Source organism: Streptomyces sp. JLBG701, assembly GCF_058544905.1.
The window spans coordinates 4642400-4700070 of record NZ_CM178588.1 but is presented as its reverse complement, the minus strand read 5'-3'; the positions used below and the strand labels follow the sequence as shown (position 1 = coordinate 4700070).

General features: G+C 70.0%; 38 protein-coding genes, 1 tRNA gene and 1 riboswitch (1 of these 40 cut by a window edge). Of the genes, 26 read left to right on the top strand and 13 right to left on the bottom strand.

The features are described from left to right. The 13 genes from AC5DRG_RS21455 to fxsT form a co-directional block, all read left to right on the top strand. Positions 1–8466, top strand: the 3' portion of a protein-coding gene (locus AC5DRG_RS21455) for a LamG-like jellyroll fold domain-containing protein (protein ID WP_491812183.1). The gene continues 2223 nt to the left of window position 1, outside the view; the window shows 8466 of its 10689 coding nt (coding positions 2224–10689); its start codon lies beyond the left edge, outside the window; its stop codon occupies positions 8464–8466. A 9-nt stretch (positions 8467–8475) separates the two neighbouring features. Then, complete coding sequence (locus AC5DRG_RS21450; RefSeq protein ID WP_491812182.1) at positions 8476–9051, top strand: suppressor of fused domain protein; 576 nt, start codon at positions 8476–8478, stop codon at positions 9049–9051. A 97-nt stretch (positions 9052–9148) separates the two neighbouring features. Beyond that, positions 9149–10417 carry a cytochrome P450 family protein gene (locus AC5DRG_RS21445; protein ID WP_491812181.1) on the top strand — a complete coding sequence of 423 codons (1269 nt, stop codon included), beginning with the start codon at positions 9149–9151 and terminating at the stop codon, positions 10415–10417. Between the two features lie 193 nt (positions 10418–10610). Continuing rightward, positions 10611–11537, top strand: coding sequence for a transglycosylase family protein (locus tag AC5DRG_RS21440; RefSeq protein WP_491812180.1), 927 nt, complete (start codon positions 10611–10613; stop codon positions 11535–11537). Positions 11538–11734: 197 nt separating this feature from the next. Beyond that, a riboswitch (cyclic di-AMP (ydaO/yuaA leader) is annotated at positions 11735–11921 on the top strand. A gap of 3 nt (positions 11922–11924) precedes the next feature. Next, complete coding sequence (locus AC5DRG_RS21435) at positions 11925–12605, top strand: transglycosylase family protein (RefSeq protein WP_491812179.1); 681 nt, start codon at positions 11925–11927, stop codon at positions 12603–12605. 312 nt (positions 12606–12917) lie between these two features. Beyond that, the gene (gene eno / locus AC5DRG_RS21430; protein ID WP_491812178.1) at positions 12918–14204 is read left to right on the top strand and encodes a phosphopyruvate hydratase; all 1287 of its coding nucleotides are present in this window, start codon (positions 12918–12920) and stop codon (positions 14202–14204) included. 112 nt (positions 14205–14316) lie between these two features. Further along, positions 14317–14793 carry an FtsB family cell division protein gene (locus AC5DRG_RS21425; RefSeq protein ID WP_491812177.1) on the top strand — a complete coding sequence of 159 codons (477 nt, stop codon included), beginning with the start codon at positions 14317–14319 and terminating at the stop codon, positions 14791–14793. A gap of 29 nt (positions 14794–14822) precedes the next feature. Further along, a complete protein-coding gene (locus AC5DRG_RS21420; protein ID WP_491812176.1) occupies positions 14823–15347 on the top strand; it encodes a DUF501 domain-containing protein in 525 nt (174 codons plus the stop codon). Between the two features lie 130 nt (positions 15348–15477). After that, entirely contained in the window at positions 15478–16419 is a 942-nt protein-coding gene (locus tag AC5DRG_RS21415; RefSeq protein ID WP_491812174.1) for a Ppx/GppA phosphatase family protein, read from the top strand. A 444-nt stretch (positions 16420–16863) separates the two neighbouring features. Continuing rightward, entirely contained in the window at positions 16864–18267 is a 1404-nt protein-coding gene (locus tag AC5DRG_RS21410; protein ID WP_491812173.1) for an NAD(P)/FAD-dependent oxidoreductase, read from the top strand. A 213-nt stretch (positions 18268–18480) separates the two neighbouring features. After that, on the top strand, positions 18481–19980 hold the full coding sequence (locus AC5DRG_RS21405; RefSeq protein WP_491812172.1) for a VMAP-C domain-containing protein: 1500 nt from the start codon (positions 18481–18483) through the stop codon (positions 19978–19980). Positions 19981–20001: 21 nt separating this feature from the next. Then, positions 20002–21018 (top strand): AAA family ATPase, encoded by a 1017-nt coding sequence (locus AC5DRG_RS21400; protein ID WP_491812171.1) that lies wholly within the window; start codon positions 20002–20004, stop codon positions 21016–21018. Beyond that, positions 21015–24917: an FxSxx-COOH system tetratricopeptide repeat protein gene (gene fxsT / locus AC5DRG_RS21395; protein WP_491812170.1), complete on the top strand. Its 3903-nt coding sequence runs from the start codon at positions 21015–21017 to the stop codon at positions 24915–24917. The genes AC5DRG_RS21400 and fxsT overlap by 4 nt, the downstream gene beginning before the upstream one ends. Before the next feature lie 27 nt (positions 24918–24944). On the opposite strand, the gene AC5DRG_RS21390 is transcribed toward fxsT, so the two are convergent. The 4 genes from AC5DRG_RS21390 to AC5DRG_RS21375 are packed head-to-tail and all read right to left on the bottom strand — an operon-like array spanning position 24945 to position 29263. Then, positions 24945–26750: an HEXXH motif domain-containing protein gene (locus tag AC5DRG_RS21390; protein ID WP_491812169.1), complete on the bottom strand. Its 1806-nt coding sequence runs from the start codon at positions 26748–26750 to the stop codon at positions 24945–24947. An 8-nt stretch (positions 26751–26758) separates the two neighbouring features. Next, the gene (locus AC5DRG_RS21385; RefSeq protein WP_491812167.1) at positions 26759–26941 is read right to left on the bottom strand and encodes a hypothetical protein; all 183 of its coding nucleotides are present in this window, start codon (positions 26939–26941) and stop codon (positions 26759–26761) included. 13 nt (positions 26942–26954) lie between these two features. Next, positions 26955–28094, bottom strand: a complete 1140-nt coding sequence (locus AC5DRG_RS21380; RefSeq protein ID WP_491812166.1) for an effector-associated domain 2-containing protein — start codon at positions 28092–28094, stop codon at positions 26955–26957. Then, positions 28091–29263 (bottom strand): hypothetical protein, encoded by a 1173-nt coding sequence (locus AC5DRG_RS21375; RefSeq protein ID WP_491812165.1) that lies wholly within the window; start codon positions 29261–29263, stop codon positions 28091–28093. The genes AC5DRG_RS21380 and AC5DRG_RS21375 overlap by 4 nt, the downstream gene beginning before the upstream one ends. Positions 29264–29431: 168 nt before the next feature. Between AC5DRG_RS21375 and AC5DRG_RS21370 the strand changes: the two genes are divergently transcribed. Continuing rightward, complete coding sequence (locus AC5DRG_RS21370; protein ID WP_491812164.1) at positions 29432–30736, top strand: class I SAM-dependent methyltransferase; 1305 nt, start codon at positions 29432–29434, stop codon at positions 30734–30736. Between the two features lie 68 nt (positions 30737–30804). Here AC5DRG_RS21370 and AC5DRG_RS21365 read toward each other — a convergent pair whose 3' ends face one another. Then, positions 30805–33333 (bottom strand): ABC transporter permease, encoded by a 2529-nt coding sequence (locus tag AC5DRG_RS21365; protein WP_491812163.1) that lies wholly within the window; start codon positions 33331–33333, stop codon positions 30805–30807. Then, positions 33333–34103: an ABC transporter ATP-binding protein gene (locus tag AC5DRG_RS21360; RefSeq protein WP_491812162.1), complete on the bottom strand. Its 771-nt coding sequence runs from the start codon at positions 34101–34103 to the stop codon at positions 33333–33335. The genes AC5DRG_RS21365 and AC5DRG_RS21360 overlap by 1 nt, the downstream gene beginning before the upstream one ends. Before the next feature lie 374 nt (positions 34104–34477). On the opposite strand from AC5DRG_RS21360, the gene AC5DRG_RS21355 reads away from it, so the two are divergent. The 6 genes from AC5DRG_RS21355 (at position 34478) to AC5DRG_RS21330 (ending at position 40244) form a co-directional block, all read left to right on the top strand. Continuing rightward, positions 34478–34560 (top strand) — tRNA-Leu (locus AC5DRG_RS21355). A 208-nt stretch (positions 34561–34768) separates the two neighbouring features. Then, the gene (locus tag AC5DRG_RS21350) at positions 34769–35143 is read left to right on the top strand and encodes a response regulator (RefSeq protein WP_491812161.1); all 375 of its coding nucleotides are present in this window, start codon (positions 34769–34771) and stop codon (positions 35141–35143) included. Beyond that, a complete protein-coding gene (locus AC5DRG_RS21345; protein WP_491812160.1) occupies positions 35143–35517 on the top strand; it encodes a response regulator transcription factor in 375 nt (124 codons plus the stop codon). Before AC5DRG_RS21350 ends, AC5DRG_RS21345 begins: the two co-directional genes overlap by 1 nt. Continuing rightward, positions 35514–36611, top strand: coding sequence for a HEAT repeat domain-containing protein (locus AC5DRG_RS21340; RefSeq protein ID WP_491812159.1), 1098 nt, complete (start codon positions 35514–35516; stop codon positions 36609–36611). Before AC5DRG_RS21345 ends, AC5DRG_RS21340 begins: the two co-directional genes overlap by 4 nt. A gap of 46 nt (positions 36612–36657) precedes the next feature. Continuing rightward, positions 36658–38148: a glycosyltransferase family 2 protein gene (locus tag AC5DRG_RS21335; protein WP_491812158.1), complete on the top strand. Its 1491-nt coding sequence runs from the start codon at positions 36658–36660 to the stop codon at positions 38146–38148. Then, positions 38145–40244 (top strand): ATP-binding protein, encoded by a 2100-nt coding sequence (locus AC5DRG_RS21330; protein ID WP_491812157.1) that lies wholly within the window; start codon positions 38145–38147, stop codon positions 40242–40244. Before AC5DRG_RS21335 ends, AC5DRG_RS21330 begins: the two co-directional genes overlap by 4 nt. Positions 40245–40267: 23 nt before the next feature. Here the strand turns inward: AC5DRG_RS21330 and AC5DRG_RS21325 are convergent, their stop codons facing one another. Beyond that, the gene (locus AC5DRG_RS21325; RefSeq protein WP_491812156.1) at positions 40268–41206 is read right to left on the bottom strand and encodes a glycoside hydrolase family 16 protein; all 939 of its coding nucleotides are present in this window, start codon (positions 41204–41206) and stop codon (positions 40268–40270) included. 242 nt (positions 41207–41448) lie between these two features. On the opposite strand from AC5DRG_RS21325, the gene AC5DRG_RS21320 reads away from it, so the two are divergent. Together AC5DRG_RS21320 and AC5DRG_RS21315 are read left to right on the top strand one after the other, a co-directional pair. Beyond that, on the top strand, positions 41449–42624 hold the full coding sequence (locus AC5DRG_RS21320) for a 4-hydroxybenzoate 3-monooxygenase (RefSeq protein ID WP_491812155.1): 1176 nt from the start codon (positions 41449–41451) through the stop codon (positions 42622–42624). A gap of 169 nt (positions 42625–42793) precedes the next feature. Continuing rightward, positions 42794–43687: a Bax inhibitor-1/YccA family protein gene (locus AC5DRG_RS21315; protein WP_491812154.1), complete on the top strand. Its 894-nt coding sequence runs from the start codon at positions 42794–42796 to the stop codon at positions 43685–43687. Between the two features lie 100 nt (positions 43688–43787). Here AC5DRG_RS21315 and AC5DRG_RS21310 read toward each other — a convergent pair whose 3' ends face one another. Then, complete coding sequence (locus AC5DRG_RS21310; RefSeq protein ID WP_491812153.1) at positions 43788–44018, bottom strand: DUF4287 domain-containing protein; 231 nt, start codon at positions 44016–44018, stop codon at positions 43788–43790. Positions 44019–44123: 105 nt separating this feature from the next. Here AC5DRG_RS21310 and AC5DRG_RS21305 point away from each other — a divergent pair, with 105 nt between their 5' ends. Continuing rightward, positions 44124–44435, top strand: a complete 312-nt coding sequence (locus AC5DRG_RS21305; protein WP_491812152.1) for a hypothetical protein — start codon at positions 44124–44126, stop codon at positions 44433–44435. 80 nt (positions 44436–44515) lie between these two features. Here AC5DRG_RS21305 and AC5DRG_RS21300 read toward each other — a convergent pair whose 3' ends face one another. The 3 genes from AC5DRG_RS21300 to AC5DRG_RS21290 form a co-directional block, all read right to left on the bottom strand. Further along, entirely contained in the window at positions 44516–45298 is a 783-nt protein-coding gene (locus AC5DRG_RS21300; protein ID WP_491813114.1) for a hypothetical protein, read from the bottom strand. A 282-nt stretch (positions 45299–45580) separates the two neighbouring features. Continuing rightward, complete coding sequence (locus tag AC5DRG_RS21295) at positions 45581–46801, bottom strand: acetyl-CoA C-acetyltransferase (RefSeq protein ID WP_491812151.1); 1221 nt, start codon at positions 46799–46801, stop codon at positions 45581–45583. Between the two features lie 135 nt (positions 46802–46936). Further along, positions 46937–47917 (bottom strand): LysR family transcriptional regulator, encoded by a 981-nt coding sequence (locus AC5DRG_RS21290; protein ID WP_491812150.1) that lies wholly within the window; start codon positions 47915–47917, stop codon positions 46937–46939. 180 nt (positions 47918–48097) lie between these two features. Between AC5DRG_RS21290 and AC5DRG_RS21285 the strand changes: the two genes are divergently transcribed. After that, complete coding sequence (locus AC5DRG_RS21285) at positions 48098–51394, top strand: S8 family serine peptidase (RefSeq protein WP_491812149.1); 3297 nt, start codon at positions 48098–48100, stop codon at positions 51392–51394. A gap of 44 nt (positions 51395–51438) precedes the next feature. Here AC5DRG_RS21285 and AC5DRG_RS21280 read toward each other — a convergent pair whose 3' ends face one another. Both AC5DRG_RS21280 and AC5DRG_RS21275 read right to left on the bottom strand, forming a co-directional pair. After that, on the bottom strand, positions 51439–52581 hold the full coding sequence (locus AC5DRG_RS21280) for an acyltransferase family protein (RefSeq protein ID WP_491812148.1): 1143 nt from the start codon (positions 52579–52581) through the stop codon (positions 51439–51441). A 152-nt stretch (positions 52582–52733) separates the two neighbouring features. Beyond that, positions 52734–53813 carry an SGNH/GDSL hydrolase family protein gene (locus AC5DRG_RS21275; protein ID WP_491812147.1) on the bottom strand — a complete coding sequence of 360 codons (1080 nt, stop codon included), beginning with the start codon at positions 53811–53813 and terminating at the stop codon, positions 52734–52736. Between the two features lie 231 nt (positions 53814–54044). Here AC5DRG_RS21275 and AC5DRG_RS21270 point away from each other — a divergent pair, with 231 nt between their 5' ends. Continuing rightward, positions 54045–56021 carry a zinc ribbon domain-containing protein gene (locus AC5DRG_RS21270; RefSeq protein ID WP_491812146.1) on the top strand — a complete coding sequence of 659 codons (1977 nt, stop codon included), beginning with the start codon at positions 54045–54047 and terminating at the stop codon, positions 56019–56021. A 147-nt stretch (positions 56022–56168) separates the two neighbouring features. Further along, positions 56169–57560 (top strand): cystathionine beta-synthase, encoded by a 1392-nt coding sequence (locus tag AC5DRG_RS21265; protein ID WP_491812145.1) that lies wholly within the window; start codon positions 56169–56171, stop codon positions 57558–57560. Positions 57561–57671 lie beyond the last annotated feature (111 nt).

Genomic DNA, 57671 nt, shown 5'->3' with positions numbered 1-57671 from the left:
GCCGGCGGCTACACGCTGACCGACAAGGACTTCACCGAGTACGCCTTCAAGCAGACGACCGCGAAGACGGGGACGTACGCGATCTCCGCGATCAAGGACTACGCGGGCCGTACCGAGACCTTCACGTACAACACGTCGAAGCAGCTCACGAAGATCACCAATGAGACGTCCAAGCGGTCGCTGACCCTGGCCTGGAAGACCCCGACCGGGGCGAGTGCCGCGCACGTCGACACCGTCGCCACCGACCCGTCGATCGCGGGGAACTACGACACCGCCCAGACCTGGCAGTACACCTACAGCGGCGACCAGCTCACCAAGGTCTGCCCGCCGGCCGACTGGTCGAAGTGCACCGTGTACGGCTACGCCACCGGCAACCACTACCGCACCACGGTCCTGGACGCCGACCCGTACGCCTACTGGCGCCTCGGCGAGGCGGCCGGGGCCACCGTCGCCAAGGACACGGTCGACACCAACCAGGGCCGCTACAACGGTCTCTACCGCAATGTCACCCTCGGCGGCAGCTCCGCGCTCGCGGGCTCCACCCAGCCCACGGCCACCTTCAACGGCACCACCTCCTATGTGGAGATGCCGTCCGCGCCGGGCGCGACCCCCTCGTACATGACGGTCTCGCTCTGGTTCAAGACCACCACGGCCGGGGGCGTCCTCTTCTACTACGGCGACAAGCCGCTCAGCGACAGCGACCCGGTGGCCAACACGACGAAGAACACCCCCGCGGTGTACGTCGGCACCGACGGCAAGCTGCGCGGCTGTCTCGCCATGTCGCCCAGCTGCAACCCGACGGTCGTCTCCGGCGCCACCGTCACCGACGGCGCGTGGCACAACGCCGTCCTCACCGGACAGGCCAGCAGCCAGACCCTCTACCTCGACGGCGTCGCCCAGGGCTCCCTCACCGGCACCATCAACGACTGGGAGCAGCCGTACATCTCCCTCGGCGCCGGTGTGAACACCGACGGCTGGCCCGCGATGAACAGCGCCGACACCCTCGGGCACTACAAGGGCCAGCTGGCCGAGGTGGCGATCTACTCCGAGCCGCTCGACGTGTCGGTGATCAGCGCGCAGTACCAGGCCGCCAAGCGGTCCGCCGGACTGCTCAACAAGATCACCACGGCCAACGGGAAGACGCAGTCGCAGGTCGTCTACGACACCGCCGACGACCTCGTCACCCAGGCCACGGACGGCGACGGCGGCACCTGGAAGCTCAACCCGCCCACCGTGACCGGCTCCTCGCAGGTCTACCGCTCGGCCGTCATGGGCTCCGCCCCGGCCGGCTACTGGCGGCTGGCCGACACCCAGGGCGCCGCGCAGGCCGCGAACGAGATCCACAGCGGTTTCGGCACGTACAGCACGGTCACGCAGGGCGTCGCGGGCCCGTTCGGCAGCGGTGATGTGACGGCCGCGTCCTTCAACGGGACATCGTCGTACGGCGAACTCCCCTTCACCCCGTGGCACGGCTCCTCGTCGCGCGCGGTCGAGGTCTGGTTCAAGACCGCCGGCCAGGGCGTGATCCTGTCCGACCAGTCGCAGGCGCCGACCGGCACGACCCCGGCCGGTAGCTGGAACCCGCTGCTGTACGTGGGCGCCGACAACAAGCTGCACGGCCACTGGTGGAGCGTCTCCGGCTCCGGCAACACGGCCTTCGGGTCGACGAACACGGTCACCGACAACACCTGGCACCACGCGGTCCTCTCCGCGTCCGGCACCACCCAGACCCTTTACCTCGACGGCGTCAAGCAGGCCGACTTCACCGGTGAGGCCAAGGACCAGTCCAACACCCGCACCTTCGTCGGCGCGGGCTACACCAAGTCCTGGTACAGCTCGCCCGGTGACGTCAGCCGCTTCACCGGCTCGATCGCCGAGGTCGCGGCCTACGGCCACGCGCTGAGCGCGGACCAGGTCGAGGACCACTGGCAGGGCTACAAGGCCTCGTCCGGTATCGCGCCGGTCCGCACGGTCAAGCTCACCGACCCGACCGACAAGACCCTGACCTACGTGTACGACCCGGAGATGGGCAACCGTCTGCTGGCCGCGACCGACACCACCGGGCAGCGGACGACGTACGGCTACGACACGGGCGGCTTCCTGCACACCGTGACCGACGCCAACGGCAACCGCTCCATCACCGGTCACGACGTGCGCGGCAACACCGTCTCGCAGACCGACTGCCAGGACACGGCCGCGGGCAAGTGCGCCACCGAGTACTACACGTACTACCCGGACGCGACCACCGCGTTCCCGGCGATGGACCCGCGCAACGACCTGCTGCTGACCGAGCGGGACGCCCGTTCCACGTCCGCGACCGACAACACCTACCTGACCGGCTACACCTACGACACCGGCGGCAACCTGCTGACGGTGACCACCCCGCCGGTCCCCGGACACCCCGCGGGACGCACGGCGACGACGACGTACACCACGTCGTCGACCCCCGCGGCCGAGGGCGGCACGGCGGTCGCGCCGGCCGGTCTGACGGACACGGTGACGGCGCCGGGCGGCGGGAAGACGTCGTACGTCTACTTCGCCAACGGTGACTTGGCCTCGGCGACCGACGCGAACGGCGCCAAGGTCACGTACACGTACGACAACCTGGGCCGGACGACGGCGAGTTCCGAGATATCGGACTCGAATCCCGGCGGTCTGACCACGAGCTGGGAGTACGACAAGAACGACCAGGTGGTCACCGAGACGGCCCCGACGGTCACCAACCGGGTCACGGGCGCCGCACACCGCGCACGTACGACGACGTCCTACGACCCCGACGGCAACGTCCTGTCGCAGACGGTCGCCGACCTGACCGGCGGGGACGCCGCGCGGACGACGTCGATGACGTACGACGCGTACAACCGGATGAAGTCGCGGACGGATCCCGGCGGCGGCACGACGTCCTTCGGGTACGACGGCTACGGCAACAAGGTCAGTGAGACCGACCCCGAGGGCAACGTCAACACCTACACCTTCGACGCCGAGGGCCGACCGCTCACCACCAACCTCCTCAACTACACCGGCGACCCGGGCAACCCGTCGACGGCGACCACCCTGGTCCAGGAGTCACGGGCGTACGACCCGGCGGGCCGCCTCGCCTCCGTCACCGACTCGATGGGCTGGGTGACCGCGTACACGTACACCGACGACGGCATGCCGGCGACGGTGGTGCGCAAGGACCCGGCGAACGGCAAGCAGTTCGTCGAGGAGTCCAACTTCTACGACATGGCCGGGAACCTGACCAAGCAGGTGACCGACGACGGACAGACCACGACCACCTTCACGGTGGACGCGGCCGACCGCGTCACCTCCTCCGCCCTCGACCCGACCGGCGTCAACCGGACCACCAAGGTCTCCTACGACCCCGACGACAACGTCGTACGGGAGACGGACACCGACCCGGCGACCGGTGACGTCAGCACCGTCGACACGCTGTACGACAAGCTCGGCAATGTCACCGGCACGACCGTCCACGACGGAACCACCGCTCCGGTGGGGCGCTGGAAGCTCGACGAGAGCAGCGGCACCACCGCGGCCGACTCCTCGGGCGGCAACAACACCGTCACCCGCGGCTCGGGCATGACCTCCGGCACCGACCGAGGCGGCTCGGCCACCTTCGACGGCACGGCCAATGCGTACGGCCAGACGAAGACGCCCCCGGTCAACACCAGCGGCAGCTTCACCGTCGCCACCTGGGCGAAGGTCGACGACACCACGGCGGGCCGCACGCTGGTCTCGCAGGACGGCCAGGCCATCTACGGCTTCGTCCTGTACTACTCCACCACCTACGGCTGGACCTTCGCCCGGGCCAAGAAGGACGTCAATCCGCCGACCGCCGCGTTCGTGAGCTCCGGACTGTCCGCGGTCACCGCGGGCACCTGGACGCACCTCGCCGCGGTCCACGACGCCGACGCCGGGATGATGCGGCTCTACGTCAACGGCACGCTGGCGCAGGAGGCCGCCTTCGACGGCGCCTGGGAGGCGACCGGCACGCTGCAGCTCGGCCGCACCAAGACCACCGCCGGCTACGGCCTGCCCCTCAAGGGCGGCCTGGACGACGTCCAGCTCTACGGCGAGGCGCTCACCGCGTCGCAGGTGTCCGCAGTGCGGGGCGGCACGCTGCCGGCGTCCGGTAGTTCGGTCCGTACGACCACCTGGAAGCTGGACCAGCGGGGCCTGCCGCTGTCGACGACCGACCCGGCGGGCAACACCACGGAATACGGTTACGACGAGGCGGCCCAGCAGGCCACGGTCGCCGAACCCGAGGTCCAGGCCGAGAAGAACGGCGACACACCGGAGGCGCTGCGCCCGGTCTCCATGACGGGGTACAACACGTTCGGCGAGATGACGGAGACGTCCGACCCGCTGGGCAATGTGACGACAACCGCCTACGACGCGGACGGCCAGGAGACGTCGACCCGCCTCCCGGCCTACACCCCACCGGGGTCGTCGACCCCCATCACGGCCACGGCCTGGAACGAGTACAACAAACTCGGCCAGGTCACCGCCGAGGTGGACGCGCTGGGCAATCGCACCACGTACACCTACACCCAGCTCGGCGACCTGGCCTCGGTCACCGAACCCGGTGGCGACAAGTCGACGTTCGTCTACGACACCAACGGCGACCTGCTGTCGGCGACCCGGCCGAACGGCGCGCGTCAGGAGTCCACCTGGGACTACCTCGGGAACGAGCTGACCAGCACGGACATCGTGCGCCAGCCCACGCAGCGCGCCTACACGGCGATCAACGAGTACAACGCCCCGGGCGGCGACCTGTCCCGTTCCGTCAGCCCGACGGGAGTGGCGGAGTCGTACGAGTACAACGCCCTGGGCGAGGTCACCAAGGTGACGGACGGGGCGGGCAACGTCTCGACCTTCACCTACAACATGGACGGTGCGGTCCTCACGGCGACCGACGCGGACCTCACGAGCACCAAGAACACATACGACGGCTACGGCCAGTTGACCGCGACCAGCGACCTGGACTCGTCCGGGGCGATCCTGCGAACCAGCGGCGCGGCCTATGACCGCGCAGGCAACCCGGTGTCGGTGACCGATTTCCGAGGCCATACCTCCACCCTCACCTACGACCCGACGGGCCTGGTGACCAAGGCGGTCCAGCCGGTCTCGGCGACGGAGTCGATCACCACGACCTTCGGCTACGACGTGGCGGGCAACCGCACCCGCTTCACGGACGGCCGGGGCAACCGATTCCTGACCACGTACACCACCTGGGGCCTGCCGGAATCGCTGATCGAACCCGCCACCCCGACCCACCCGGACGCCGCCGACCGCACCTTCACCACGGTGTACGACGCGAACGGGCGGCTGAAGGAGGCGCGTTCACCGGGCGGTGTCACCGTCACACACGAGTACGACGCCAAGGGCCGCCTGACCCGGCAGGCCGGAGAGGGTGCGGAGGCCGCGACGGTCGACCACACCTATGCCTACGACTCCGACGACCGCGTCACTTCGGTCGCGGGCTCCGGCACGACGCCGAACACCTTCACCTACGACGACCGCGGCCTGCTCCTGTCCACGTCCGGCCCGTCGGGCACCTCGTCCTTCGCCTACGACGGCGACGGCGCCCCGACCTCTCGGACGGACGCGTCGGGCACCTCGGCCTTCGGCTACGACACGGCCGGCCGTCTGAAGACGGTGAGCGACGGAGCGACCGGCTCCTCACTGACGTACACCTACGACGTCAACAGCAATGTCAAGGAGATCGCCTACGGCGGCACCGGCAAGTCCAAGCGGACCTTCTCCTACGACGCCCTGGAGCGGCTGACCGAGGACAAGCTGACGTCGTCGACGGGCACGGTCCTCGCGTCCATCGGCTACGGCTGGGACGAGAACGACAACCTCAAGTCGAAGACGACGACTGGTGTTTCGGGTGCTTCGTCGAACACCTACGCGTATGACTGGGCGAACCGCCTGACGTCCTGGAACAACGGGACGACGACGGAGGCGTACGGCTACGACGCCTCCGGCAACCGCACCCGGGTGGGCGGCGACACGTACACCTACGACGCCCGCAACCGGCTCACGTCCGACGGCCACAGCACCTACGCGTACACCGCGCGCGGCACGCTCAGCTCGACCGTGGACGAGAGCGGGACGACGACCCCGATCAAGGCGGACGCCTTCAACCGGGTGATCAGCGAGGGCGACCGGACGTACACGTACGACGGCCTGGACCGCGTGCTCAACGCCAAGGACGAGGCGGGCAACGAGGTCTTCTCCTTCGCCTACAGCGGTTCGGGCAACGAGGTGGTCTCGGACGGCTCGGCGGTCTACAGCCGTAACGCCGACGGTTCGCTGCTGAGCGTGAAGGCGGGGGCGTCGGCGGTGCTGGCGCTGACCGACATCCACGAGGACGTGATCGCCCAGTTCACCGATACCGGTACGGCACTGGCGGGTTCGGCGACCTACACGCCGTTCGGCACGAGGTCGGCGGCGAGCGGGATGCTGGGCAACCTGGGCTATCAGTCGGGCTGGACCGACCCGGCCACGGCCAAGGTGAACATGGCCGCGCGCTGGTACTCACCGCAGACCGGCCAGTTCAACAGCCGCGACACGGTGGGCAACGACCCGCTGCCGGCGTCGGTGAACGCCAACGCCTACGCCTACGCGAACCAGAACCCGATGACCGGCGTCGACCCGACCGGCCACTGGTTCGAGTTCGTGAAGAAGGCCGTCAAGAAGGTCACGAAGAAGGTCAAGAAGGTCGCCAAGTCGGCCTGGAAGAAGACCAAGACGACCGTCAAGCGGGCCGCGAAGACCGTCCGCAAGGCCGTGAAGCACGTCAAGAAGACGGTCAAGAAGGCCGCCCGCAAGGTGTATCGCACGGTGCGCAAGACGGTGCGCTATGTCTCGGACAGCGTCAAGAAGGTCAAGAGATACGTCAAACGCACCTACAAACGCGTAAAACGCGTCGCGCACAAGGTCGTTCACCACATCAAGAAGACGGTGAAGAAGGTCGCCAAGGCCGTCAGGAATGTGACGCACAAGGTGGTCAAGGCGGCCAAGAAGGCCGCGAAGAAAATCGGCAGAGGCGTCAAGAAGGCGGCGAAGGCCTCGGCCAACTTCGTGAAGCAGCACGCCGCGACGATCGCCTCGGTCGCGGTCGGCGTGGTGGTCTTCGCGGGCTGCACCGCCGCCACGGCGGGCGCCGGCGTGGTCGGCTGCGCGGCCCTGGCGGGCGCGGCGGCAGGCGGCGTCGGCTACCTGATGAGCGACGGTCCCAAGTCGGTCGGCGGCTTCCTCGGCGCCGTCGCCATCGGCGCCGTCACCGGCGCCCTCGGCGGCGCGGCAGGCGGCGCCGCCTCCGGCGCGGTGGGCCGCCTCCTGGCCGGCTCCGTCGGCAAGATCGGCACCGGCGCGGCCATGGGCGCGGCGGGCGGCGCGGCAGAGGGCGCGGTCGGCTACGGCGTCACCTGCGCTGCCAGTGAAGAGGGGTGCAGCGCGAGCGGGGTGGCGAAGGCCACGGCCGTCGGTGCGGTCACTGGTGGGGTGTTCGGAGCGGCGGCCAGCAAGTACGGGCGCAAGGGCTGCACGCCGCACAGCTTCACCGGGGCCACCTCTGTCGTCATGGCCGGCGGAGCGGCCAAGTCGATCTCCCAGGTCAAGGTCGGCGACTACGTCCTGACCGCCGAACCGGGCAAGAAGGAGAAGGAGAAGCACCGGGTCAAGGCCGTGATCGTCACCCGGACCGACCGCGACTACGTCGACGTCACCGTCAGCACGAAGTCCGGCCCGAAGACGATCCAGACCACCAAGCACCACCAGTTCTACGAGGTCACCCGGAACGCCTGGACCCAGGCCGGCGACCTCAAGACGGGGCAGAAGCTCCAGAACGGCGACGGGGCGGCGACGGCGATCGCCGAGGTCACGTCGTACACGGCGGAGCGCGTCACCTACGACCTCTCGGTGGAGGGGCTGCACACGTATCACGTGGTGGCGGGCGACATCGAGGTCCTCGTCCACAACAACTCCGGTGACGGCCAGGCATGCCCGACCGGCGCCGCTCCGGATGGCAACGGACAGTGGCGTCACAGTGGGCGGTTCGCGGCCAATCCCGATCGAATCGAGCCCGGAACGCCGGACGCCGACGGAATGGTGAGCGGGACGAACGAGTCCGGGCACGTCACCAGCCGGGCGAAGTTCCGCGTGCCCGTGCTGCAGAAGATGTGGGACGATGCCGAGCCGGGGACGCTGCCGGACGGCTCGCAAGGCCGCGCGTGTACACGCGGAGGGCCAAATTGCTCCGGTGTGGTGGGCGGAAATCCCTATAAGGGGGAGTCCCGCGACGGGAACTGGGATGGCGGCCACTTTCCGCAGTCCTGGTCCAACCGGAAGTTCCCATTGGGTACCTCACGGGAACAAGTCATCGACAACTACAACACGGATGTACGGTTGGAATGCGTCCCCTGCAATAGGGGAGCCGGAAACAGACAGGACGGATAACCGATAGCCATGGCTGCTCTGGTCGATCACTTCGAATCGCGCCTCGGTCGGCTCGTCGGGGCCTGGTCGGCCGGTGAGCAGTCACCCGAGGGCACCCCGCAGGTCGGATACTTCACCGGGGGTGCCCTGGCGGGGATCCAGTCCTACGCCACGATCGGGCTGTACAAGACGCCTCTGTCCTCCCGGGTTTCGGGCCGCCACCAGCATCTCGAACTGCTGGCCTGTGGCCGCCCGGTGCCGGGGGACGAGGCGGGGCCCTGGCCGGGCGTACTGGAATGGGTCTCGGAGCGTCTGGTCGCTTCCCAGGAGGCGGTGCTGCGGGGGGAAGTGGTCCCGCTCCCCATGCCGCTGATCCCAGGGGGCACCATGACGGCCCTCTACGCCGCGCTCCCCGTCTACTTCGACGACGACTTCTCCTCGGTCGTTCTCGAGAACGACGTGGAGGTGTCCGTCGTGTGGCTGGTTCCGATCGGCCCGTCCGAAGCGGCGTTCGTCGGTGCCAAGGGATGGCAGGCGTTCGAGGAGGAACTGGTCAGGCAGGATCCGGATCTACTCGATCTCAATCGTGCCGAGATCGCACTCTGACGCGTACGTGACCTGATGTGAGGGGCGACATGCCCCGGGGGTTGGTGCGAGCCAGTGGCGTGGTGCCCGTCGGATCCGGCCCGGATACCGTCGAGGAGTGACCGATCAACTCCGCCCCGACGGCGCCCCCGAACTCTTCACCTGGGACTTCGCCACCAACCCCTACCCCGCCTACGCCTGGCTCCGCGAGCACGCCCCCGTGCACTGGACCAAGCTGCCCAGCGGCGTGGAGGCCTGGCTGGTCACGCGTTACGGCGATGCCAAGCAGGCCCTCGCCGACCAGCGGCTGAGCAAGAACCCCGCTCATCACGACGAGCCGGCGCACGCCAAGGGGAAGACCGGTATCCCCGGCGAGCGCAAGGCCGAGCTGATGACGCATCTGCTCAACATCGACCCGCCCGACCACACACGGCTCCGCCGACTGGTCTCCAAGGCCTTCACCCCTCGCCGGGTCGCCGAATTCGCCCCCCGCGTCCAGGAGTTGACGGACCACCTCATCGACCGGTTCGCCGAGCGCGGCTCCGCCGACCTCATCCACGAGTTCGCCTTCCCGCTCCCCATCTACGCCATCTGCGACCTGCTCGGCGTCCCCCGCGAGGACCAGGACGACTTCCGTGACTGGGCGGGCATGATGACCCGGCACGGCGGCGGGCCCCGGGGCGGTGTCGCGCGGTCCGTGAAGAAGATGCGCGGCTATCTCGCCGAACTGATCCACCGCAAGCGCGAGGCCCTCCCCGCCGACCCCGCCCCCGGCGAGGACCTCATCTCCGGCCTCATCCGCGCCTCGGACGAGGGCGAGCACCTCACCGAGAACGAGGCGGCAGCCATGGCCTTTATCTTGCTGTTTGCCGGATTTGAGACGACCGTCAACTTGATCGGCAACGGCACGTACGCCCTTCTCACCCACCCCGAGCAGCGAGCCCGCCTCCAAACCTCCCTCGCCGCCCACGACGCCGGCCTCCTCGAAACCGGCGTCGAGGAACTCCTCCGCTACGACGGCCCCGTCGAACTCGCCACCTGGCGCTTCGCCATCGAGCCGCTCACCGTCGGCGGACAGGACATCGCAGCAGGCGACCCCGTCCTCGTCGTACTCGCGGCCGCGGACCGCGACCCCGAACGCTTCGCGCAGCCGGACACGCTCGACCTCTCCCGACGTGACAATCAGCACCTCGGTTACGGCCACGGCATCCACTACTGCCTCGGCGCCCCCCTCGCCCGCCTGGAGGGCCAGACGGCGCTCGCCACGCTCCTCACCCGCCTCCCAGACCTCCAACTCGCGGCGGATCCAACCGATTTGCGCTGGCGCGGCGGCCTCATCATGCGTGGATTGCGCACTTTGCCTGTGGAGTTCACGCCGGTCCGTTAATTCCGTCCGGCGACTGCGCAGGGCCCCGCTCCGCCACCGCAAACCTGACAAACCCTCAAGTCTGTGATCTTCACGTGATCCTCGCGGCATTAACTTGTGACAAGTGATCGACTGCAGATACGTTCGCGTACCAGTGCGACGCCCCCGCTTCATCCGTCGCGCAGGTCACTGTTGCCTCCGGAAAGGTCCCCACATGCTCTCCGGGAACGGTCGTCACCGTCGCCCCCGTCAGGCCCCCGCCATCCTCGTCGCGGCCGGAGTCACCGGCTCCGCCATCGCGATCCCGCTCCTCGGGGCGACGGTGGCGAGCGCCGCCGACGGCACCACGTGGGATCGCGTCGCGGAGTGCGAGAGCGGCGGCGCGTGGAGTGCCAACGAGGGCAACGGGTACTACGGCGGCCTCCAGCTGAGCCAGGAGAACTGGGAGGAGTACGGCGGCCTGGACTACGCCCCGAGCGCCGACCTGGCCAGCCGCTCGCAGCAGATAGCCGTCGCCGAGAAGCTCCTCGACGACCAGGGTGTGGGCGCGTGGTCCACCTGCGGCCTGCTCAACGGGCTCAGCCAGGACTCGGCTTCGGCGGATGTCGACACGGGTGTCGCGGGGGACTCGTCCGACTCGTCGGATTCGTCCAGCTCTTCCGGTCTGTCCGACTCCTCCGGTAAATCATCTGATACGTCCTCTTCGTCCAGCGACTCCTCAAGCGACTCCCCGGGCGCTTCCGCCGACGCCGGCTCCACGGGCAACTCCGCGGACAACTCCACCAAGTCCGACAAGTCGCCTTCGTCTTCCGAGTCCGCGTCGACGTCCACCGAGAGCGCTCCTCAGGAAACGGACAGTTCATCCACAGGTGCGACGAAGGGTGACGAGTCGGGCAACTTCGAGCAGAGTGTCGGCTCTTCGGCCCTCGTCGACACGGGCGCGCTCGGCACCGGCAGGCATCGCGGCGCCAGTGAGTCGCGTGAGTCGTACACAGTCCGTGCCGGCGACTCGCTCGCGTCCATCGCCGACTCCCTTGACCTCGATGGCGGATGGCGTGCGCTCTATGCCGCGAACAAGAAGGCGATCGGGTCCGACCCGAGTCACATCTTCGCCGGTCAGACCCTCGATCTTGGTGTCTAAACGGGTTAAAAGCAGCGGGAGTTCGCGTCATGGTTCGCGCTGAATGTCCGGTTTGGGGAAAGTGTGGGATGAGTCTCAGAAGCCCTGATCGTCTTTGAAATTCCGGCGATCGCCTGTCTACGGTCGTCACCGCTCGTCAACACGAGCCCCGTCTGCCGCAACGCCGAGTCCTGCCAGCGGCCTACGGGAACAGTCGTCGCTCAACAGCGCCGTAGGCAGGAGCGGGGGACCCAAGGTAAGTGCCGGGCCCGGCAGTTGAAGCCTTCGAGGCTTCAGTGGCCGGAACCGGCTTGGGGTGAAGTCGTACATCGAAAGGTGTGCGGCCGGGCAACTCACACGGCCCGAACCCGACAGCTCACCTCGCAGGCGTCGGTGAGGGGATCAACCATGCTGTTTTCCGGTAAGGGCAAGCACCGTCGCCCGTCCAAGGCCACCCGCGTCGCCGCACTGGCCGGCGTGACCGGTGTCGCCATCGCTGCGCCGCTGATGGCGTCCGGCACCGCCTCCGCCGCCACCGCCTCCGAGTGGGACACCGTCGCCCAGTGCGAGTCCGGCGGCAACTGGGCCATCAACACCGGTAACGGCTACTACGGCGGCCTCCAGTTCTCGGCCTCCACCTGGGCCGCGTACGGCGGCTCCGCCTACGCCTCCACCGCCGACCAGGCCACCAAGGCGCAGCAGATCGAGATAGCCGAGAAGGTCCTCGCCGCGCAGGGCAAGGGTGCCTGGCCGACCTGTGGCACCGGCCTGTCCAGCGCCTCGTACACCGGCAGCAGCAGCTCCAGCTCCTCCGCCGACACGAGCACCGGCACCACCACTCGCTCGACCGAGCAGTCGGCCTCCCGCTCCGCCGAGCGCCCGGCCGCCAAGAAGACCGTGACCACCCCGACCGGCAAGAAGGTCAAGAAGGGTGACGGCGAGTACAAGGTCGTCAAGGGTGACACCCTCAGCTCCATCGCCGAGGAGCACGACGTCAAGGGCGGCTGGGCGAAGCTGTTCAAGCTGAACAAGGACATCGTCGAGGACGCCGACCTCATCTACCCGGGTCAGCAGCTCCACCTCAAGTAAGACCTAGCTGAACCACAGCGCCCTCACATCCGTGGTCCTCATACTGAAGGCCTCGTGAGGGTCACCCCCGTCCCCCACGAGGCTCCCCGCTCCGGTGCGTGTTCCCCCGTACGCACCGGGGCGGGGCTTTTTCTTGCGCCGACTTTGTACGGCCGTCTTTGTACGGCCGTCTTTGTTCAGTTCAGAAACAATTTACTCTCGGTTCTGTCCAGGGGCCGGTCCAAGCGGTGGCTGATCGCCCGGAGCCGGTTAGGCTCGGTCTCGCAGAACCCATCGCGGTCTTGCAGAGCCGCGTCACATCCCAAGAAGGAGATGCTCGTGCCGTCCATCGACGTCGTCGTAGCCCGGGAAATCCTGGACTCCCGAGGCAACCCCACGGTCGAGGTCGAGGTCGGCCTCGACGACGGCAGCACGGGTCGTGCCGCCGTCCCGTCCGGCGCCTCCACGGGCGCCTTCGAGGCCATCGAGCTCCGCGACGGTGACCCCAACCGCTACCAGGGCAAGGGTGTCGAGAAGGCCGTACTGGCCGTCATCGAGCAGATCGGCCCGGAGCTCGTCGGCTACGACGCCACCGAGCAGCGCCTGATCGACCAGGCGATGTTCGACCTGGACGCCACCGACAACAAGGGCTCGCTCGGCGCCAACGCCATCCTCGGCGTCTCCCTCGCCGTCGCGCACGCCGCCTCCGAGGCCAGCGACCTGCCGCTCTTCCGCTACCTGGGCGGCCCGAACGCGCACCTGCTGCCCGTTCCGATGATGAACATCCTGAACGGCGGCTCGCACGCCGACTCCAACGTGGACATCCAGGAGTTCATGATCGCCCCGATCGGCGCGGAGTCCTTCTCCGAGGCGCTGCGCTGGGGCACGGAGGTCTACCACACCCTCAAGGGCGTGCTGAAGTCCAAGGGCCTGTCCACCGGCCTCGGCGACGAGGGCGGCTTCGCCCCGAACCTGGACTCCAACCGCGCCGCCCTCGACCTCATCCTCGAGGCCATCAAGCAGGCCGGTTACGTTCCCGGTGAGCAGGTCGCCCTCGCGCTCGACGTCGCCGCCTCCGAGTTCTACAAGGACGGCAAGTACCTCTTCGAGGGCAAGGAGCGCTCCGCCGCCGAGATGACGGAGTACTACGAGGAGCTCGTGGCGGCCTACCCGCTCGTCTCCATCGAGGACCCGCTGTTCGAGGACGACTGGGCCGGCTGGAAGGTCCTCACGGACAAGCTTGGCGGCAAGGTCCAGATCGTCGGCGACGACCTGTTCGTCACCAACCCGGAGCGTCTGGCCCGCGGCATCGACGAGGGCGCCGCCAACGCGCTGCTCGTCAAGGTCAACCAGATCGGCTCGCTGACCGAGACCCTGGACGCCGTGACCCTCGCCCAGAACAGCGGCTTCAAGTGCATGATGTCGCACCGCTCCGGTGAGACCGAGGACGTCACCATCGCCGACCTCGCCGTCGCCACCAACTGCGGCCAGATCAAGACCGGCGCCCCGGCCCGCTCCGAGCGCGTCGCCAAGTACAACCAGCTGCTGCGCATCGAGGAGATCCTCGACGACGCGGCGGTGTACGCCGGGCGCTCGGCCTTCCCGCGCTTCAAGGGCTGACCCCCGTACGACCCGTACAGGGTTAAGGCTTAGCCAGTCGTACGTACGTCCCCGTACCCGGTCCCGTACCGTGTGCGGGGACGTACGCGCGTGTCGGGAACGGGAGTGAGAGATGGCCGTGAAGGACCGGGACCGTTTCTCCACCGCGACCAGGATCAAGCTGCTCGGCGAGCAGACCGCGGCCCGCGTCTACCGCTCCCAGACCAAACGGCAGGCCCGCCGCTCCCGGCTGACCGGCCGCGCCGCCCTCCTCGCCCTCGTCCTGTGCTCGCTGATCGTCGCCCTCGCCTACCCGATAAGGCAGTACGTCTCCCAGCGCGCCGAGATCGCCGACCTGCAGCGGCAGAAGCAGCAGGCCAAGGAGCGGGTGGAACAGCTGCGCGACCTCAAGGCACGCTGGCAGGACGACGCGTACGCGGAGCAGCAGATCCGGCTGCGGCTGCACTATGTACTGCCCGGGGAGACCGGCTTCACCGTCGTCGACCCGGACGCGGCCAAGCAGTCGCGCGCCGACCTCGGCGTGGCCGACCGTCCCTGGTACGCGAACGTCTGGGACGGGGTCGACAAGTCCGACGCGTCCGACCAGTGAACTGACTACAGAGAGTCTTTCGTACGAGCATGGAAACGCCTCCGCCTTCCACCCCGCGCACCGAGCCCACCGACGCCGATGTCGAGGCCTTCAAGCAGCAGTTGGGGCGTCCGCCTCGTGGGCTGCGTGCGATCGCGCATCGGTGCCCGTGTGGGCAGCCGGATGTTGTCGAGACGGCGCCTCGGCTGCCGGACGGTACGCCGTTCCCGACGACGTATTACCTGACGTGTCCGCGTGCTGCTTCGGCGATCGGCACGTTGGAGGCGAACGGGGTGATGAAGGAGATGACGGAGCGGCTGCAGACTGATCCGGAGCTTGCCTCGGCGTATCGCTCCGCGCACGAGGACTACATCGCGCGTCGTGACGCCATCGAGGTGCTGGAGGGCTTCCCCAGCGCGGGTGGCATGCCGGACCGGGTGAAGTGTCTGCATGTGCTGGTGGGGCATTCGCTGGCCGCCGGGCCGGGCGTCAATCCGCTCGGCGATGAGGCGATTGCGATGCTGCCGGAGTGGTGGGCGAAGGGGCCGTGTGTGGTGCCGGGCGCCGAGTCGTGACCGTGCGTCCGTCTCTGGGGGCTGCCGCCCCCAGACCCCCGGACGGGCTGAAGATGCCTGGGCCGGCGCTGAAAATCCGACGCCAGTCGGGCTGGGATTCACCGACCCCTGCTGAGAGGTAAGGACTGCCATGACCCGCGTCGCCGCCATCGACTGCGGTACGAACTCCATCCGGCTCCTCGTCGCCGACGCCGACCCAGAGACAGGTGAACTGGTCGATCTGGACCGGCGGATGACCATCGTCCGCCTCGGTCAGGGCGTCGACCGGACCGGGCGGCTCGCCCCCGAGGCGCTGGAGCGGACTTTCGCCGCCTGCCGGGACTACGCGGCGGTCATCAAGGAGCATGGGGCGGAGCGGCTGCGGTTCGTGGCCACCTCTGCCTCCCGGGACGCCGAGAACCGGGACGAGTTCGTGCGCGGGGTGATCGACATTCTCGGGGTCGAGCCCGAGGTGATCTCCGGTGATCAGGAGGCGGAGTTCTCCTTCACCGGGGCTACCAAGGAGCTCAAGGGGAGTGACCATCTCGCCAAGCCCTACCTCGTCGTGGACATCGGCGGCGGGTCGACCGAGTTCGTCGTGGGCGACGACCACGTCCGCGCGGCGCGCTCGGTCGATATCGGCTGCGTGCGGATGACCGAGCGGCACCTGGTGCGGGACGGCGTCGTGTCCGACCCGCCCACCGACGCCCAGATCGCCGCGATGCGCGCCGACATCGAGGCGGCCCTCGACCTCGCCGAGGAGACCGTTCCGCTGCGGGAGGCGCGGACCCTCGTAGGGCTGGCCGGGTCGGTGACCACGGTCTCGGCGATCGCGCAGAGCCTGCCGGAGTACGACTCGGTCGCCATCCACCACTCACGGGTCTCCTACGACCGCGTCCGCGAGATCACCGAGTGGCTCCTGCGGTCGACCCATGCCGAGCGTGCGGCCGTTCCGTCCATGCATCCGGGGCGCGTCGATGTGATCGCGGCGGGGGCTCTGGTCCTGCTCTCGATCATGGAGCGGATCGGGGCCGAGGAGGTGGTCGTGAGTGAGCACGACATCCTCGACGGGATCGCCTGGTCGGTGTCGTAGGTCTCCTTTGTTACCGATCGGTAGCCGTCGGTTGAGCAGGTCGGATAACGTATGAGCGCCCCTGAGGGGGGTTGCGACACCCCTCGGCGACGTGCTCTCGAAAAAGTTCGTGAAGTTCTTCACAAGGAATTCGGTCCGGTTGGGCGACGAATGGGTGCCGGTTGGCCCTTCCGGGGGATCAGCGGGTCTGTGAACGTGCTCAGTAGGGCGTGACGAGGGCGTTTCCCGTGGGTTGTGCGGGAGGGTGTTTCGGGGGTCTCACGCGGGGCTTCGTGGGACGGAGAGGCAGCTCACGCGGCATTGACAACGGGTTGCCCTACACCCTGGTTCCCCCGTCGCGCCATGACCTCCGTCACGCGGGTCGCGGAGGATAGCACAGGCTATGTCGAAGCTTGTGAAGGGGCGCACGAGCGACCCCTCTGGGGCGGGTGGATACTCGATGGCATGAGCACCACGGAGCGTCCCAGGATCCTCGTAGTAGGCGGTGGGTACGTAGGCCTGTACGCAGCTCGGCGCATCCTCAAGAAGATGCGCTACGGCGAGGCGACCGTCACGGTCGTCGACCCCCGGTCGTACATGACCTACCAGCCCTTCCTCCCCGAAACCGCCGCCGGCAGCATTTCGCCGCGCCACGTCGTCGTACCGCTGCGACGTGTGCTGCCCAAGGCGGAAGTCCTCACCGGCCGGGTCACCACCATCGACCAGGACCGCAAGGTCGCCACGATCGCCCCCCTCGTGGGCGAGGCGTACGAGCTGCCTTTCGACTACCTCGTCGTCGCGATGGGCGCGGTCTCCCGCACCTTCCCGATCCCCGGCCTCGCCGAGCAGGGCATCGGTATGAAGGGCATCGAGGAGGCCATCGGCCTGCGCAACCACGTCCTTGAGCAGCTCGACAAGGCCGACTCCACGACCGACGAGGAGATCCGCCGCAAGGCGCTCACCTTCGTCTTCATCGGCGGCGGCTTCGCCGGTGCGGAGACCATCGGTGAGGTCGAGGACATGGCCCGGGACGCGGCCAAGTACTACAACAACGTGTCGCGCGAGGACATGCGGTTCATCCTCGTCGACGCCGCCGACAAGATCCTCCCCGAGGTCGGCCCCAAGCTCGGCCAGTACGGCAAGGAGCACCTGGAGGGTCGCGGGGTCGAGATCTACCTCTCCACCTCCATGGACTCCTGTGTCGGCGGGCACGTCGTGCTGAAGAACGGCCTTGAGGTCGACTCCAACACGATCGTCTGGACCGCCGGCGTCAAGCCCAACCCGGTGCTCTCCCGCTTCGGCCTGCCGCTCGGTCCGCGCGGTCACGTCGACGCCCAGCCGACCCTCCAGGTCACCGGCACCGACTACATCTGGACCGCGGGCGACAACGCCCAGGTCCCGGACGTCGCCGCCCGCAAGGCCGGCGTCGAGAACGCCTGGTGCCCGCCGAACGCCCAGCACGCGCTGCGTCAGGCGAGGGTCCTCGGCGACAACGTGATCTCCGGCATGCGGGGCTTCCCGCAGAAGGAGTACGCGCACGCCAACTCGGGTGCGGTGGCCGGTCTCGGCCTCCACAAGGGCGTCGCGATGATCGTCATGGGCAAGGTGAAGATCAAGGTCAAGGGCCGCCTGGCCTGGTACATGCACCGTGGCTACCACGGGCTGGCCATGCCGACCTGGAACCGCAAGATCCGCGTCTTCGCCGACTGGACCCTCGCGATGTTCCTCAAGCGCGAGGTCGTCGCGCTCGGCGCCATGGAGAACCCCCGCGAGGAGTTCTACGAGGCCGCGAAGCCCGCGCCGGCTCCGGCCGCCAAGGCGGAGGCCCCGGCCACCGCCAAGACCGAGGAGAAGGCCAAGGCCTCCTGAACCGAGGCCCGCTGACCTCCGGTCACTGAACGCCCCGAAGGGGCCGCCCGCCATCCGTGGTGCGGGCGGCCCCTTCGGCGTCCCCGGCACCGCCCGGCCCCCGGCGAACCTGACCGACCATCACCGACCCGTACACCCAGGCGTGTTGTGTTGGATACGCTTCGTTGTTACGTGCGGCGCGGCCCAACGGGGGGTCGGGGGAGGGGGCGGCGCGTGGCCGAGAAGCTGGACGACATCGTGAAGCGGATCCGTCACGATGTCGTCGACTCCATGCTGGACATCGAGATGCTGTCCAACCCGGCCGCCAGGTCGCTGCTGCTGGCCGAGTTACGGGACGAGGTCGGACTTTCGCTGGAGCCGTCCGGGACCCTGTCCACCATGGCGTGGTGCAGGTCCCTCGTCCGGTCCTGCACCCAGGCCGGCGAGCCGTGTCTGCTGCCCGGCCTCGCCAACGCCCTGGACACCATGGATCGGGGCAGCTACCAGACCCTGCGGGTGCATCGGCTGGCCGACGAGTGCAACGCGGTGGTCGCACTGCCCCGGTTCGTCCCCAAGTGGGACTGGCTGCGGGAGCAGTTGAACGGCGGCCCGGCCGGCGACGTGACGGAGTTGATCCGATTCGCCACGGGCGACCGGGTGACAAAGCTGCCGGCGCACTGCGTCACCGTGTGGGACGCGTTCCTGTATCTGTTCGGGCAGGCCGCCCTGCCGGACGGGTTGCCGTCCTGGATGCTGCTGATGGCGCGGGTCTCGAAGTCGCTGACCGAGGCGCCGGGGCGCCAGGTGTTCGAGCTGACGCGGCGGACCGCGCGGGACCAGAGCCAGGAACTGGTGGTCATGCTGGACGGACTGCACCGGATCGCCGCCGCTCCGGCCACCAGCCCGCCGAACGCCACGGACTACCTCGTCATCGGCATCGACCCCGACAAGCGGTCCCCCGAGTGGTACACGGTCTGGTACTGGCTGTACTCGCCGACCGCCGAGGACAGGACGCCGTGGACCCCGGGACGGAAGGAGCGCAAGGCCCGGTGCGAGGATCTGGAACGCGTGGAGGATCTTGAACGCGTGGTCGACGAGGTGGTGTTGGAAGCCGAGGCCATCGAGGGCCTCGCGGGCCGTGGCGGGGACCTCCAGGTGGAGTTCGTACTGCCGCTGGAACTCCTCAACCTGCCGGTGCACTGGTGGATGACGGGGGACCCGGCATACCGGCTCGCCGCCCGCTACCTGGTCTTCGTCCGCAGCCTGGACCGGTTGCGCAACCACGGCTGGTACCGGGAGTGGCGCAAGCGCTGGCAACAGCTGCACGTCGAGCCGAACTCCACGCATGTGTTCCTCACCGCGGAGAACTTTCCCCAGGACGCGCGGGACCTGTCGCCGCTGGCCGCCCAGCTCAGCGACGAGCGGTACGTCGCCGCGATCCTCAGCGAGCCGCCGGAACCGAAACGGCAGCGCGGGTGGCACGAGGCCCGGGCCGCCCTCGCGTCCGGCCTGCCGGTGGTGGTCTGGCATCACAGCATGGACACGGACGCCCAGATCAAGAGGTTCGTCACCCGGCTGGCCAACGAAGGGCGGCTGTCCGACTTCCCCACCCGGGTGGCCGCCGCACGCCGGCAGAGTCTGGGGAGTTCCAGGACCCACATGACACAGCATCTGGCCGTGCTCTGGGACAACCCCGAGCGCAACCCCCTCGCCCCCGAACCCCCGCCCCTGTAACCCTGTGGAAGGGAGCCCGCGTTGGAAGACTGGTGGATCTACCGGGGAACCGGGCAGCCGCCCGCCCCCGGGGAGCCCGACCCGGTGTGGCCGCAGCCGCCGCCCTGGCGCCGCTTCGACGGCGAGCCCGTCCGCGCGACGCCCCCCGGCCCGGACTCCGCGACCGCCCGCTATCTGGGCCCCGGCGACGGCCCCCTCGCAGGCCCCGACCTCGACCCGGAGGGCCTCGCCCTCGTCAACGCCGCGCTCCATCTGCGCCACCCGCTGCTGGTCACCGGTCCGCCGGGCACCGGCAAGTCCGGCCTGGCCCACCGGATCAGCCGCGAACTCGGCCTCGGACCGGTGCTGCGCTGGTGGATCAGCAGCCGTACGACCCTGCGCGACGGCCTGTACGAGCACGACGCCGTCGGCCGGATCTGCGCCGCCGTACGGGCCGCGTCGAGGGACAAGCCCGCAGGCGAGTTCGTCCGGCTGGGCCCGCTCGGCACCGCCCTGCTGCCCCACGAACCGCCCCGGGTACTGCTGATCGAGGACCTGGACCGCAGCGACGTGGCCCTCGCCGACGAGCTGCAGGGCGTCTTCGAGGACGGCGGCTTCTCCATACCCGAGTTGCGGTCCACGCCCACGGCCACGGTCGGCACCGCCGACGACCACGCGCCCGGCGCCGAGATCGCCGAAGGCCGGGTGCGCTGCCGGGAGTTCCCGGTCGTGGTGATCACCGCCGAGGACGAGGAGAACCTGTCCTCGGCGTTCGTGTCCCGCTGCATTCCGCTACGACTGTCAGCGCCGCCCGCACCAGCGCGGCTGGCCGCGTCCTGGCTCCCGCCCGAGGCTGCCGAGAAGGCGGAGCGGGATGCTCTGCGGGTGCTGGAGGGTATGGAACCGGGCCGGGTGCCCACTGCCGCGGCGCTGCTGGACGCCATGTGGCTGGGACTGGCGCGGGACACGGCGGGTGGTCTTCGTCCCGAGGGGGAATACCCGGGTCAGGCGGCTCTGGACGCGCTGTGGCGCAGAGGGCACGGGGGGAGGAGCGCATGAACGCTTCGTCCCATGGCAACCCGACGAACGTCCCTCCCGACCCGCCTGCCTTACGTCCACTCCCCGACCCGCCCGGCCTGCTCGCCGCCCTGCGTCACCTCGCCGCTCTGCCGGGGCGGCCGGATGCCGTCGTAGTGCTGGACGACGGGCCCGCTCGGGAGGTGTGGCTGGAGACGGCCAGGGCGTTTACCCAACTCGTGCGCCGGTGCGGGGCGTTCGGGCGGGTCGCCCTGCGTGAGTTGCGGCGGGACGGGCGGCGGGCGTTGCCCGGTGGGCCCGGGCGGGTGGTGCTGCTGCTCACCGACGGGTGGGCGGACGGCTGGACTTCGGGGCGCGGCGAGGCGGCGCTGGCCCGCTGGGCGGCGTACGGTCCGGTGGCCGTCGTACAGCTGATGCCGCGGGAGTTGTGGGACCGTGCTCCGCTCACCGTGTGGCCCGCGTTTCTGCGGTCGGCCGGGCGTGGGGCGCCGGCGCATCGGCTGCGGTGCCGGGTGCGCGGGATCGCGCCCGACGCGGTCGGGCCGCCGGGGACGGGAGCGCTGGTTCCGGTGCCGGTCCTGGAGCTGGACGCGCGGGAACTGGCCGTGTGGGCGCGGCTGGTCACCGCGGCCGAGTCCGGGCAGGTCTGTCTGCCCGTCACCTTCGCCGGCCGCACCGGCGACGGCCCGCCGCCCGCCCCGCTCGTGGCGGGCCCCGGGGGCGCGAAGCCGCACGACCTGGTCGACGGCTTTAGGCGGTGGGCGCCGCCGGAGGTCTTCCAGCTGGGCGTGCGGCTTGCGGCGATCCCGCTGACCTGGCCGTTGATCGAGCGGGTGCAGCGGGTCTGGGTGCCCAAGTCCGGGCCGGACAGCCTCGCGCAGCTGTTCGTCTACGGGCTTGCCAGGCCGGTGCCGGGCCCGCACCGCACCGGCGCGCAGCGGGTGCGCTTCGACTTCGTGCCCGGGGTGCGGGAGGAACTCCTCGCCTTCCTCCGCAAGGACGAGCTGCGCCGACTGGTGGAGACGATCGGCGAGGGGCTCGGCCCGCACTCCCGGCGGCTGTGGGACCTGCCGAGGCTGATCGCCGAGCCCGGCGGGAAACTCCTCGTGCCCGTCGACGAGGAGTCCGTGCCCTGGCTCACCGCGCAGAAGGCCGTCCTGGGCGCCCTGTCGGGGCCGTGTCTCGAACCGGCGCGGCGGCTGGGCCAGGCGCTCGACGAGTACGCGTCGGCCCGCCGGTTCCGTCAGGTGCAGGCGGCCCGGACCGCCGAGGCCCGCAGGACCCTTGCGCGACCGGCCCCGCAGGCACCACCGTCACCCACGCAGACGGGCAACGGGCTCCCCGCGGCCAACACAGTCACCACGGTCACTCAGGAAAGGAACCCCGAGATGGTCGAGGCCAGCCGGCCGCAGGGCGCCACCCGGTCCGGGACCACCCCGGCGGTGTGGGGCAACGTGCCGCCGCAGAACGCGAACTTCATCGGCCGTGAGGACCTCCTGGAGAACCTGCACCGCAGGCTCCAGCGGGAACGGGCCACCGCCGTGCTGCCCAACGCCCTGCACGGCATGGGCGGCGTCGGCAAGTCCGCGCTGGTCGTCGAGTACCTGTACCGACGCCTCAGCGACTACGACGTCGTGTGGTGGATCTCCGCCGAGCGCACCACCCAGATCGTGCGGTCACTCGGCGAACTCGCCCTGCGCCTGGAGCTGAAGACCAGTGGCGAGGCCAACACGGCCGTACCGGCGGTGCTTGAGGCGCTTCGCCGCGGCGAGCCCTACGAGGACTGGCTCCTGGTGTTCGACAACGCCGAGAGCCCAGAGAACGTACGTCAGTTCTTCCCGGCCGGCGGCACCGGCAACATCCTCGTCACCTCCCGCAACCCGCAGTGGTCCAACGTGGCGCGGCCGCTGGAGGTCGACGTGTTCGCGCGCGGGGAGAGCGTGCAGCTGCTGCGCCGCCGCGATCTCGACCTCAGCGAGGACGAGGCCGACCGGCTCGCCCACGCCCTCGGTGACCTGCCGCTGGCGGTCGAGCAGGCCTCCGCCTGGCTCGCCGAGACCGGCATGTCCGCGGACGAATACCTGCGACTGTTCGAGGAGAAGCGGCTGGAGCTGCTGGACGAGTCGGAGTCGCCGGACTACAAGGCGCCGGTGATCGCCGCGTGGAACGTCTCCCTCGACCAGCTGGAGTCGAAGAACCCGGCAGCGCTGCAGTTACTTCAGGTGTGCTCGTTCTGTGCCCCCGAGCCGATTCCCCGGAACCTCTTCAACAGCCTGCGGGACCGCTCCATCGCCCCCGAACTGGACGTGGCGCTGCGGGACCCGATCCGGCAGGCGCAGGCGCTGCGGGAGATCAACCGGTTCTCCCTGGCCCGGATGGACCACCGGGCCAACTCGATCCAGATGCACCGTCTGGTCCAGATGGCGCTGCAGTCCCGGATGACCGACGAGGAGCAGGCGCAGATGCGGCGCGGCGCGCACCAACTGCTCGTCGCCAACGACCCGTTCGACCCGGAGAACGCCAGCCACTGGGACCGCTACGGCGAGTTGAACCCGCATGTCATGGCGTCCGACGCGCTGCACTCCGAGGACCGCTGGGTGCGGGCGCTGGTCATCAACGAGGTGAAGTACCTGGCGCGTTGGGGCGACTACGAGACCGGCAGCGAGCTGGCCACGGGCGCGTACGAGGCCTGGAAGGAGCGGTTCGGCGCGGACGACGAGCAGACCCTCGGGGTGGCGAAGTGGCTCGGCTGGCTGAACTTCAGCGCCGGACGCTACCAGGAGGCCGCGCGGCTCAACGCCGAGGTCCTTGAGGCCTATCGGCGGACCGTCGGCGAGGACCACCAGGACACCCTGGACGCGCTCGGCAACGTGGCCATCGACCGGCGTGTGCAGGGCGAGTTCGGCACCGCGCTCGAACTCGCCGAGTCGATCCACCAGCGCTACACACGGCTGAACGGCGAGGACGACCCGGAGACCCTTCGGGCCGCCCACAACGTCGGCGTGAGCCTGCGCCTGGCCGGGCTGTTCGACAGGGCCCGGCGGCTGGACGAGGACACCTGGCAGCGCAAGGTCCACATGTTCGGCGTCGACCACGCCCTGAGCCTGGTCACCTGGCTCTCGCTCATCGTGGACATGCGCGAACTCGGCGACTACCACCAGGCGCGGACCTACCAGGAGGAGATCACCTCCCAGTGCCGGCGCGCGCTCGGCAGCGACAACCCGCTGGCCATGTCCTGTCTGCGCCACCTCGCCGTGGCCCGGCGCAAGGCCGGCCTGCACGAGGAGGCCCGCTCCGCCGCGGACGGCGCCCGCCGCCGGCTCGTGGCCCGCTACGGCGAGCACGACCCGGAGTCCCTCGCCGCCACCCTCGAAGTGACCGTGAACATGCGGCACTCGGGCGATCTCGACGAGGCCCTCGAACTGGGTACCCGCACCCACGAGGCGTACCGCAACACCTTCGGCGAGATGCACCCCCACACGGTCGCCGCGTGGGTGAACCAGGCGGTGACCCACCGCCTCAACGGCGACCCGGAACAGGCCCACGCGATCGACGATGAGGCCCTGCGCCTGCTCAGCGCCAAGCTGGGCGACGACCATCCACTGACCCTGGTCTGCGCCACCAACCTGGCCAGCGACCGCTACACCCTCGGCGAGGTGGAGGCGGCCCGCGAACTGGACACCGAGACCCTACGACGCTCAGTGGACCTCTTCGATCCCGATCACCCGTCGGTCCTGGCCTGCGCCTCCAACCTGGCGATGGACCTGAAGGCGACGGGCGCGACGACGGAGGCGGAAACCCTCCACGCCGAAACAGCGGAACGCCTCCGCAACACCCTGGGCCTGGACCACCCCGCCGTCGTCCAGGCCCTGGACTGGGAACGCCGGGCCAACTGCGACATCGACCCGATGCCCCTGTGACAGGGCCTTATTTGGGGGATATGAAAGCTACATACGCCAGTTCAGCGTCGCGAGCGTCCGTGACGTGAACCTGCCGTTCAGCTCGGTGGCGACCGCGCGGACCAACTCGGGCCGGTCCAGGAGAAGTTGGGGCGTGTGCGTGCCCGCTGCCCGCAGGGTCAGGGCGAGGCCTGCCCAGGCGCTGGGGCGGGGGGAACGCTGGAGGGGATCGTCGAGTTCGGTGGCGTAGAGGGTCTCCGCGCGGGTCAAGTCGCCGGTGATCAGGGCCAGATCGGCCGGAGTGGACCCCGGGACGTCGGCCGGGTCCGGGATGGACGGATCGGTGAGGTGCAGACGGGCCAGCAGGGCGAGGACGTCCAGGCGGCAGCCCTCGGGGTCCGTGCGTATCGTCGGCGCGGCGGGCGGGTTGCTCAGGGTGCCGCCCGAGGTCACGGCGGCGGCGGCCTCGCGTACCGAGTCGGGGGCCGGGATCACATGATGGGCCCGCCAGGAGGCGCGGTGGTGGAGCGCGGCCAGGTCGGCGAGCGGACCGGCGGGCTCCGGTACGGCGTCGTCCAGCCAGGGGGTGAGCTCCGCCCGGAGACCGGCGACCAGATGGCGGCCGGCCGACGTCAGTCCCGGACGACCGTTCAAGGTGTCGAGCACGGCTCGGGTCTGGCGTCGCCACAGAGCGAACTCGAAGTGGGCGAGCTGCCCGGCCGGGCCTTCGTCGAGCTGCCGCCGGGTGCGCCAGAAGGCGGTCACACCGGCGAAGGCATATGCCCCGTGCAAGAGTCCGACCAGTGGACGCGGGTCGTCCCGCCAAGGGGCGTGATACAGCCCGCTGTCCGTCCCGTCGTGCAGCGGGGCGAGCCGCATCAGGCCGTTCAGCATCGAGTGGCGGAACTCGTGGATCAGCGTGACCGCCAACTCCGTACCGGCACTCGCCTCGTCGTCCGGATGGGTCGCCGACAGCACGACACAGCCGAACGCGTCCGACGACGAGGCACTGTGCGGCCGCAGCCGCTCGCCGTGCGGCAGCGGTGCCAGCGACAGCAGGCCCGCCGAGAGAGCGGCGGCACTGCCCGGGTGGTCCCGCACCAGCGTCGTCCACGCCCGCTCGACACGCCGCCGCCAGCCGTCGTACTCCTCGTCGCTCAGCCGCGCCGGACGGCCCGTACCGCCGACCGGCGCGGGCGCCAAGTCGTCCAGTACGACGTCCAGCACGCGCCCGTCGCACTCGGCCCGCAGCCGCCGCAGCCCCGACCAGCCGGGCCCGGAGACACCAGGGGCGGTCGGCACACGGACGCCGCCCACCTCGATGCCGTCCGGTCCGCCGCGTACCTCGGCCGTCGAGTACGCCTCGGTGACCGGCAACTCGACGCGGCCCAGACACGGCAGCAGGACCCCGCCGTCCTCGACGGGCACCTCGATACGGAACTCCAGACCGCCGGCGAGAGCGGCGGCCGAGACGGCGAGCCGGTGCAGCCCCCCGAACTCGACCCAGAAGGGTGTTCCGGAGCCGCCCGATCCCGGTGTCGATCCCTCGGTCGCCTGTTTCAGGGCGCGCGCGGCGCGCGCCACCCACGCCCCGGTCTGCGGATCGAGCAGCACTCGCCGGAATTCCTCGGGAGCCTTCCGCTGCGCCTGCGCCAACAGTTCCCACGCCGCCTTGCCGACCGGCAGCCGGCCCGCGGAATCGGCCGCGCCGGCACCCCGCTCTAGCAGGACGCGCAACAACAGCAGACGCCTGCTGTACTCCGCCGACAGCAGCTCCTCGGCCGCCGCCGCACTGTCCCCGGCCGAACTCAACGCCCCGACACACGTCTCGGACAGCCGGTGTTGCCTTGCCACGTTCGCGTTCAGCTTCCTTGGCTGCCTGCCACGGAATTCAAGGGACGTTGCACGTCGTCCAACAGCGCCGTCACGGCCGGCTCGACCTCGGGGTCGTCCAGGGAGGGGAGGCTGTCGATGGGCATGGCGGTGAGGTCCGGCCAGGGCTTGGCTTCTGCGGCCGCCTCTGGCGCCACGCGCTGTCTCTTCATGGAGGGATCGTAGTCACAAGAGTGCTGCTATGGCCTGCCTAATCCGATGTACCTCTGGCGTATCTCCCGCACATAGCGATGCCGCCTCGGCCAGCTCCTGCAACGCCCCGGGGAAGCGCGCGCAGGTGCGCACGACGGCCAGCGCGGTCAAGCGAGGCGTTGGCTGTTCCGGGATCACCGACCACAGTTGTACGTCCCCTCTCACCAGGCTGAGCATCTCCTGTCGCCCTGACGGGGAGTGGAACTCGGGAATTGCCAGTAGGGCCTCCGCGATGGCCCCCAGTGACGCGGTCGTCAGCCGGGGAGGTGGGGCGGTGGACGCGGGGCTGCCGTCGGTCGCGGCGAGCAGCTGACCTTGTTTGCCATCCCACCCCCGCGACCACAGATGAATCGGCGTCTGCCGAGCCAGCCCCCGTGCCCGGAGGTCCGTGAAGGTGTCCCGTAACCCGCGGTCCAGGGCGTCTACGTCAGGGGGCCAAATGGTCGGGTCGGTGGCCGAGAGCAGGCGTAGTACCTCGCGGGAGAAGAGGCCGGTCTGTTCGGCGGTGAGGTTGGCGGCTCGTTCGCCCGCGCGGACGGCGAAGAGGGCGGCCTGGTCGTGGGCGGCGGAGCCTGTGCCGGCGGAGAGCTCCTCGTGGGGCAGACGGCGCCGGGCCCGCCGTACGTCGTGCAGGGACTGGCATGCATCGGTCAGCCAGATCTGGCGTCGGAACGAGGGCACGGCCTTCGTACGGAAGAACGACAGGGCCTCGTCGAGATCGAGGTTGACCCGGTCGTCCGAGGTCGCGTCGGCATAGAACACGCGCCGGTGGCCCTTGTCGTCCACGATCCCGTGACCGCCCCAGACGACCCACAGAAGGTCGCCTTCCTCACCCGGGACACGGCGTAGCAATTCCTTGCGTACGGTCGCCTGGTCGGCGCCGTGTACGGCGTGGGGCCGTCCCCGCCACGCGGGCGCGTTCTGGGCCAGCGGGGAGACGAGGACGCTGATCCGCTCAGGTGGCACGCCCCGCTCCAGGAACCAGTCCGCGAAACGGCGCGCGTCCTCGGAGGGCCCGTCCAGGTCCCAGGTGGGACCGGCGTCGTAGGACTCGACGCCCACGATGACGGCGGTGGTGCGGGCGGGGGCGGCGGACGGGGACAGGGATGTCACGGCAGCTCCTTCGCCAGGAGGTCGTACAGCCCCGGATGGGACCAGTAGGCGCTGTGCGCGTACGGGAACGGCTGGCGGCTGTCGAGGGGGGCATCGCGGGCCCGGTCAGGGAAGAGGGGGCCGGCGATGAAGGCGAGCAGGTCGCGGCGGTCGTAGACGTTCGTCCAGGGCGGGAAGCCGGGCGGCAGGGGCGTGCCGAAGGGGAGCGCGGGCAGGGCGTCGATCTCGTACAGGAAGGGGGCCTGCGAGCCCACCGTCACCAGTCGCGCCACCCCGGGCAGTGGTCCCGAGGCCAGCAGGTCCACCGCCGCGACGCCGCCGAGGCTGTGTCCAAGCACCGTCACCGGGCTGTCGCACTCCCTGACGCGCCGGGCGATCAGGCGGCGGATGCGCTCGCCGCGTGCCAGGTAGCGCAGGATGTCGCCGGCGGCCGGGTGGGTGGCGTCGGTCAGGGCGCCCCGGCGGCGTTCGACGGCCCGGGCGGCCCCGAGGCGGAGCGCCGTACGGGCGGTCAGCAGTCCGACGCGGGAGGCCACGGAACGCGTGTCCTCCATACCGCCGGCCCCGCCCAGTTCCTCCGCCAGCGCCTCGACCAGCCGGTCCCGGGCCGTGCCGTCCACCTTCGCGGCACCGGCCCGCGCCACCGCCGCCCGCGCCAGCAGCCACGGCACCCCGGGATCCTCGCCGAGCACCGCGCTCGCGTCCGCCCAGGCGGCCGTGTCCAGTACCTCCGCCAGTGCCCTCGGCAGCTGGTCGGTCAGGTCGGCGGCCTCGGACGCGGCCCGTAATCGCACCGCACCGTCCGCCTCCCCGAGGGCCCGTACCGTCTCCTCCGCCCGCTCACCCGGCAACACCGCTCCCGGCGGCGGATCCGCCACCTCCCCGACGCCCGCCAGGCGCAGCTCGTACAGCGGATCGGCGTACAACAGCCGCCACGCCTCGACCGGGTCCGGCTCGGACTCCTCGTCCTCGGGGGAGCGCGTGGTGTCGTAATCCGGCACCGAGGCTCCGCCCGCGCCCAGGCGCGCGCCCTCCTCCGTGCCCCATGAGCACGCGGCGACCGTCACCTCCGGCCGCAGGGGGGTCAGGTGCCGCCTGAGCAGGGGTACGACGGCCCGCACCCCCTCGTCGCGAACGCCCGTTCCGTGTACGAAGAGCAGCGTCGACATGCCGCCAGTGTGGTGGTTCGGGTGGCGTGTCGGCAGGGGAGCGGGAGACGTGTGGCCGGTGCATGTATTTTGCTCAGGCGTAACACCAATGCGGGACTGTGATCGGGGCATGCTGGTGTTTACGTGGTGTTGGACATTCCGGGGAAAGACGTCACGGAGGTGTGCGCCATGGCAGATGCCGCACTGCGGCTGAAGAGCCTCTTCGAACAGTTGCTGGGAGCCCCTGTCCCGGTGCGTATCCGCGCCTGGGACGGCTCGGAGGCGGGACCGCCGGGAGCGCCGACGCTTGTCGTACGCAACCGCCGCGCCCTGCGCCGACTGCTGTGGAAGCCCGGCGAACTGGGCATGGCCCGCGCCTGGGTCTCCGGTGACCTGGACATCGAGGGGGACTTCTACGCCGCCCTCGACCTCATGTCCGGCCTGGTGTGGGAGCGAGGCGAGGACGCGCGCGGCTTCGTGCAGGCCCTGCGCGACCCCGACGTGCGGTCCGCCGCCCTCGGCCTGGTGCGGCTCGGCGGACTCCCGCTGCCGCCCGCCCCGCCCCGCGAGGAGGTCCGCAGGTCACGTGGCCACCTGCACACCAAGCACACGGACAGACGCGCGATCAGCCATCACTACGACGTCGGCAACGACTTCTACGAGATCGTCCTCGGGCCGAGCATGGTGTACTCCTGCGCCTACTGGGAATCCCCCGAGAGCACACTGGAGCTCGCCCAGCGCGACAAACTCGAACTCATCTGCCGCAAGCTCGCCCTGACGCCCGGTCAGCGACTCCTCGACGTCGGCTGCGGCTGGGGCTCCCTGGCCATCCACGCCGCCCGCGAGCACGGCGTGAGCGTCGTCGGCATCACCCTCTCCCACGAGCAGGCGGCCTACGCCCGCAAGCGCGTCGCCGACCAGGGGCTCACCGACAAGGTCGAGATCCGGGTGCAGGACTACCGGGACGTCGCCGACGGACCCTTCGACGCCATCGCCTCCATCGGCATGGCCGAACACGTGGGCGCCGAACGGTACTTGGAGTACGCCGAGATCCTGTACTCCCGGCTGAAGCCCGGCGGGCGGCTCCTCAACCACCAGATCGCCCGTCGGCCGCGGCGCGACGAATCGTCGTACGACCTCGACGGGTTCATCGACGCGTACGTCTTCCCGGACGGCGAACTCGCGCCCGTCGGCTCCACGGTGACCCAACTGGAGCGCGCCGGCTTCGAGGTGCGCGATGTCGAGGCCATCCGCGAGCACTACGCGCTCACCCTGCGCCGCTGGGTCGCCAACCTGGAGTCCGAGTGGGCGCGGGCGGTGCGCCTCGCCGGTGCGGGGCGTGCCCGCGTCTGGCGGCTGTACATGGCCGCCTGCGCCCTCGCCTTCGAGCGCAACCGCATCGGCGTCAACCAGGTGCTCGCGGTACGGACACCCGAGCCGGACGGCGCCTCCGGGATGCCGCTGCGATCCCGCACCTGGAACCTGAGCGCGTAACGGCCATAAACACAGGGGCCCCGTTCCGCACCGGAACGGGGCCCCAACTGTCGTACCACTACTGCCGATTACTCCGACTTGATCGCCGTCAGCATGTTCAGCCGTGCCGCCCGCCGGGCCGGCCACAGTGCCGCGAGGACGCCCACCGTGCCCGCGAGGAGCAGGAAGACCGCCATCCTCGCCCAGGGCATGACCAGTTCGTACGTCGCCATGCGGGCGCCAAGGAGTTCACCGGCGGCCCAGCCGAAGAAGACGCCGAGGCCGATGCCGAGCACGCCGCCGAACAGGGAGATCACCAGGGACTCCAGACGCACCATGCGCTTGATGCCCTTGCGGTCGAGGCCGATCGCCCGGAGCATCCCGATCTCCTGGGAGCGCTCGAAGACCGACATGGCCAGGGTGTTGATGACCCCGAGGACGGCCACGAGCACGGCCATCGCGAGGAGGCCGTAGAGCATGTTCAGGATCAGCGTGAACATCGACGCGATCTCGTTGGAGAGGTCCTTCTTGTCCTGGACCTTGATGGCCGGGTTGGAGCCGAGGGCCTTCTCCAGCTTGTCCTTCGTCGCGCTGGAGGCGCCGTCGGACGTCTTCACCATGACCTGCATGTCGGCCGGGTCGCTCTGGTGCGGGGCGAGGACCGTGTTGTCGAGCATGATGCCGCGCATCATCTCGTTGCCCTCGTAGACCCCGGCGATCGTCAGCTGCTGCTTCTTGCCGTCCTCGTAGCTGACGGTGAAGCTCGAACCGGCCTTCCAGTCATGGGACTTGGCGGTGTCGTCGTCCACGACGACCTGGCTGCCGCCGACCTTGAAGGTGCCGGAGTCGACTGTCAGGTCGGTCAGTTCGCCGATCGTGGAGCCCGTGACGCCGGTCAGGAACTCGGTCTCGCCGTCGATGCGCGAGGGCGCGTTGCGCAGCGGGCTGGTGGCGGTGACGTCGTCGACCTTCGCGAGCTTCTCGGCGACGTCGGGGGAGAGTTCGTTGCCGTTGGCCATCGAGACGACGTAGTCGGCCTTGATCGCCGAGGACGCCATCTTGTCGATGGACTGCTGCAGGCTGCCCGCCATCACCGTCATGCCGGTGATGAGGGTGAGGCCGATCATCAGCGCGGAGGCGGTGGCGGCCGTACGGCGCGGATTGCGCACCGAGTTCTGGCGGGCCAGCTTGCCGGAGACGCCGAAGCCGCGCATGAGCGGTGCCGCGGCCGCGATCAGCGGGCGGGACAGCAGCGGGGTCAGGATGAACACGCCGATGATGAGGAGGACGGCGCCGATGCCCATGGGGGCCTGGCCGTCCGATCCGCTCATCGACGTGGCCGCCAGGACGACCGCGATGCCGGCGCCGGTGAAGAGCGCGCCGAGCGTGTTGCGCAGCACCAGCGATTTGGTGGTCGCCGCCGCGTGCACGCTGCTCATCGCGGCGACCGGCGGGATCTTCGCGGCCCTACGGCCGGGCAGCCAGGCCGCCAGCATGGTGATGAGGATGCCGACCGCGAGGGCCGCGCCGACCGTGCCCGGGGTGATGACCAGCGGTCCGTCGGGGACGGTCGCGCCGAGCACGCCGAGGAGCGACCTCAGCCCGGCACCGATGCCGATGCCCGCGACGAGGCCGGTCACGGCGGCGACCGTGCCGACGACGAACGCCTCGATCAGCACCGAGCGCGTCACCTGCTTGCGCGAGGCGCCCACGGCCCGCAGCAGCGCGAGCTCCTTGGTGCGCTGGGCGATCAGCATGGTGAAGGTGTTGGCGATGATGAACGTACCGACGAAGAGCGCGATGCCCGCGAAGACCAGCAGACCCTGCTTCAGGCCGCTCATCGAGGAGGAGATCATCTCGGCCTGGTCGTCGGCGAGTTGCTTGCCGGTCGTCGTGTCGACGGTGGTGGCCGGCAGCGCCTTGTCCAGTGCGGCCTTGAGCGCGGTCTGGCTGGTTCCGGCCGCCGCCTGCACGTCGATCTCGTCATACGTGCCCGACTTGCCGAACAGCGACTGTGCGGTCGTAGTGTCGAAGAGGGCGAGGCTGCCGCCGGCGGCGACATTGCCGTCGTCGGTGGTGAAGATGCCCGCGACGGTGGGCTTCAGGACCGGGCCGTCGACCGACAGGCGCACGGTGTCGCCGACCTTGTAGCCCGCCCGCTCGGCGGTCTCCGAGTCGATGGCGACCTCGTTCGCGCCGCTCGGCGCGTGCCCGCTGACCAGCGGATACCGGACGTCGTCGGTCTCCCAGTAGTTCCCGCCCTGCGACTGGAAGCCGCCGCCTATGAGCTTGCCGTCCTTGTCGGCGATGGCGGTGAAGCCGCTGACGACGCCGATCGCGGAGGCGGCACCGGGGACTTCGGCACTCTTGTCGAGCAACGCCTGCGTCAGCTCGGGCGTCTTGCCGACCTGATCGCCCTCGCTCTTCTGGTACTTGGGCTGGACGGCGACGTCGACCTGGTCGAAGCCCTTGGCGGAGCTGTTCTGGAGGGCGTTGGACAGGGTGTTGGTGAAGACCAGGGTTCCGGACACGAACGCGACGCCGAGCATCACGGCGAGCACGGTCATGAGCAGCCTGGCCTTGTGCGCGAGTACGTTGCGCAGGGCGGTGCGGAACATCAGCTGGTACGGCCCTTCGCGTCGAAACGCTTCATGCGGTCGAGAACCGAATCCGCGGTCGGCTCGTGCACCTCGTCGACGATCCGTCCGTCGGCGAGGAAGACGACCCGGTCCGCGTACGCGGCGGCCACCGGGTCGTGGGTCACCATCACGACCGTCTGCCCCAACTCCCGTACGGAGTTGCGCAGGAAGCCCAGGACCTCGGCGCCGGAGCGGGAGTCGAGGTTTCCGGTCGGCTCGTCGCCGAAGATGATGTCGGGCCGGGAGGCCAGCGCGCGGGCCACGGCGACGCGCTGCTGCTGACCGCCGGAGAGCTGGGCGGGCCGGTGGCTCAAACGGTCGGCCAGGCCCACCATGGCGATCACCGAGTCCAGCCACTGCTTGTCCGGCTTGCGGCCCGCGATGTCCATCGGGAGCGTGATGTTCTCCAGGGCCGTCAGCGTCGGCAGCAGGTTGAACGCCTGGAAGATGAAGCCGATCTTGTCCCGGCGCAACTTGGTGAGCTGCTTGTCCTTGAGGGAGCCCAGCTCGGTGTCGCCGATGCGCACCGAACCGGAGGAGAAGGTGTCCAGGCCGGCCACGCAGTGCATCAGCGTGGACTTGCCCGACCCCGAAGGGCCCATGATCGCGGTGAACTCGGCCTGCCGGAAGTCGATGGAGACCTGGTCCAGGGCGACCACCTGGGTCTCGCCCTGTCCGTAGATCTTCGACAGATCTGTGGCCCGCGCGGCCACGGCGGTGGTCCGGGCGGCGATGGGTGTGGTGGTCACGGGTGGACGCTCCTGACGTACCTGACTGACTGGGGGACTGAGTCCATCCTGGTCGCCGGAAATCGCCGTGTAGTCAGCCGCTGTTCCGGTTCTGAAGGCAGCCTGCGGGCGGACCACGCACGGCGCTGTCATACCTGGGGATGACCCCCATCCGCGGAGAACAGGTGGAGCACCCTCGTTCGGGCGGTGAAATTCCGTCATTCCGCTGCGAGCCCACTGGCCGCACGCAACGCTATTGGCAAGTGCGGATGGCCCGTTCCAGGGGCTGATGCACCCTCAGACATCAATAAAATAAGACAACATCGGTACGACCGGCCGCTGAGCGGGGGAAGCATCCCGATAGGGTCGATACCTCGATGCGGAGCCCATGGCCTGCCCGGATGGTGGAATGCAGACACGGCGAGCTTAAACCTCGCTGCCCCTCGCGGGCGTACCGGTTCAAGTCCGGTTCCGGGCACTTCCGAAGTTCGTTCCGGACGCGAAATCGCCTGTTTTCGCTCCCCCCGCCGACGTGAGTCCTCTCCTGCGACGGACCCCGGTGGAATGCCGGTCCGTGCGCCATCGTCGCGGTCGCCACCGACTGGTGGGGGTGGGGTATATGTGGCGGAAGTCCGCTAATGATCCTACTTTGTGAGGGACAGTCCGACTTCGTGGGCGGGACGGCCATGGACTCTCCACACGTACTTGTGATCGAGGACGACCAGGACGTGAGCTCCCTGCTGGAGCGGCACCTCGGCGGGCTGGGATGCCGCGTGGCCGTTGCGGACACGGGGGAGGAGGGACTCGACCTCGCGTTCGCCGACCCTCCGGACATAGTGATCATCGACGTGATGCTGCCCGGCATCGACGGGCGGGAGGTCATCCGAAGGCTCCGGGCGGACGAGCGGACGAAGAGGTGCCACCTCGTCGTGTCCTCCGTGCTCGACACGGAGGATCTCGCCGACCTCGCGACGGACGAGCTGCTGGCCAAGCCGTTCCGGCAGTCGTCGGTGGTGCGGGTCCTCGACTCCTACCGCTGTTCCGTATCCCAGGAGGAGTAATGGCTCGTGTCCTGATAGCCGACGACGACGCGGACATACGGGACCTGGTCGCGTTCAAACTGACCCAGAGCGGGCATCAGGTCACGTCCGTGGAGGACGGCATGGCCGCGCTCCGGGCGGTGCGCGAGGAGCCGCCGGACCTGGCACTGCTCGATATACGGATGCCCGGGATGTCCGGCCTGGACGTCTGCCGGGAGCTTCGGGCGACGCCCGACACCGCGTCACTGCCCGTGATCCTGATCACCGCCCGGTCCCAGGAAGGGGACGTCGAGGTCGGCTTCGCGGCCGGTGCCGACGACTACATCGTCAAGCCGTTCAGCCCACGCGAGCTGTCCAGCCGGGTCCAGGCGGTGCTGACCAGGGTCCGACGTTGATCACCGCAGTCGTCACCGGTGCGCTGCTGTGCATGATGGCCGCCGTCCCGGCGCTGGGGCTGCTCATCGTGGGTCTGCGCTGCATCCGCAGGCTGAGGCAGCGCAGACGGGAGCGGATCACGGCCCCGGTACGGTCCCTGCTGCTGGAGCTGATCTGCGCGGAGGAGGACACCCAGGGCGAGCTGCTGGACCGGGTCGCGGCGCTCGACAGGCGGACCTGGGCCGTCCTGGAGCCGACCGTGGCGGCGATGCTGGGAAAGGTCGACGGTCGGGCCCGCACCGCGCTCGTCCGCCTGTACGAACTGCGTGGAGCCGCCGTGGACGCCGTGGCGGAGCTGGGGGCCCGGAGCGCGGCTCGCAGGGGCCGGGCCGCGGAGGTACTGGGCCGGCTCCGCCACCGCCCCGCGGTCCCGTCGCTGCGCCGGCTGCTCGCCGACCGCGACCCGGAGGTACGGCTGGTCGCCGCGCGGGCGCTGGGTCGCATCGGGGACCCGTCGGCCGTACCGCCTCTGCTGGAATCCCTCTGCGGACCGCGCAGCGTACCGCCCGCCGTGGTCATCCGGGCGCTGACGTCCTTCGGGCCGGACGCGTTGCGGAGTGTCGCGGCCGGTATGGAACACCCCGAACCGCTCGCCAGGGCCGTGGCCATCGAGGTCCTCGGGGCGACCGGCGAGGTCTCCCGTACCTCCGGGATCGTCCACGCCCTGAGCGGCGATCCTCATCCGGAGGTACGGATCAAGGCCGCACGTGCGCTCGGAGAGCTGGGGATGCCGGACGGCCTTGACCCGCTGCTGGCCGCCGTGAGTCCCCATCAGCCGGCCGCCCTGCGCATCGTGGCCACCGGAGCACTCGGGAAGCTGGGGGCCGTCGCCGCGACCCCCCGGCTGCAGGGCCTGCTCGGCGATCCGGACCCGCATGTGGCCGCCACCGCCGCCCGCTCGCTGGTGAGGCTCGGCCGGGCCGGCGACGCAGCACTGCGGGCGGCCGCCGCCGGCCGCAGTGGTGAGCCGGCCGCGGCCCAGGCCAGAGCGGCGCTGGCCGAATCGGCTGTCGCCGGCGCGATCTTCGACGTCCGGGTGGAGGCGGGGCTGTGAGTGCGGTGAACGCCGTCGGGGCGACGGCCCGGCACAGGCCCGCGCCGTGGTGACCGCGGTGGGCGAGGGGCCCCTGGAACGGCTGCGGACCGTGATGCAAGCGGTGATCGCGGTGTGCGACGACGCGATCATCGGGTACTTCCTGGCCATCAACACCTGCTATCTCGTGCTGATCGTCCTCGCGGTCGCGGAGTTCGTCAGAAGGATGCGCCGGGCGTCCTTCTCCGGGTACGACGACGCCTCCACCAACCCGTTCACCCCGCCGGTGTCCCTGATCATGCCCGCGCACAACGAGGCGGCGGGCATCGCCGAAGCGGTACGGGCGATGTTGCTGCTGCGCTATCCGGCCTTCGAGGTCATCGTCGTGGACGACGGCTCCACGGACGGGACGCTGGCCGCCCTGCGCGACGCGTTCGACCTCGCCGAGGTGGAGCGCGTGGTGCCCGACGACGTTCCGGTGCGCGGTGCGGTGACCTCGGTGCATCTGCCCAGGGGCGGGCCTGTGCCGCTCGTGGTGGCCCGCAAGGAGAACGGCGGCAAGGCCGACGCGCTCAACGTCGGGATCAACCTGGCGCGCTATCCGCTGCTGTGCATGGTGGACGCGGACTCGATCCTCGACCCCGAGGCACTGCTCGCCGTGGTCAAGCCGTTCAGCGACGACCCGATGCGGGTGGTCGCCACGGGCGGTGTGGTCGGCCTCGCCAACGGCTGCACCATCGTGGCCGGCCGGGTGGTCGAGCCGCGTGTGCCCCCCGACCTGCTGGGACGCATCCAGGTGGTCGAGTACCTGCGCTCCTTCATGCTCGGCCGCACCGGCTGGTCCAAGGTCGGCAGCCTGCTGATCATCGCCGGTGCCTTCGGCCTCTTCCGCCGGGACGCGGTCGTGGCGGCGGGCGGAATGGACCCGGACTGCATCGGCGAGGACGCCGAGCTGGTCATCCGCCTCCACCGGCATCAGCGCGAGCAGGGCCGTGACTACCGCATCGTGTTCGTCAGCGAGCCGATCTCCTGGAGTGAGGCGCCCTCGAAGCTCCGGGTCCTGGCGCGCCAGCGACGGCGCTGGCACCGCGGCCTGACGGAGATCCTGCTCAAGCACCGCCGCATGATCGGCAATCCCCGCTACGGCCGGATCGGGCTGCTGGCACTGCCGTTCTACGTGGTCTTCGAGCTGCTGGCTCCGGTCGTGGAACTGTCAGGTCTGGTCCTGGTGCCGCTCGGCGTACTGATCGGGGCGGTGGACCTGGACTTCCTGTGGCGCTTCCTGCTCGTCGCGTACGGCTACGCCATCGTGGTCGGCCTGGTGTCCCTCGTGGCGGAGGAGTTCGCCTTCCACCGGTTCGCCCGGTGGCGGGACGTCGCGGGCGCCCTTGTCGGGGTGATCGCCGAGAACGTCGGATACCGCCAGCTGACGGCCTGGTGGCGACTGCGCGGCATGTGGGACGCGCTGCATCGCGCACCCCAGGTGTGGGGCGCGATGACCCGGACGGGATTCGACCCGTCCGGCCGGGCGAAGGAGAGCGGAGGCGATCGGCCATGAGCGGCTCCGGAGAACGGCGCGGCGACAGCGTGGGACGTCGGCTCGGTAAGGTGTTCGGGCTGCTGACCGGGCTCATTCTGCTGGTGGGCGGGGGCGCGCTGACGGGTGCCGTTCTGTCGCACAACACGCACGAGAAGGTCACCGAACGGCTGGAGCCGACTCTGGACGGCACTCTGCAGCTGCGCAACGAGGCCCTCCAGATGCAGCGTTCCATGCGCGGCTATCTGATCACCGGCGACCGGGAACAACTGCAGGAGTACTACGCGGCCCGCGGCCGCTACCCCGCCCTGCTGGCGAGTGCCCGTTCCCACGGCGAGCCGGATGACGTCCGCAGTCTCGCGACACAGGCCCGGCAGCTTACGGCGTACGTCCGTGTCGCCGACCAACAGGCGCACGCCGCTCCCAGAAGTGAGGAGGCGGCCTCGTTCACGCGGGAGGCCACCCCTCGGCTCGACGCGTTCGAGAACACCAACGCAGCGCTCGATGCAGAGCTGGGTGAGGACATCGAGCAGACCGAGGCCCATGCCGACACGATCCTCATGGTCACCACCGTGGGGACCGGCGCGCTGACGCTCGCGGCCGCGGTCATCGCCGCCTACGCGGCGTTGCGCACCACCCGTGCCCTGACCCGGCCGCTCAGGAGCACCGAGCGCACCCTCGACCGGCTCACCGCCGGGGAGCACAGGGCACGGGCCGAGGAGGAGGGGCCACAGGAGATCCGGGCGGTGGTCCGGTCGGTGAACACGCTGGCCGACGAGCGCGACCGGCTGAGAGCGATCGAGGAGGAGCGAGAGAGTCTCTCGAAGACCGCGCGGGCGACCGGCATCCGCATCCGCGAGCGCCTCGACGTCGCCCAGGTGCTCGACACGGCGTGCGTGGGGATCGGTGAGGGGCTGGACGCCGACCACGTCTTCATCATGCTCACCGAGGAGGGCAGCCCCCTCGTCCCGGTGGCACGCGCCTGGAGCGCCCGCAGCGGGCTGCTCCCTCCGGGGGAGCAGCCCATTCCGCCCGTTCCCGCCGTAGTGGTGCGCGACCACTACCGGCGCGGAACGACCTTCTACCTCAACCGTCTGGCCGCCCATCTGGCCGAGGGGGCGCCGCTGCCCGACGCCCCCGGCTCCTTCGGTGAGGTCGGCCTGCCACCGGAGGCACGGGCCGCGGCGGAGGCGCTGGGCCTGGCCGGCGTGGTGGTCACCCCGATCGGAGTGGGCGAAGAACCACTGGGTGCCGTCTTCCTCGCCCGCACCCGGCCGGAGCGTCCCTGGCGTCCGGTGGAGATCGAATTCGCCGAGTCGATGGCCACCGGCGTCGGCCGGGCGCTGCACACGTCCCTGCTCTACCAGCAGGAGTCGCAGCTGGTGGAGAAGCTGCGCGCCCTGGACAAGGCCAAGAGCGACTTCCTGTCCACCGTCTCCCATGAGCTGCGCACCCCGCTGACCAGCATCGTGGGATACATCGAGTTGCTGAAGGACGAGGAGACCGGTCCGCTCTCCCCGCCGCAGCGGAACATGCTGGAGGTCGTCGACCGCAACGCGAACCGGCTGCGGGCGCTGATCGAGGACCTGCTCACGCTCTCGAGGATCGAGTCGGGAGCGTTCACCTCCCGCAAGGCATCGGTGGACCTGCGCCTGCTGGTGACCTCGGCCACCGACGCCATCAAGCCGGCCGCCGAGGCCGCTTCGGTCACGCTGGAGACGCACTGTCCCGAACTGCCCCTGATGCTGGAGGCGGACAGCGACCAGCTCGACCGGGTCCTGATGAACCTGCTGTCCAACGCGGTGAAGTTCACCCCGGCGGGAGGCAGGGTCTGCGTCCGGGCCGACGCGCGGGACGGAGAGGCGGTGCTGAGCGTCAGCGACACCGGCATCGGCATCCCGGCGAACGAGCAGGAGAAGCTCTTCCAGCGGTTCTTCCGCGCCTCGAACGCCACCGACGCGGCCATTCCGGGCACCGGCCTGGGGCTGACCATCGTCCGTACGATCGTGGCGAACCACGGTGGTGAGACGGAGCTGCATTCCGAGGAGGGCCGGGGCACCACCATCACCGCCCGGCTGCCGATCAGCGCCACGGACGGCGCGGCGGGCGCTTCCTGACCGGCGTCGCCGGGGCCGCGGGTTCAGACGGTGTCCTCGAAGGCCACCCCCCTCGTCCGGTAGTCGTCGACGGCGGCCTGCACCTGGGACGGGGTCAGCACCTGGTCCTGGGCGAAGTACACGTAGTCGACCTTCTCCTCGTACACGCGCGAGCTCCTGCCGTTCACTCCCAGCAGGTTGATCAGCCAGTGGTTGAAACGGATGGACATCGTCGTCTCGGGCAGGTACGGCTCCGTGTGCGTGGCGAAGAGCCTGCCGTCGATGTAGTAGTCGATGCTCGTGCCGTTCTCCGTGATGACCAGGTCGTGCCAGCCGGCGAAACTGGCGCGCTCCTGGGTGGAGGTGTTCACCTCCTGAGGCGGATCCTCCGAATAGGTCTCCCAGGACGTGCCGAGCAGGGCGCTGCTGGGGATGCCCCAGCCGCCGTTGGGCAGGTACTCGAAGTCGAGTTCGCTGTAGTCCGGGTTCAGCGGGAAGTTCAGCGGTGAGATGGTGAAGAACGTCTGCACCACGCGGTCGCCGTCCTGCCCCTGCACCGGGAAGTCGTTGAAGCGGACCCGGGCGGCGTAGGTGCCGTGGTGGTACTTGCGCTGGTGGTAGATCTCGGTGTGTTCGGTGCCGGCCGCAGTGCCGTTGGTGCCGGAGCGCATCGTCATGACGGAGTTGCCGGACTCGGTGGCGAAGCTGAAGTTCTGCGGCTTCCACGTGGCGCCCGGCACGCCGGGCCCGCCCTGACCGGACCTCAGGGTCCAGCCGTGCTGGGGGAGCAGCGGATCGGTGTAGCCCGCGTAGTTGAAGTCGTCGAACATCGCGGGGCCGGTCTGCTTGGCCGCCGCACCGCGCCCTGGGGCGCCCGTGGCGCCGGCCGTCCCGGGCAGGGCGGCGAGGGCCGTACAGATCAGCCCTGTCGCGGCGAGTGCGACGGTGGCTCTTTTCGGGAAGGACAGGGCGAACCTGGGCATCGAGAAGCCCCTTTCTGAGTGACCGCCAAAAGCCTGACATGGGTGGATATTTGCCTGGAGGCTGATCGGCCATCAGTTCACCCGAACGGCGCAGGTCGTATGGGGGTGCGCGCCGGGCGCCGCGGGCGCGTCGGTCTCGCCCATTGACAGCAGCCCTGTCCGATCGGAGACTGGAAATCTGTGAAGGAAATTTCACCAGACGAACATCAGCGGCAATGACGCCCACCCGAAGGGAACGACCGATGCGCACCACCGTCGGCATCATCGGGGCCGGACCGGCCGGCCTCCTCCTCGCCCGGCTGCTCCACAACGCCGGGATCGACTCGGTCGTGCTGGAGAGCCGCGACCGTGCCTACGTCGAGCGGCGGCAGCGGGCCGGGATCCTGGAGCAGGGCACGGTCGACGTGCTGCGCGCGGCCGGCGCGGGCGAGCGCATGGACCGGGAGGGCCTGCCGCACGACGGCATCGAGCTGCGCTACGGACGCAAACGCCACCGCGTGGACTTCCCCGCCCTCACCGGCGGCCGGTCCGTGATGGTGTACGCGCAGACCGAGGTGTGCAAGGACCTCATCGCCCTCCAGCTCAAGGAGGGCGGCTCGCTGCTCTTCGAGGCGGAGGCGCTGGCCGTGGAGGGCGCGGAGAGCGACAGCCCGCGTATCCGCTTCCGCCACGAGGGCCGCGAGGACGTCCTCGACTGCGACTACGTCGTCGGCTGCGACGGCTCCTGGGGCGTGGCCCGCAAGGCGATCCCCGCCGAGCTGGTCCGGGTCTTCGAGCGGACGTACCCCTTCGGCTGGCTCGGCATCCTCGCCGACGTCCCGCCCTCGCACGACGAGCTCGTCTACGCCCGCCACGACCGCGGCTTCGCCCTCCTGTCCATGCGCTCCCCGTCCGTCTCCCGCCTCTACCTCCAGGTGCCGGAGGGCACGGACGCGGAGACATGGACCGACGACGAGATCTGGGCGGAACTGGAGCGCCGCTTCGAGACCGACGACGACTGGAAGCTGGAGCGCGGCCCGATCACCCAGAAATCGGTCACCCCCATGCGCTCCTACGTCCACGAGCCCATGCGCCACGGCCGCGTCTTCCTGGCCGGCGACGCCGCCCACATCGTGCCGCCCACAGGAGCCAAGGGCCTCAACCTCGCCGTCGGCGACGTCGTCACCTTCGCGAGGGCACTGACGTACCAGAAGGAGACGGGCTCGGCCGAGCTCCTCGACGCCTACTCCGAGACCTGTCTGCGCCGGGTGTGGCAGGCCGAGCGGTTCTCCTACGACATGACGGTGCTCCTGCATCGCGCCCCCGACGCCACTCCCTTCGAGGACGGCCTCCAGCTGGCCCGGCTGGAGCGGATCGCGTCCTCCCGGGCCGCCGAGACGGATCTGGCCGAGGGGTACACCGGGTTCCCGCTGGAGTAGGGGCCATTTAAGGGGTGCGTCACGGCTTCGTACCAGTCCTCGCCGGGTACTCGACACCCGCGTACCGTGGCACCACAAGGGAAAGATCCTCCCCAAGCACTAGGGTCATTCCTTTGCCTACCTATTACTCTTGAGCCAAGGCCGCGCGAGGTGGCCATGGAGGAGTGAAATGAGGAGCAGCAACCCGGTCTTCTCGCGACGGGGGTTCAGCCGCGACGCCGGCTACGCGGGCTTCAACACCGCGCCGCAGGCCGGGGGCCCCGCTGTCGGCACGCAGGCCAACCCGTACGCCCAGCAGGGCGGCAACCCCTACGCGCAGAACCCGTACGCCCAGCAGGACCTGCAGCAGGGCGCACCCCCGCAGGCCCCGGTCACCACCGGCCGGATGACGATCGACGACGTCGTCCAGCGGACCGGCACCACGCTCGGTGTCCTGGTCCTCACGGCCGCGCTCTCCTGGGCGCTGCTGCCCGTGGACGACGCGAACATCAACAGGTCCTACGGCATCGCCATCGGCGCCGCGCTGATCGGCATGGTGCTGGCCTTCGTCCAGTCCTTCAAGCGCAAGGCCTCGCCGGCGCTGATCCTGTCGTACGCCGCGTTCGAGGGCGTCTTCCTGGGCGTCGTCTCCAGCGTCGTCGACAACCGCATCGCGAGCGGTGCGGCCATGCAGGCCGTGATCGGCACCCTGGCGGTCTTCGCCGGCGTACTGGTGGCGTACAAAGCCGGCTGGATCCGCGTCAACCGCCGGTTCTACGGCTTCGTGATGGCGGCCGCGCTCGGCTTCGTGCTGCTGATGGTGGTGAACATGCTGTTCGCCGTCTTCGGCGGCGGTGACGGCCTCGGCTTCCGCAGCGGCGGCCTCGGCATCATGTTCGGCATCATCGGCATCCTGCTCGGTGCGTGCTTCCTCGCCCTCGACTTCAAGCAGGTCGAGGACGGCGTGGCCTACGGCGCCCCGAAGGAAGAGGCGTGGCTCGCGGCCTTCGGCCTCACGCTGACGCTGGTGTGGATCTACCTGGAGTTCCTGAGGCTCATCGCGATCCTCAACAGCAGCGACTAGTCTCCGACGGTCGTGCAGTAATCTCCGACGGTTGTCCAGCGAAGGGCCCCGGGTTCGTCCCGGGGCCCTTCGTCGTCTGGGGTGCAGATGCGGTGCGCGCCTAGAGGAATTTGCGCGCGGCCCTCCTCAGGTCGTATTCGTGAACGATCGCTTTGGCGTGGCCGTACGCGAGGTCGTACTCGTGCCGGAGCCAGCTGACCTTCTCTTCGAAGCGGAAGAGGGCGGGGCCTTCGTCGACAGTGCGCAGCCAGTCGGAGACTTCACGACCGGTGCAGTGGGGGATACGGGCGAGCATGTTGCGGTGGGTCTCCTCGGAGAGGACGTGGGACATCGGCGCCTCCGGACGCAAAGGGGATGTAAGCCGGTCCTTCACGTCACGGTGCCTGAGCGTTGGCGTGTTGGCAACAGTCCCGGGGCGCCGGTATACGCTCACCGCGTGGTGGATACGACGCCTTTGACCCGTGCCGTTGATCATTTTGCCGACCGGTTGAGGGCGGCGCCGCAAAGTCGTCTGCAACGGGGCGCTGCCGCTGAGGCGCTGGGGGTGGCCAGGGATTTGGCCCGGTGGGCGCAGGTTGTGGAGTCGCCCGGGGCGGAGCCTCGGGAGATGCCTGATGCCGGGATGTTTGCCGCCGCCGATCAAATCACCGTTGCTGGGCGGGACTTGGGGCTCGTACTTGTGAGCGAGGGTGAGGTTTTGGAAGCGGTGCGGCTCGTTGAAGAGGCGCAGAAGAGGGCGGGGGTCTGAGGCGCGGTTGCGGCTGCCGGCTCGTTGTGGCTGGTCGCGCAGTTCCCCGCACCCCTTTGTGGGTCAGCTTCCCCAGCGCTTTAGAGGCTGGCTATGACCCTGTCCGCCAGGATGTACACGTTCTCCTCGCCGCACGCGAACGTCAGGGTGTAGGCGCCTGAGATTCCTGAGCCGCCCAGCAGGAACGGGGTTTCGCCTGCGCGGAGTGCTGCGGCCAGGCGTTCCGCTGTTTCTCGGTGGCCCGGGGTCATGCAGAGGGTGGTGCCGTCGGCGAAGACGTAGACGTCGAGGGTGCCCAACGGGCCCGGGCGGACGTCCGCGAGGGCTACGGCGGACTCGGCCAGGTCCTCCAGGGTGGCTACCGTGCGCTCGTGGTCGTTCGCCACCGGTGACTGGATCGGTACGAAGTCGGGGTGGGAGGGGTGGCGGCGGCGGGCCGCGGCCAGTTCGGGGGATTCGCCCGCGAACTCGTCGGCCTCGGCGCCCGGCTCGGTCACCGGCTCCAGGTGCTCCAGGCCCACGAAGTCGCTCTGCCGGGGCAGGAACAGCTCGCTGTCGGGCAGTCCGAGCAGGGTGGGCGCGTCGGAGACGTCACGGGCCTCCTGGGCGGCCCAGAACGCCCGGGCCTCGGCCAGCTCCCGCTCGCGTTCCTCGGCGAGCGCCTCGGCCACGGCGGTGCGTATCTCCTCGGCGTCGGCGGAGGGGCGGGCGGCGGGCACGAAGCCGCGCGTGGCGGCGATACGGCTCTCAGCCAGCTCGGTGTGCAGGGCCGCGACCTGTCGGCGCAGCACCATGATGCTGCGCAGGACGGCGACGCCCACGGCGCCTGTGGCGGCCGTGGTGAGCAGCAAAGCGATCGGCATGGCGCTCACTGACGTACTCCCGGTTCAAAGTCGACCCCCGACTTCCTACATCAGCTTGAAGGGCGGACTATCCAGCTGTCAGTGCGTAACGTCACGAAACGGGCAGGACTTTGGGCCCGGGGTTTAGTGGTGAAACGGCTCTGACCTGCGTAAATCCCTTCTCGAAGGGAGATAGGTCACATCCTGGGGGAGATTCGATCACAAAACGGCCCAGAACCTAGGCGGTTGCTGGGTTCTGGGCCTAAGGGTCACGCTGGGTTTTCGCTCAACTACCGTACGGGCTCAGCTGAGGCGCTCGATGACCATCGCCATGCCCTGGCCGCCGCCGACGCACATCGTCTCCAGGCCGAACTGCTTGTCGTGGAACTGGAGGGAGTTGATGAGCGTGCCGGTGATGCGGGCGCCGGTCATGCCGAAGGGGTGGCCGACCGCGATGGCGCCGCCGTTCACGTTCAGCTTCTCCAGCGGGATGTTCAGGTCGCGGTAGGAGGGGATCACCTGGGCGGCGAACGCCTCGTTGATCTCGACCAGGTCGATGTCGTCGATGGTGAGGCCGGCCCGGCCCAGGGCCTGGTTCGACGCGTCGACCGGGCCGAGGCCCATGATCTCGGGGGAGAGGCCGGAGACGCCGGTGGAGACGATGCGGGCGAGCGGGGTGAGGCCGAGCTCGCGGGCCTTGGTGTCGGACATGATCACGACCGCCGCGGCACCGTCGTTGAGCGGGCAGCAGTTGCCGGCCGTGACCAGGCCGTCGGGGCGGAAGACCGGCTTGAGGCCGCCGACGGCCTCCAGGGTGACGCCGGCGCGCGGGCCGTCGTCCTTGCTGACGACCGTGCCGTCGGGCGTGGTCACCGGGGTGATCTCGCGCTCCCAGAAGCCGTTCTTGATGGCTTCCTCGGCGAGGTTCTGGGAGCGGACGCCGAACTCGTCCATGTCCTGGCGGGTGACGCCCTTGACCCGGGCCAGGTTCTCGGCGGTCTGGCCCATCGCGATGTACGCGTCCGGGACGAGGCCGTCCTCGCGCGGGTCGTGCCAGGAGGAGCCGGTGGACTCGGCCACGGCGGCCGTGCGGGCCTCCGCCTCGGCGAAGAGGGGGTTGTGCGTGTCCGGGAGGCTGTCGGAGCTCCCCTTGGTGAAGCGGGAGACCATCTCGACACCGGCCGAGATGAAGACGTCGCCCTCGCCGGCCTTGATGGCGTGCAGGGCCATGCGGCTCGTCTGGAGCGAGGAGGAACAGTAACGGGTGATCGTGCAGCCCGGGAGGTGGTCCATGCCCATCTGTACGGCGACGATGCGGCCGAGGTTGTTGCCCTGCTCCCCGCCGGGCAGGCCGCAGCCGAGCATCAGGTCGTCGATGTCGCGCGGGTCCAGCTCGGGGACCTTGGCGAGGGCGGTCTGGATGATCGTGGCGGTGAGGTCGTCGGGGCGCAGGTCCTTGAGGGAGCCCTTGAAGGCGCGGCCGATGGGGGAGCGGGCGGTCGAGACGATCACGGCTTCGGGCATCTACGGCTCCATTGGCGTACGGCGGTGTAAGCGGACCTGCTTGGGAAGTTACCCGTACGTATGGTCCCGGTCACGCGTGTGGCGGTGTGACTCGGGCCGCACTTTTCTAAGCGCTTGCTCATTCGACGCGCCGGCTCACTCGACGTCGGAGGCGTCGGCCGCCGAAGGCAACCGTCCCCTCCCCTCCAGCCACCCCCAGTACGCCCGCGCCCGCCGCGCCTCCGCCCAGTACGCCTTCGTAAGCGCGTCGTGCAGGGTGGTCGCGTGTTCGGCGAGGGGGCTGTGGGCCGCCCACACCAGCCGTTGCCGCACGCCCATCGGGTCCCCGGCCAGCGGCCGTACGACGACACCCTCGCGCTCGGTCACCAGCGGGTGGGCCAGCGCGACCCCGTGCCCCTGTCCGACCAGCGGGAACACCACGCTGGCGCTCAGCCGCTGCACCCGGCGCGGGGTGAACCCGGCGCGCCGGCACGCCGCCCGGAACTGCGCCCGCATCCGGACGTCCTTGTTCTCCCCGGCCAGCCAGGCCTCGCCGGAGAGTGCCGCGAGGGGGATCTCCGGGTGGGCGGCGAGCGGGTCCCGTTCGGAGATCAGCACGAAGACGGGCTCGACGGCGAGGAGGGCGTCGCTGAGCCCGGGGTGCAGGGTGAGCTCGTACTCCGGGTAGTCGACGACCAGCCCGAAGTCGAGGCGGCCGGTGGCGAGCAGTTCGAGCTGCTCCTCCTCCGTGTCGCAGGTGTGCAGGGCGATCTCGGCCCGGGGCAGCAGCTGGCGCGCGGTGGTCACCAGCACGGCGGTGAGCGGGCCGGGGACCGAGCCGAGCCGCACGGCGGTCAGGTCGGAGTCGTCGGGGCCCCGCTGCCGTACGTCACGCATGAGGTCCTCGTGGGCGGTGAGGATGCCGTGCCCGTGCGCCAGCACCATCGCGCCGAACGCCGTCGGCCGGGAGCCACTGCCGTCCCGTACGAACAGCGCACCACCCAATGCCCGCTCGATGCGCTGGAGTTGGGCGGTCAGCGCGGGCTGGGTGAAGCCGAGGGCCGCTGCGGCCCGGGTGAGGGAACCGGCGTCGGCGATCGCGTTCAGGACGCGTAAGTGGCGGATCTCCAGATCCATAACCCGATGTTATGGGCGGTTGGGAGTACCCGGAAGATCGCACCGGGCAGGACAGTCGACCGCGACCGGAGTCACGACCGTCACCACCGCAGCAGTGGAGGCCGTATGTCCCGCATGTCCCCCCGAAGTCGACGCAGAGCAGGCGTCGCGCTGGTAACGGCCTTGCTGGTACAGGGAGTTGTGGCGGGCGCACCCGCCTCCGGCGCGACGGACGCGACCGTTCCATCCGGCTGGACCACCGGACAACAGGCCACCCAGCAGGTCACCCACCGGGTCACCCTCGTCACCGGCGACCGCGTCGAACTGGCCGAAGGGGACGCCGGCGCGGGAGTCGCCATCGAGCCCGGACCCGGCCGCGAGAGCATGGGCTTCCAGCAGTTCGAGCGTGACGGCCACCAGTACGTCGTCCCGAACGACGCCCTGCCCATGGTCACCGGCGGTCAGGTCGACGAGCGGCTGTTCGACGTGACGACACTGGTCGCGGACGGGTACGACGACGCCAGTACGGCCGTACTGCCCACGATCGTGACGTACACCGACGCGGCACTCGGCAGCCGTGGTCTGCGAGCCACGGACGGGGCCCGGGTGACCCGCACCCTGTCCGCCGTGGACGGCGCCGCGGTGGCCGTGGCGAAGGGGAGCGCGGGCACCTTCTGGGACGGCGTGACCACAGGCAGCCGTACGACCGGACTGCGCGCCGCGAGCGGGATCGCCAAGCTCTGGCTGGACGGCAAACGGCAGATCAGCCTGGACCGGAGCGTGCCGCAGATCGGCGCGCCCACCGCCTGGCAGGCCGGGTACGACGGCACCGGCGTCACGGTCGCCGTCCTGGACACCGGGGTCGACGCCACCCACCCCGACCTGGCCGGGCGGATCAAGGAGGCCGTCAACTTCACCGACGCCACCGACACCGACGACCTGGTCGGCCACGGCACGCACGTCGCGTCGACCGTCGCGGGCGGCGGCGCGAAGTACAAGGGGGTCGCGCCGGGCGCGTCCCTGCTGATCGGCAAGGTGTGCCCCGACCGCTCCTGCCCCGACTCGGCGATCCTGGCAGGCATGGAGTGGGCCGCGCCCCGCGCGCAGGTCGTCAGCATGAGCCTCGGCGGTGACGACACCCCGGGCGAGGACGTCCTCGAACAGGCCGTCAACACGCTCACCAAGGAGACCGGCGCCCTCTTCGTGCTCGCCGCGGGCAACGACGGCAGCGCGGACGGCTCGGTCGACTCCCCGTCCACCGCGGACGCGGCGCTCTCCGTGGGCGCCGTCGACAAGCAGGACGTCATAGCCTCCTTCTCCAGCCGGGGCCCGCGCGAGGACGGCGCGATCAAACCGGAGATAACCGCACCCGGCGTCGACATCGTCGCCGCGCGGGCGGTGCACGCGGGCAGCGACTACGTCGAGGTCGAGCCCGGCTACACCTCCCTCTCCGGCACCTCCATGGCCACCCCGCACGTCGCCGGAGCGGCGGTCCTGCTCGCCGGCCAGCACTCCGACTGGCGGGCGGCCGAGCTGAAGGCGGCCCTGATGGCGTCGGCGACGGCCACCTCCGGCGCGGACGTCAACGCGCAGGGCGCGGGCCGGGTGGACGCGGCGAGGGCAGTACGGCAGTCCGTCCTCGCCACCCCCACCAGCCTGCCCCTGGGCACCCAGGCGGCCCCCGCCGACGACGACATACCGGTGGTCAGGACGGTCACCTACCGCAACGACGGCAAGGACCCGGTGACCCTGGACCTCGCGGCGAAGGTGACGGCCCCGGACGGCTCGGCCGCCCCGGCCGGCATGTTCACAATCACCCCGGAGACGGCGACCGTCCCGGCGGGCGAAACGACCACGGTGACGGTGACCGCCGACACGCGCGTACAGAGCGGCACGGGCGTGTTCGAAGGCGCGCTGGTGGGCGCGGACGCGACAGGCGGGGTCTCGGTCCGCATACCCCTGACCATCACCAAGGCCACCCCCACCCACAACCTGACGGTCAAGGTCATCGACCGCGCGGGCAACCCGGCCACCAGCTACTGGACCAACATCTTCAGCCTCGACGGCTCGGTCTACCGCTTCGTCTACGACCCCTCCGGCTCGGGCACGGTCTCCCTCCCCGCCGGCCGCTACACGATCGACGCGTCCGTCATCACACCGTCGGACGGCAGTACGACGATCCTGGCCCGCCCCACCCTCACGGTGACCGGCGACAGCGAGATCGTCCTCGACGCCCGCACGGCCACACCCGTCTCGGCGACCCTGCCCCGTAAGGACGCGAGTCTGCGCTTGGCCTCGGTCGGCTTCTACCGCACCTTCACCAACGGTGTCGGCTTCGGCGTCAGGGCCACCGCGGACTCCTTCGGCAAACTGTTCACGGCCGCGCTGGGCGACGACGTGGGCCCCGGGGAGGGCACGCTGGTCGCGGACGTACGCGGCTTCTGGGCGAAGAAGGGCGCGGACGGCACGTACAACGACTCGCCGTACGAATACGTGCTCGTGTGGTTCGAGCGCGGTCACCTCCCGACGGACTTCAGCCACGTGGTGCGCCAGGGCGAACTGGCGCAGGTCGAGCAGAAGTACTACTCGGTGACGCCGGGAGGCCCGTCCCGTGCCTTCCAGCACAACTTCGGATTCCCGCCGGAGGGCGGAAGCGCGCTGTCCGCGGGCGCCAGCTGGTTCGACTCCCCGGGCCGCCGGACCCTCTACTACAAGGCCGACGACGTGACGTGGGAGACCCGCTACAACCAGTACGCGGCCGACGGCACCTTCCAGACCCAGTTCTTCACCGACTACGAGACCTACGAACCCCGCAAGCGCTACACCGTGACCTGGCAGAAGGCGGTCCCCGGCCCGCGCTTCAACCGCACGACGTACGTCACCCGCGACGGCAACCGTCTCTCCTTCAACATGCCGATGGCCGGCGACCAGGCCGGCCACACCGGCTACTCCCTCTACGACACCAGCAGGGTCGCCTTCTACTACGGCGACCAGCGACTCGTAGAGCTGAACTACCCCTGGACCGACGCCTCGGGCACGGTCCCGGCGGCCGAGTCGACCTACCGCCTGGAGTACTCCGCCGAGCGCGGCGCGGCCAACGGAGGCTTCGGTCTGGGTACGAGCATCAGCGGCTCCTGGACCTTCCGCTCCGGTGAGGTGAGCGGGCAGGAAGCGGTGGGGCTGTCGGCCTTCGACTTTGCGCCGGTCGTCGACCAGACCAACACGGGCGGCCGGCCGGTCCTGCCGATGCGGCTGGTACGGCAGCCGGGGGCCGCTCCCTCGGCGGTGCGGTCCGTGTCGGTGGAGGTGTCCTACGACGACGGGGGAAGTTGGCGGAAGGTGCGGCTGGTGAAGGCCGGACGGGACGCGTGGGTGGTGCCGTTGCCCCGCGCGGGGCGGCCGATGTCCGGGGGGTATGTGTCGCTGCGGGCGAGCGCGGGGTTCGCGGACGGGGGAGCGGCGGAGTACCGGGTGATTCGGGGGTATCGGGTGAGGTGAGCTTGATGGGCCTGTCCGGGGCGGCGGTTCTGCTCACCCGGTCATCAGGGTGTGATGCGGAACTCTGTTCCAAGCGCTTGCTGAGCTGGTAGCCCGGTCGGCACCGTCGGTGTCGCCGACGCGGGCACGGCCGCGGGCGTCGGCGCCGGGGCCAGGAGCCAGCCCGCCGACGGTCGGGTCAGCGGCCGGGTCAGACGCCGTACGAGGGGTGACGCGAGGACCGCCGTGAGCAGGACCCCGCCCACCATCAGGGCGGCCAGCTCCAGCGTGGTGTCGGCCCGGGCGATCAGGCCCTTCTCCCGCAGCGGCAGGATGACCAGCGGATGCAGCAGGTAGACGGTGAAACCGCCCGCCCCGAGCGCGGAGATCACCGGAAGCCGCCGCTTCGGCATCAGCCGCAGCAGGCACAGCACCAGCGCCGCCGCCGAGGCCAGCACGAGCAGCCGGACCACCCAGGCGCCCTCCATGCCCAGCGGGGTGTCGGCCCGGTACGCGTGCCGCATCGAGAGCCAGGAGCCCTGGATGTCCCGGTGCCACAGCCAGGCCACGGTGAACGAGCCGAGGATCCCCGCCACGGCGAGCGGCAGGCTCCACCGGCTCTCGAACCACTCCCGGAGCATGCCCTGGCCCAGGCGCCAGCCGAAGTAGAACAGCGGCAGGTACACCAGCGTCCGGCTGGCCGAGAACGGGAGCCCGAACTCCTCCACGTACCCGAGCCCGAGCGCCACGACCGTGGTGACCAGCAGCGGGTGGCGCAGCTGGACCACCAGGGGCAGCAGCAGCCGCCAGCAGAACAGGGACATCAGGAACCACAGCGTCCAGGGAAGCTGGGCGACGTGCAGGTCGAGCGGGCCGCCCAGCGCCTTCGTCTCCAGCGAGAACAGCACGCTGAACACCAGGGCGGGCAGGACGATGCTGCTCAGCAGGGTGCGCAGCTGACGAGGGCCGAGCGGCCCCGCGCTGCTGAAGACGCCGGCCAGGACGACGAAGGCCGGGACCCGGAAGGCCCAGGCGGCGACGTGGAAGGCGTGCAGCGCGCCGTGCTGGGCCATGATGCTGCCGACTGTGTGCAGGACCACGATCAGCGAGGCCGACACGAACCGGGCGTTGTCCCACCAGGGGTCCCGGGCCCGGCTCGGACCTGCGGGGTGGGCGGGGCCGGCGGGTCTCGGAAGCGGCTTGTCCATCGCGGGGGCGTACTCCTGACAGCGTGCTCATGGCGCCTTGATGGCGCCCTGACAGCAAGAGGAGTCACCTTCGCGAGCGCCGGGGGTGATTCGGTTACGTCATACCGTACAAACGGTGAACGCTGCATGTACGGAAATGACTCCGCCCCTGGTCAGAAGCGGAATCCCCGATTCCTCGCGTTGTCGGCACCGCTCGGTCCACGGGTCGCTCCGCCGATCGGCTCGTCGACCGGTTCGGCCTCCGGAAGCCGCTGGCGCCGCCGGCGCTTCAGCAGGGCCCACGGGCCACGCGGCCCGGTCGGCATCGCCGCCGCCACCTCGGTGCCCGCCTCCGACGCCGCCTCCGCCGCCGCACGGGCGACCGGCAGGAAACCCTCCCGCCTGGACGCGTCCGGGTGCTCCTCCTCCGCCGGCCACAGGCCCAGGGCCGCGCAGACCGTCGGGAGGACCGCCATCGCGGCCGTGGCGTACCCCTCCACCGACGGGTGGTAGAGGTCCGGGCCGAACAACTCCCGCGGGTTCGCCATGAATTCGGGGCCCAGCAGGTCACCCAGCGACACCGTACGGCCGCCCTGCTCGACCGTGCCGATCGTCTGGGCGGCCGCCAGGTGGCGTGAGGCCCGTCGGGCCAGCCAGCGCAACGGTTGCTGCACCGGTTCGATCGTGCCCAGGTCGGGACAGGTGCCGACCACCACCTCCGCACCGGCCGTCCGCAGCCGTCGTACCGCCGAAGACAGGTGGCGCACCGAGCGGGTCGGCGGCATCCGGTGCGTCACGTCGTTCGCGCCGATCATGATCACGCAGACGTCGGGCGGAACGGGCTCGTCCGTCAGGGCCAGCCCCACCTGGCGGTCCAGGTCGTCCGACTGGGCCCCGGGCAGCGCCACGTTCCGCAGCACCACCGGGCGTTCCGCCACCGCCGCCAGGCCGGAGGCGAGCAGCGCGCCCGGCGTCTGGCGGGCCCGGTGCACGCCCTGGCCCGCCGCCGTGGAGTCGCCGAGCATGGTCAGGCGCAAAGGAGGTTCACCAGGGGTGGCATACGCGGCGCCGTACACACCGTCCGCCCTCGGGGCGTGTCCGCTGCGGCCGTTGCCCACCTGCCGCTTGGCCAGCCGCACCTCCGCCAACAACAGCCCGATCGCCGCCGCCCCGGCCAGCCCGATCCCGCCACCGCCGTACGCGGCACCGGCCGCGATCCGCCGTGCCACCCTCGCCCTCGACATGCTCGTCATGCGTCGCCGCCACCTCCTCGAAGCCGTACATCTCCTGCTTGCCCCGAACAGCACGTCGGCCAATCTCAACGGTGAGTGAACGACCCCCCAGACCTTTAGGCTGGCGGGTTTCCTTTGGCGTCAGTATTGGTGTCGGTGTCGTATGTGAGTACGTGGATCGAATGCGTGACCTTTTCGCTGGGGTGTCGTTGATCTGATGACAGCACCACAGGTCGTGGAAAGGGGCGGCTGGTGAGCCGGAGGCTGCCGCTCGGCGACGGCGAGACGGCTCGTACTGCCTGTGCCCGTGGTCTGTTGCGGGCGGGTGTGGTGGAGAAGACGGGCGAGGTGCTGTCTGCCGCGGTGCTGGCGCAGCGGGTCGGCTGGGCCGCTGATCTCGTGTCGGGCATGGCCGCCGGACTGCTGGACGAGCACTGGAATGCCGCGGATGTGGACGTTCTTGCTTCCGGTGAGGACACGGGCGGGCGGAGCCTGCCGTCGAGCGCGTGGATGGCGTTGCGGCGTCTGGGCTGGGCCGTGGCCGACGCCACGGGTGTGAAGGTCAACGACCGGATCATCCGTATGGCCCAGGAGCAGGCGGGGCGGGCGTTGCGCTCGGCGAAGTGGCGGGCCGATCTCACGGCCGGTGTCCTCGCCACCTGGCCGGCCGATCCGGCGAAGCGCACCGGTGAGGAGTGGGACGCGGTGCGGGAGGCGGTTCCCGGCGGACCGTATCTCCCGTCGAGTGTGATCCGTTCGCGCACCCGGCAGGTCGCCACGTTCGAGCGGGAGCACGGCCGGCTGCCCGCGGATGTGTTCGAGCTGGAGGAGGCGCCTGGGGCGGCGCGGATGCTGCTGCTGTCCGCCTGCGACGGGCAGCAGGCCACCATCGAACGCTCCGAGAGCGATCCGCGGCGGGCGCTGCTGCGGCTGCAACTGCCCACCCGGCCCGACCCGCGCTCGTACGCGGACTGGACCTGGGTGGCCTGCCCCATCACCCTGCCGCCGACGATCCCGGCGAACGCGGTGCTGCACCTTCCCACCCTGCGCATGACGGGCGGGAAGGTGCGTGCCGATCTCGCCTACACCCATGCCGTACCCCAGGCCCGCCGCACCGGCCACCACGTGGCCCTCGGCGTGGACTGGGGCTTGAACACGCTGCTGTCCGCCGGGGCCGCCCGGCTCCACGACGACGGCACCATCACCGCCCTCGGTTCCGGAGGCCAGTTCCGTGCCGCGGGTGTGCTGGCCAAGCAGCACCGCCTGTGCCGTCTGTCGGAGCACCTGCACGCCAAGGCCGACCAGTACCAGCGGCTCATCGGCGACACCACCGAACATGCCTTGGCCACCCGGCACGAGGTTCTGCGTGAGGAGATCCGCCGGGTCAGCGCACGCCGCGCGAACCTGAATGACGCCCTGGCGTGGGCTGCCGCCCGCTGGGCGGTCGATCAGGCCGTCGCCACCGGGGCCACCGTCATCTACCTGGAAGACCTGCGGTCGATGGAAGCCAAAGGCATGGGCCGCACCCACAACACCCGCATGTCGCAGGCGGTGCGCGGCCAGATTGCCGAGCATGTGCGCCACCTCGCCGCCGAGGCGGGGATCGCCGTCGTGGCCGTCCCGCCGCGCAACACCTCCAGGCACTGCCCCCGGTGTCTGACCCCGCTGCGGCACCGCAAAGCCCCCGACCGACCCACCACCACAGGCTGGAAATGGGCCAACTGCCCTGGCTGTGGTTGGCAGGGGGATCGCGACCAGGGCGCGTGGCAGCGCATCGCCGCACGCGGCCTCACGCATCAGGCCAAGACCGTCACCGACCGCACCACCGGGCAGCTGGTGATCCGCATGGTGGTCGACAAACTCGAAGCCACGGCGGTCATCACCCCGATCACCGCCAAGGCCAGCCGGAAGGACCGCTCGAAGACCGGCCCGACCCGGCCCCGTTCCACATGCCCCGCGCCCAGGCGACGCAGGGCACCCTCCCCCACCAGACCCACGGGCCCGGAGGGCAAGCGTCCGGAGGGACACGCACCAACGGACCGGATCAGGCTGCCCCGCGCAGCCCACCGGCACCAGAACGTGACCACGACCAGCACACCCACCACCGGCCGACACCGGCCACGAGGAGCAGCACTGGGCGCAGGTTTCCACTTGCACGTCCACGCCACCCCTCCACGATGGGCAGAGCCCGTGCCAGACACTACGTCTTGCATGGGATCGCTTAGCTGATCAGAGACGCTTCCACCTGCACGCCCACGCCACCCCTCTACGATGGGACGTCCCGCTTCCAGACATCACGTCTGATCCAGGATCACCAAGCTGATCTGAGACGCTGGCGGAACCAACACTTCTCTTTTGCAGCAACCGGAGACAACGGTGCAATTCCACGACTCGATGATCAGTCTCGTCGGCAACACCCCGCTGGTGAGGCTCAACAGCGTGACCGCGGGCATTCAGGCGACCGTCCTGGCCAAGGTGGAGTACTTCAACCCGGGCGGCTCCGTGAAGGACCGCATCGCCCTGCGCATGATCGAGGCCGCCGAGAAGAGCGGGGAGCTCCAGCCGGGCGGCACGATCGTCGAGCCGACCAGCGGAAACACCGGGGTCGGGCTGGCCATCGTGGCGCAGCAGAAGGGGTACAAGTGCATCTTCGTGTGCCCCGACAAGGTCTCCACCGACAAGATCAACGTGCTGCGCGCCTACGGGGCCGAGGTCGTGGTCTGCCCCACCGCCGTGGATCCCGAGCACCCCGACTCCTACTACAACGTCTCCGACCGGTTGGTCCGCGAGACGCCCGGAGCCTGGAAGCCCGACCAGTACTCCAACCCCCACAACCCCCTCTCCCACTATCACTCGACCGGCCCCGAGCTGTGGGAGCAGACGGAGGGGAAGATCACCCACTTCGTCGCGGGCGTGGGCACCGGCGGCACCATCTCCGGCACCGGGCGCTATCTGAAGGACGCCAGTGACGGCCGGGTGCAGGTCATCGGCGCCGACCCCGAGGGGTCCGTGTACTCCGGCGGCTCCGGGCGGCCGTACCTCGTCGAGGGCGTCGGCGAGGACTTCTGGCCGACCGCCTACGACCGGACCGTCGCCGACGAGATCGTCGCCGTGTCCGACAAGGACTCCTTCCAGATGACCCGCCGACTGGCCAAGGAGGAGGGCCTGTTGGTGGGCGGCTCGTGCGGGATGGCCGTCGTGGCGGCCCTGCGTGTTGCCGAGCGGCTGGGCCCGGACGACGTGGTCGTGGTCCTGCTCCCCGACAGCGGCCGTGGCTACCTTTCGAAAATCTTCAACGACGAGTGGATGGCCGACTACGGCTTCCTGGAGGACGAGGGCCCGAGCGCCCGCGTCGCCGACGTCCTCGACGACAAGGAGCACGGCCACATCCCCTCCCTCGTGCACATGCACCCGGACGAGACCGTCGGGCAGGCCATCGAGGTGCTGCGCGAGTACGGCGTCTCCCAGATGCCGATCGTCAAGCCGGGCGCCGGTCACCCGGACGTCATGGCGGCGGAGGTCGTCGGGTCCGTCGTGGAGCGGGAGTTGCTCGACGCCCTGTTCACCCAGCGCGCCTCGCTCCACGACCCGCTGGAGAAGCACATGTCCCCGCCGCTGCCGCAGGTCGGCTCCGGTGAGCCGGTGGGCGACCTGATGTCCGTACTGGGCAAGGCGGACGCGGCGATCGTGCTCGTCGAGGGCAAGCCGACCGGCGTCATCAGCCGCCAGGACCTGCTGTCCTTCCTCGCCAAGGGCGGGAAGCAGTAGGAAACGTCCGGTGAACGGGCCATGGCGGCGGCGAACTTGCGGTGACCTGCGGCCGCGATGAACTTCGCGGAAGTGGTACGAGCGCGTCACGTCCACGCAGCACCCGCTTAA

Bases quoted from the DNA above. Each gene is read 5' to 3' on its own strand.
- AC5DRG_RS21450 (WP_491812182.1), top strand. From the start codon at position 8,476: ATGGCTGCTCTGGTCGATCACTTCGAATCGCGCCTCGGTCGGCTCGTC.
- AC5DRG_RS21440 (WP_491812180.1), top strand. From the start codon at position 10,611: ATGCTCTCCGGGAACGGTCGTCACCGTCGCCCCCGTCAGGCCCCCGCC.
- AC5DRG_RS21435 (WP_491812179.1), top strand. From the start codon at position 11,925: ATGCTGTTTTCCGGTAAGGGCAAGCACCGTCGCCCGTCCAAGGCCACC.
- eno (WP_491812178.1), top strand. From the start codon at position 12,918: ATGCTCGTGCCGTCCATCGACGTCGTCGTAGCCCGGGAAATCCTGGAC.
- AC5DRG_RS21425 (WP_491812177.1), top strand. From the start codon at position 14,317: ATGGCCGTGAAGGACCGGGACCGTTTCTCCACCGCGACCAGGATCAAG.
- AC5DRG_RS21420 (WP_491812176.1), top strand. From the start codon at position 14,823: ATGGAAACGCCTCCGCCTTCCACCCCGCGCACCGAGCCCACCGACGCC.
- AC5DRG_RS21415 (WP_491812174.1), top strand. From the start codon at position 15,478: ATGACCCGCGTCGCCGCCATCGACTGCGGTACGAACTCCATCCGGCTC.
- AC5DRG_RS21410 (WP_491812173.1), top strand. From the start codon at position 16,864: ATGAGCACCACGGAGCGTCCCAGGATCCTCGTAGTAGGCGGTGGGTAC.
- fxsT (WP_491812170.1), top strand. From the start codon at position 21,015: ATGAACGCTTCGTCCCATGGCAACCCGACGAACGTCCCTCCCGACCCG.
- AC5DRG_RS21385 (WP_491812167.1), bottom strand. From the start codon at position 26,941: ATGAAGAGACAGCGCGTGGCGCCAGAGGCGGCCGCAGAAGCCAAGCCC.
- AC5DRG_RS21375 (WP_491812165.1), bottom strand. From the start codon at position 29,263: ATGTCGACGCTGCTCTTCGTACACGGAACGGGCGTTCGCGACGAGGGG.
- AC5DRG_RS21370 (WP_491812164.1), top strand. From the start codon at position 29,432: ATGGCAGATGCCGCACTGCGGCTGAAGAGCCTCTTCGAACAGTTGCTG.
- AC5DRG_RS21365 (WP_491812163.1), bottom strand. From the start codon at position 33,333: ATGTTCCGCACCGCCCTGCGCAACGTACTCGCGCACAAGGCCAGGCTG.
- AC5DRG_RS21350 (WP_491812161.1), top strand. From the start codon at position 34,769: ATGGACTCTCCACACGTACTTGTGATCGAGGACGACCAGGACGTGAGC.
- AC5DRG_RS21345 (WP_491812160.1), top strand. From the start codon at position 35,143: ATGGCTCGTGTCCTGATAGCCGACGACGACGCGGACATACGGGACCTG.
- AC5DRG_RS21330 (WP_491812157.1), top strand. From the start codon at position 38,145: ATGAGCGGCTCCGGAGAACGGCGCGGCGACAGCGTGGGACGTCGGCTC.
- AC5DRG_RS21325 (WP_491812156.1), bottom strand. From the start codon at position 41,206: ATGCCCAGGTTCGCCCTGTCCTTCCCGAAAAGAGCCACCGTCGCACTC.
- AC5DRG_RS21320 (WP_491812155.1), top strand. From the start codon at position 41,449: ATGCGCACCACCGTCGGCATCATCGGGGCCGGACCGGCCGGCCTCCTC.
- AC5DRG_RS21315 (WP_491812154.1), top strand. From the start codon at position 42,794: ATGAGGAGCAGCAACCCGGTCTTCTCGCGACGGGGGTTCAGCCGCGAC.
- AC5DRG_RS21310 (WP_491812153.1), bottom strand. From the start codon at position 44,018: ATGTCCCACGTCCTCTCCGAGGAGACCCACCGCAACATGCTCGCCCGT.
- AC5DRG_RS21300 (WP_491813114.1), bottom strand. From the start codon at position 45,298: ATGCCGATCGCTTTGCTGCTCACCACGGCCGCCACAGGCGCCGTGGGC.
- AC5DRG_RS21295 (WP_491812151.1), bottom strand. From the start codon at position 46,801: ATGCCCGAAGCCGTGATCGTCTCGACCGCCCGCTCCCCCATCGGCCGC.
- AC5DRG_RS21290 (WP_491812150.1), bottom strand. From the start codon at position 47,917: ATGGATCTGGAGATCCGCCACTTACGCGTCCTGAACGCGATCGCCGAC.
- AC5DRG_RS21280 (WP_491812148.1), bottom strand. From the start codon at position 52,581: ATGGACAAGCCGCTTCCGAGACCCGCCGGCCCCGCCCACCCCGCAGGT.
- AC5DRG_RS21275 (WP_491812147.1), bottom strand. From the start codon at position 53,813: ATGACGAGCATGTCGAGGGCGAGGGTGGCACGGCGGATCGCGGCCGGT.